Below are 56,157 nucleotides of genomic sequence, written 5' to 3' on the forward strand. Positions count from 1 at the left end.
CGTCGCTCGGCGCCGCGCGCACCACCCTGCGCCTGCTCGGCGGGGGCAGCGGGGAGTGCTACGTCCAGGGCTCGCAGCTGTCCACGTGCGGCCTCGCGCACATGATGCTGGGCGCGCCCGCCGAGGCGGCGGACGCGCTGCGCCGCGCCGTACGTCTGAAGGGCTGTCTGGAGGACGCGCTCGGCGTGGCGGCCGCGGCCGAACTGCTCGCCTGGCTCGCGGCCGACGCGGGCCGGGCCCGGCGGGCGGCCCGGCTCTTCGGCGCCACCGCCGCGCTGTGGCAGCGGGTCGGGCCGCATCCGATGGTCGGGAACACCCGGTTGCAGGCCCTGCACGACCAGTACGAGCAGCAGGCCCGTTCGGCGCTGGGCACCCGGCGGTACGCCGCGCTCTTCGCGGAGGGGGCGGCGTTCTCGCTCGCCGAGGCCGTCCGGTATGCCGTCGAGGACGGCGCAGCGGACGGAGACGGGGCCGCTGCGCCCGGCACACCCCGGGTACGGGCGCTCTCGGCCCGCCACGCGCCCGTACCCGGCGCACTGACCCGGCGCGAGCACGAGGTCGCGGAACTGGTGGCCGCCGGCCTGTCCAACCGCGAGATCGCCGAACGGCTCGTGATCTCCAAACGCACCGTGGACGCCCACGTCGAACACATCTTCGCCAAGCTGGGCTACTCGTCGCGGGCCCAGGTGAAAACCCTGCTGACCGGCGGAGGGTGACGGGGTGGTGCCACCGCGCGCGCAGGGGCGCCCGCGGCCCGGCGCCGCGCGCGCCGTACCGCCTCCGCACGGGCGCACACCGCACCTAGGTATACCGATTCCGCGCGGCTACCGATGCCCGTACGGTCCCGGCCGTTCCAGGCTGGCGGTCCCAGCGTACCGACGTACGCCGGAATCCACCGTGGAGGCGGTACATGCAGAAGTCCCGCCACCACCAGCCGGCCGGTCTGACCGGCCGGGCCGCGGCGGCCGGCGAACTCGGAACGCTGCTGGGGTCCGAGCGCCTGGTGACGGTGTTCGGTCCGGGCTGCGTCGGCAAGAGCGCGCTGGCCGCCGAGGTCGCGTACCGGCTGGCGGGCGGCCGGTGGGCCGCCACCGGCTCCGGCGACCTGGCCACGCTGAACGATCCCGGCCTGCTGCCGCACCGTCTCGCGCGCGCCCTCCGGCTCGACGGCGACCCCGCCCGCCCGCAACTCGACGCCCTGGCCCAGGCGGTGGGCACACGGCGGGTCCTCCTGGTCGTGGACACCTGCGAGCGGCTCGCCGAGCCCTGCGCCGAGGTGTTCGCGCGGCTCGTGCGGGCCTGCCCCGGCCTCCATCTCCTGGCCACCAGCCGCAGCGCACCGGCCCCCTCGGGAGGCGCCGTGTTCCCGCTGCGCCCGCTCCCGATCGGCGCGGCCACCACCCTGTTCCGCACGGACGCCCGCCGGTCCGGCGCCGGGGACGTGGCCCCCGGCCCCGCCCGCGAGATCTGCGGCCTGCTGGACGGGCTGCCGCTCGCCGTCCGGGCCGCGGCGGCGCAGCTGACCCGGCGCACCCCGGCGGACCTGCTGTCCTGCCTCTCCCAGCCGGAATTCGTCCTCGACCTGCCCGCGCCGCTGCCCGGCCTGCCCGAACGGCAGCGCACCCTGCGCGGTTCGCTGCGCTGGAGCCTCCAGATCTGTACGCCGCTGGAGCGCCTGCTGTGGGCCCGATGCAGCGTCTTCCCGGCCGCCTTCACACGGCACGACGCCGGTGAGGTGTGCGGGGACGAACGGCTGCCGCCGGAGGCGCTGGCCACGGCCTTCGCGGGGCTGGCCCGTCAGGCGCTGGTCCTGCCGGAAGCGGGGGCGGAGCCCGTCCCAGGGCCGGCGGCCTCCCTCTTCCGCATGCTGCGCGGCACCCGTGCGTACGGCAGGCAGTGGCTGGTCGAGCTCGGCGAGGAGCGGGAACTGCTGCGGCGCTGTCTGGAGTGGTCGCTCCGGCACACCTGACGGGTCCGCGACCGGGCGGCCGTCAAGACCGGCACGGCGTTTACCGGGGTTCCGCCTCACGCTGCGTCGTGCCCTGGTTACGCTGGAGCGCTCCAGGTGTCGCCCCGCGGACAGGTTTCCCCGATGCCGCAGCTACCCCTGGCCGGGACGGGCGCCGCGCGCCGTGTGCCGGCCGCAGCTCCCCTCGACCACCTTCCCCGGCCGCTGCGCGGAACGTTTCCGCTCGCCGTCGTGGCGCTCTGCGTCGCCCTCGGCCACCTCCTCGGACTCCCCCTCGCCTTCCTCTACCTGCTGCCCGCTGCCGCCGCCCTCCCCGCGCTCGGCCGCCCCAGCGCGTCCCGGGTGCGCGCGGCGGGGGCCGCCGCGCTGGCGGGCGTGCCCGTCCTCGGCTGGGGCGGGCCGGCGCAGCTCGTCCTGGCCGCGGCGGCCGGGGTGCTCGCGGCCACCGCGCTGACCGCCCGGGCGGCGGCCCGGCACCGCCGCCAGGCCGCCCGGATCGACGACCTCGGGCAGCTGGCCCGGGTGACCCAGGCGGCGGTGCTGCCCCGGCTGCCGGAGTCGGTCGACGGCGTGCGGCTGGACGCGCGCTTCGTCGCCGCGACGCCCGGTGCCACGGTCGGCGGTGACATCTGCGGGGCCGAGCGCACCCGCTTCGGTGTCCGGCTGCTCATCGGCGACGTCTCCGGCAAGGGCCTGGACGTGGTCTCGGTGGCGGCCGAGACTCTGCACATCTGGCGCGAACTGGCCCACCACGAGGCGAGTCTGGCGGGCATCGCGCTGCGGCTGGACACGGCCGTGACCCGTATCCACCGCGACGACGGCTTCGTGACCGCCCTGCTGCTGAACGTCGGCGGGGACGGCCGCATGGAGGTGCTCAGCTGCGGCCACCCGCCGCCGCTGCTCGTACGCCGGGGCCGCGCCACCTGGCTCGCCGGGCTCGACCCGGCGCCGCCGCTCGGGCTGCTCCGCCTGGTCGACGACCGGTGCCCGACCGCGGTGGTCCGGCCACAGGCAGGCGACTGGCTGGTGCTGTGCACGGACGGCGTGGCCGAATGCCGCAATCAGGACGGCGAGTTCTTCCCGCTGGCGGAGCGGGTGACGGCGCTGTCCGTACTGGAACCGGCCCGGGTGCTGGACACCCTGGAGGACGACCTCGCCCGGCACCGCGGCGCGTCGGTACGCGACGACGCGATGCTGCTGCTCATCCGGCCGCCCGCACCCGGGGGGCCACCGGGCTGACGGCCCGCCGGACCGATGACTCGCCGGACCGGCGTGCCGACGGGCGGCCGTCGCGGGCGCCGGCATGGAGCGCGGCAGCGGTGCGCAGCACCGAGCGCATGGCCCCGGTCGGCAACGCGCGGTGCCCGCCGCGCAGGTGCCACGGCCGCAGCGGCCGCCTAGTACAAACCCGTCTAAACAGGTAGCAATCACCAACGCGCCCTGAGACGATCCCCGCATGACCACACGTTCCTTCGACGACCTGGTGGCCGAGGCGGAGTCCGTCTCCGTAGACGGCTGGGACTTCTCCTGGCTGGACGGCCGGGCCACCGAGCAGCGCCCCTCCTGGGGCTACCAGCGTTCCCTGGGCGCCCGGCTGGCGGGGGCCCACGCCGCGCTGGACATCCAGACCGGCGGCGGTGAAGTCCTGGCGGGTGCCGGGCCGTTGCCGCCGGTCATGGCGGCCACCGAGTCCTGGCCCCCGAACGTCGCCAAGGCGACCGCGCTGCTGCACCCGCTCGGCGCGGTCGTCGTCGCCGACCCGGACGAGCCGCCGCTGCCGTTCGCCGACGGCGCCTTCGACCTCGTCACCAGCCGCCATCCGGCCACCGTGTGGTGGACGGAGATCGCCCGGGTACTGCGTCCCGGCGGCACGTACTTCGCCCAGCACGTCGGTCCGGCCAGCGTCTTCGAGCTGGTCGAGTACTTCCTCGGCCCGCAGCCCGAGGAGGTGCGGCGCCGGCGCCACCCCGACGACGAGCGCCGGGACGCCGAGGCGGCGGGCCTGGAGATCGCCGACCTGCGCGCCGAGTCGCTGCGCATGGAGTTCTTCGACATCGGCGCGGTGATCTACTTCCTGCGCAAGGTGATCTGGATGGTGCCGGGCTTCACGGTGGACGCCCACCGCGACCGGCTGCGCGAGCTGGACGCGAAGATCCGGGCGGAGGGGCCGTTCGTGGCTCACTCCACCCGGTTCCTCATCGAGGCCCGCAAGTCCGCCTGAGGGACGGGCCCTGACGGGGTACGGGGGCCGTGGCATCCCGTACCCCGTCAGGCCAGCTCGACCAGCTCCGCGTACTCCCGGCCCCACAGGTCCTCCGTACCGTCCGGCAGCACCAGCACCCGGTCCGGGCGGAGCGCTTCGACGGCGCCCGGGTCATGGCTGACCAGCACGATCGCGCCGGGGTAGGCGCCGACGGCGGCCAGCACCTCGTCCCGGGAGGCCGGGTCGAGGTGGTTGGTCGGCTCGTCCAGGAGCAGCACGTTGGCGCGCGAGTGGACCAGGCCGGCCAGCGCCAGCCGGGTCTTCTCCCCGCCGGACAGCACCCGCACCGGCTTGTCCGCGTCGTCCCCGGAGAAGAGGAACGAGCCGAGGACGTGCCGGGCCTCGCCGTCGGTCAGGTGCGGCGCGGCGGCGGCCAGGTTCTCCCGGACCGTACGGGACGGGTCCAGCGTGTCGTGTTCCTGCGCGAAGTAGCCCAGCCGCAGGCCGTGCCCGGCCACCACGCGCCCCGCGTCGGGGGTCTCCCGCCCGGCCAGCAGCCGCAGCAGGGTCGTCTTCCCGGCCCCGTTGAGGCCCAGTACGACCAGCCGGCTCCCCCGGTCCACGGCCAGATCGACACCGTCGAGCACCTGGTGGCCGCCGTAGGCCTTGGCCAGACTCACCGCGCCCAGCGGCACCCGGCCGCACGGCGCGGGCTCGGGCAGCCGGATGCGCGCGGTCTTCTCGGCGCGGCGGACCGGCTCCAGCCCGGCGAGCAGCCGGTCCGCGCGGCGGGCCATGTTCTTCGCGGAGACGGCCGTCGCGACATGCGCGCGCATCTTGTCGGCCTGGCTGTGCAGCGCCGCCGCCTTCCGCTCGGCGTTCGCGCGTTCCCGCGCCCGGCGCCGCTCGTCGGCCGCGCGCTGGGCGAGGTAGGTGTGCCACCCGGTGTTGTGTACGTCGAGGGCGGCACGTGCCGGTTCCACGTGAAACACCCGGTTGACGGTGTCGGCGAGCAGCCCGGTGTCATGGCTGATCACCACCAGTCCGCCCTGGTGGGCGGCGAGGAAGCCGCGCAGCCAGGCGACCGAGTCGGCGTCGAGGTGGTTGGTCGGCTCGTCCAGCAGCAGCGTGCCGTGCCCGGCGAACAGGATGCGGGCCAGTTCCACCCGCCGCCGCTGGCCGCCCGACAGCCCGCCCACCGGCTGGTGCAGCACCCGTTCGGGCAGCCCCACCCCGGCCGCGACCCGCGCCGCCTCGGCCTCGGCCGCGTATCCGCCACGCGCCTGGAAGGCGTCCTCGGCCCGCGCGTAAGCGGCCATCGCCTTCTCCTGCGCGGGCGCCCCGACGGCCGCGCCGAGCGCCTCGGCGGCGCGGTGCAGCTCTCGTACGGCCCGGTCCAGACCACGCGCGGAAAGAATCCGGTCGGAGACGGTGACGGCCGGATCGGCCGCCCGGGAATCCTGCGACAGGTGCCCGACACTTCCCGTGCGGACCACATCCCCGGCAGCGGGCCGCACCCGCCCCGCCAGGACGTCGAGCAGCGTCGACTTGCCCGCGCCGTTGCGGCCGACCAGGCCGATCCGGTCACCGGGAGCGACATGGAAGGAAACGCCGGACAGCAGGAGCCGGGCGCCGACGCGCACGTCGGCACCACGAACGGTAATCATGGAAAAACACTCCGGAACAGCTCAAGGACACACGGGTGGCGTGGAAGCGGGTGTCCGAGCTAGGAAATCCGGGGTGTCGACATGCTGCCGAGGGTAAAGGGCGGGACGGCGGAACGCACGCGGATTATGGCGGGGCCCCGGCGCGGCATTCCGTTCCGGCGGGAAAACGGACCCCGACGTCCGGAGGTTGTGCGGGGCCCGGAAGATCCGGACATCCACCGGTCCCGGCGCCTCCCCGAAACGCCTGATACGGGGCTGAGGTTCGCGGCGTACACACTGAGTTGTGCTGCATCGCAGGTCACCACAGAGCAGCCCGCCGGGTGTGCGGTGCCCCTCGGTGCGGCGGCATTTGTGGGGCCCCATGCACGAGATGGTCAAGGGTGGCAACGTCGGTCTGGCCGCCCTGAGCGAGGACACCGGTTCACTGGTGGTGAGCCTGAGCTGGAGCAGCGCGTCGGGGGACGGGGACGCGGACGTCTCCATCCTGCTGCTCGGTGCCGACGGCAAGGTGCGCGGCGACGCCGACTTCTTCTTCTACAACAATCCGGCCGCCGCCGACGGCAGCGTGCAGTTACTCGGCAAGACGCCGACGGCCAACGGCAGCGAGGACCGGGTCGGTATCGACCTGACCGCCGTACCGGCCGATGTCGAGCGTCTGGTGGTGGCGGCCAGCCAGTACGGTTCGGCGCGCTTCGGGCAGCTGGACGACCTGCGGGTGACGGTGGCCGACCGGACGGGCGAGCCGCTGCTGGGGTTCTCCATCACCGATGCCGGGGCGGAGAGCGCGTTCATCTTCGGCGAGCTGTACCGGCGGGGCGGGGAGTGGAAGTTCCGCGCCGTCGGCCAGGGTTACGAGACGGGTCTCGCGGGGCTGGCCACGGACTTCGGCATCACCGTGGACGAAGAGGACGATCCGGTGCCGCCGGACGAGACGGAACCGCAGGCGGCGGCCCCGCCGGCGCCCGTGCCGCAGGCCGGGACGGTGGTGGTGGAGACGCCGGTGGCGCCCGCTCCGGTGGTGCTCCCCGCACCGGCGGCCGGGCCGCCGGCCGCCGTACCCGCCCAGCGGCCCGCGCCGGAACCCGCCCCGGTACGCCGCTCCCGTGGCCCGCGTACGGCGAAGAAGAAGGTCACCCTGCCCAAGGTGGCGAAGAAGTCGCTCGCCGAGAACGACTCCTGGCGGCAGGCCCGGCTCTTCCCGGCGCCCACGCTCAAGAGCGACCGGGAGCGCGAGATGCGCGCGGCCTCGGTGCTGCTCGCGGTGATGGCGCAGGTCCCGGAGTTCGGCCGGCGGCTCACCGCGGCCTTCGGCGCGCCGGCCGGCCGGATGCAGACGTTCACCGAGGTCACCCTGCCGAACGGGGAGTCGCCCCGGCGCCCGGACGGGGTGATCCGTGTGGAGCGGGCGGGCAAGCTGTGGACCGCGCTGGTCGAGACGAAGACCAACGGCAACCCCCTGAAGTCCGAACAGGTCCAGGACTACATGGACATCGCGGCCCGGCGCGGCTACGAGGCCGTGATCACGCTCTCCAACGACGTGGCCCTGGAGGGCAGTCCGCTGGTCGAGGTGAAGACCGACGGGCGCCGCAAGCACAAGGTGTCGCTGTGGCACCTGTCCTGGGCCGAGGTGGCGCACCAGGCACAGCTGCTGATCCGGCACGAGGGCGTGGGCGACGCGGCGCACGCCTGGCTGCTCCAGGAGCTGCTGCACTACCTCCAGCACGAGAACTCCGGCTGCCACGGCTTCCAGAACATGGGCCCGGCGTGGGTCCCGGTCCGCAACGGCATCGACACGGACACGCTCTGCCAGGGCGACGAGCGCGCCGTGGCCGTCGTCGAGAGCTGGGAACGGCTGATCCGCCAGGTCTGCCTGCGGCTCGGCGGGGAACTGGGCCAGAAGGTGCTGCCCGTACAGCGCGCCAGGCGCGGCACCGACCAGGCGAGCCGCCGCGCCGTGCTCGCCGACCGGCTCTGCGAGGAAGGCCGCCTGACCGCCGAACTGCGCATCGACACCACGCCCGGCATCCTGGCGATCACCGCGGACCTGCGCACCGGGAAGCTGCGCACCTCCATCGAGATCCCGGCCCCCGAGCAGGGGTATCCGCTCAGCTGGGTCAAGCGCCTGGTCCGGCAGCTCGCCGAGGCACCGGCGGACCTGCACGTGGAGTCGCTGGTGGAGGGCGCCCGGGGTCCGCGCGGCACTCTGGAACGGCTGCGTCCGGAACCGGGCGACCTGCTGCCCAAGGACGGCGCGGCGATCACCGGCTTCCGGCTCTCCCTCTTCAAGAGCATGGGCAGCACCCGCGGCAACGCCGAGTCGGGCTTCATCCGCAGTGTCGACGAGGCCGTGGACCGCTTCTACGCGAGCGTCGTCGCCCCTCTCACGCAGTCCGGCGGTCCGGAGCGCCGGCCGGCGCGGCGCGCCGCGGCGGCGGAGGCGGCCGCCGTGGACTGAGGGGCGGGGGGTGGAGCCGCCCGGCGCGCGTCGCCGGTCTTCGCGGGGTCGCTGCGAAGACCGGCGGGGTGGGGGACACCGTGCGGGGCGGGTCAGACCTCGGCGGCGATCCAGGCGATGTGCCAGCCGTTCTTGGCGGCGTACTCGGGGTCGATGGGCTGGCGGTCGACGCGGCGGACGTAGATGCGGAAGCCGGTGGGGGTGGCTTTGTAGACGGTGTTTCCGCCGGTGGTCATCCACATGCGGTCGTCGCCGGTGAGAGCCGCGATATAGGCGGGGGTTTCGGTGAAACCGCCCGCGCTCGTGTCGACGTCGATGTAAACGCCGTCACCATTGCGGTCGGGATAGTTCTGCCAGCCTTCGCCGGGGGCGGTCCTGCCGGAAAGGAACTTGCCGTTCTGCATTGCTTGCTCCTGTCGGTCCTCGAAGGAATGCGGACCGGCGATCCACTGATCGGCGGCCTTGGCAGTCTGTGCCCGGAACTCAGCCGTTAGCAAGACCGTTCGACACAGTTGGCCTGATGTGGGGAGTGCCCGCCGACCGCGGTCCGGTGGCCGGAATAGAGGGTTGACCGGTGCCCGGAGCGGGCGTAACCGGGGCGGCCGGCGGGCGCCATGATTCTTTTTTTCGGGAGGGTTGACAGGCTCCGGCGGCCTCGTAAACCTTGTACGCAGCCTTTTCCGGCGGCCCCGGCACCATCGACGCATGAGCAATTCGCGATCCGGGCCTCGCGACATGGATCTCTCCGGTACCGCGGCGTTCCCGCCGCACCGGAGCAGCCGATACGGCCTCTGTGTCGAACGCCGACGACCTTTAGCGCCGCGCTCGTACGCACCGTTTCCCCGGCACGAGGCCGATGACGGGCTTGGGAGTGGGATGTGGCAGCGCCGAAGGAAACGAGGACGGATACGGGGTATGAATTCCGGGCCGCCGCGGAATGGGCGGAACTCGGCGCGGTCATCGGACTGGCCTACGGCGGCCGTCCGCACTCCCCGGCCCACAGCGCCGTGGTCGGCGCGCTCTTCGAGCCCAAGCGCTCCCTGGTCGCGTGTCTCGGCGGCCGCCCCTGTGCCACCCTCGCCGGCTACGCGCTGGACATGACGCTGCCCGGCGGCCCGGCCCCGGTGGCCGGCATCGGGTACGTCGCGGTGGCCCCGCAGCACCGCCGGCGCGGTCTGATGCGGGAGCTGCTGCGGCGGGCGCTGACCGCGCTGCACGAGGAGCGGGGCGAGCCGGTCGCGGTGCTGCACTCGACCGAGCCGGGGATCTACGGGCGGTTCGGCTTCGGGCTCGCCTCCCAGGTCGTCGGGTTGTCCGTGCCGCCCGAGGCACGGGCGTTCGCGGAAGCTCCGGACACCGGCGGGCTGACGCTGGACGTCACCTCGCCCGAGGACGCCCACGCCGCCGTCACCGCCGTCTACGACGCCTGTCTGCCCCAGCGCCCCGGCCTGCTGCGGCGGGACGCCGCCTGGTGGCGCCGTGCCGTCGAGGACGAGCCGGCGGACCGGCACGGTGCGGGGCGGCTGCTGTGCCTGGTGGCGTCGGGCCCCGGCGGCGAGGCCCGCGGGTACGCGCTGTACCGGCTGCGGCCCGCCTGGGAGCGGTCCCGGCCGCGCTACGAACTGTCCGTACGGGAGCTCTTCGCGCGGGACCCGGCCGCGTACGCCTTCGTGTGGCGGTCGCTGCTGGACACCGATCTGGCGGGCACCGTCAGCGCGCCGTCCCGCCCCGTCGACGATCCGCTGCTGGCCCTGCTGGACGACCCGCGCAGCGCCGCGCCGACCGTCCGCGACCAGCTCTACGCCCGTGCCGTGGACCTGGACCGGGCCCTGACCGCCCGCGAGTACAGCGCGCCGGTCGATGTGGTCCTGGACGTGCGGGACGCCATGTGTCCGTGGAACGAAGGGCGTTGGAGACTCACCGGCGGGCCCGGCGGCAGTGCCGCGTGCGCGCGGACGGGCGCGGCGGCGGACCTCGCGCTCACCGCCCGCGAAGTCGGTGCGGTGCTGCTCGGCGGCGGTTCGCTGGTCCAGCTCGCCCTCGCGGGCCGGGTCACGGAGCTGCGGCCGGGCGCGCTGCGCGCCGCCTCCGCCGCCTTCCGCCACGACCCGGCGCCGTTCTGTCCGACGGCGTTCTGAGCCCGGCGACGCCCGGCCCCGGCCCCGTACACCGACGGCTGCCCCGGCGCGGCGAAGCCCACCGGGCCGCCCCCCACCATCCACCGTTCCCAAGGAGCCCCCATGCCCGGACCCGGCTATGCCTTCTTCGGCGACGAGGAGCGCGCCAACGTCGAGCAGGTGCTGGACGTCTGGTCGCGGACCACCGCCGCGCACTCCTACCCGCTGGGCGACCTCACCCAGACCCGGCTGTTCGAGCAGGCCGCGGCGCACCGGCTGGGCAGCCCGTACTGCCTGTCCGTCAACAGCGGTACGTCCGCCCTGCTCACGGCCCTCGCGGCGCTCGGCATCGGCCCCGGCGACGAGGTCATCGTGCCCGGCTACCTGTACACCGCGTGCCTGGCCGCCCTCGCCTACAGCGGCGCCACCCCGGTGCTCGCCGAGGTGGACGCCTCGCTCACCCTCGACCCCGGCGACGTACGGCAGCGGATCACGCCCCGCACCCGGGCGCTGATGCCGGTGCACATGCTCGGGGCGGCCTGCGACCTGGCGGCGCTGCGGCGGATCGCGGACGAGTACGGGCTGCTGATGCTGGAGGACGCGGCGCAGGCGTGCGGCGGTACCTACCGGGGGCAGCCGCTGGGCACGTTCGGGCAGGCGGGCGCCTTCTCGCTCAACATGTTCAAGGTGATCACCGGCGGGGACGGCGGCTTCCTGCTCACCCCCGACGAGCGGGTCTTCCAGCGGGCGTACGGCTTCCACGACCACGGCTGGTTCCCGTACCGGCGCGAGGACGGCCCCGGCGACCGGCTGTGGGGGCTCAACCTGCGGATGACGGAGCTGACGGCGGCCGTGGCGCGGGCCCAGCTCGGCCGGCTGGACGCCGTGCTGGCGCGCACCCGGGAGCTGCGGGACGGGCTGCTGGAGCAGATCCCGGTACGGGACGGCATGGCACGCCGCCCGCTGCACGACGCGGCGGGGGACTGCGCGACCGTCCTCGTCCACGTCTTCGACGAGCGGGCCGACGCGGAGGCCGTCGCCAAACGGCTGGGCACCAAAACGCTGCTGCACTCGCCCAAGCACTACTACGGCGGCCTGCCCGAACTGCCCGCGCTGGCCGCCCCGGACGGCTCCTCCTGCCCCTTCCGCCCGCCCGCCGAGGCGTGGCGGCGGGACGGCTGGCGGCCGGGCGCGCTGCCCCGTACCGACGACGTGCTGAGCCGGTCGCTGGCGCTGACCGTCGGGCTGTCCGACACCTACCTGGGTGCCGACTTCGGGGTGAACGTCTTCAGCGGCACCGACGAGATCGCCGAGGTCGCCGAGCGGTTCCGCGGGGTGGCCGGTGAAGTCCTCGGCTGACCGGCACCGAGGACCCGTTCCGTACGAGCGCCCCTTCCGAGGAAAGGACCGCCATGCCCGCGACCCGAACACCCGCGCAGCTGCCCTCCGGAGCCGTCCGGCCCCTGGTCAGCGTCGTGGTGCCGTGCTTCGACGAGGCGGCCATCATCGGGGAGACGCACCGCCGGCTCAGCGCCGTGCTGCGCGGCCTGCCGGAGTGCGAGTACGAGGTGGTGTACGTGGACGACGGCAGCGGGGACGCCACCTGGGACCGGCTCACCGCGCTCGCCGTCACCGACCCACGGGTCCGGCTGGTGCGGCTGACCCGCAACTTCGGCCACCAGCCGGCCGTCCTCGCGGGCCTGCGCGAGGCGGCCGGGGACGCGGTGGTGACCATCGACGCGGACCTCCAGGACCCGCCCGGCCTCATCGCCGACATGGTCGAACGCTGGCGCGCGGGCTGGCCGGTGGTCTCCGCGCGGCGCACCGAACGGCAGGGCGAGAACCGCTTCAAGACCGGTACCGCGCACGTCTTCTACCGGCTGCTGGCCGCCGTCGCCGACCACCCGGTCAGCCTGGACACCGGGGACTTCCGGCTGCTGGACCGCGAGGTGGTCCGCACCCTGTCGCTGCTCCCGGAGAGCGAGCTGTACCTGCGCGGCTCGGTGTGCTGGGCGGGCTTCCCCGAGACGAGCCTGGAGTACGGGCGGCTGCCGCGGCTGGCCGGCCGGACCAAGTACACGCTGCGCAAGATGGCCGGGCTGTCCCGGCGCGGCCTGCTGGCCTGCTCGTCCGCCCCGGCCCGGGTGCCCGCCGTCGTCGGCCTGGCCTGGCTCGGCGGTACGGCCACGGCCTCGGCCGTGCTGCGCCGCCCGCTGCCGCTGGCCGCGTGGACCTTCGGCTGCGAGGCGGTGCTGCTCGGGCTGCTGGGCGAGTACCTGCTGCTGGTCCACCGCGAGGTGCGCGGCCGGCCGCCGTACGTGGTGCGCCAGCGGTGGGCGGCCGGGGTGCCGGAACCGGCCGGGCTGCCGGCCGCGGACGTGATCGGCCCCCGGGAGGCATGGGCCGCCGGGAGCGCCCGGTGACGGCCGGGGAAGGCGGGCGGGACGCCCGGCACGGCGCGCCGCCCGGCTGGGACGTCATCGTCGTCGGCGCCGGCTTCACCGGCCTGGCCGCCGCGCACGAACTCGGCCGGGCCGGGCTGCGCTGCCTGGTCCTGGAGGCGGACGACCGGGTCGGCGGCCTGGCGGGCACGTTCACCGTCGGCGGCCGGCAGCTGGAGCGCTTCTACCACCACTGGTTCGCCTCCGACACGGACATCTTCCGGCTCTGCGCCGACCTCGGCCGCGCCGACCTGGTGCGCCGCCACCACGGCCGCACCGGCTTCTACTACGCGGGCGGCATCCACCGCCTCTCCACCCCGCTCGACGTGCTGCGCTTCGCGCCGCTGCCGCCGGCCGACCGGCTGCGCCTGGGCCGCTCCGTGCTGCGTGCCGGACGCGTCCGGCACTGGCGCGAGCTGGAGGCGCTGACCGCCGAGGAGTGGCTGGTCTCGCTGGGCGGGCGGCGGGTGTACGACCGGGTGTGGCGGCCGTTGCTGGAGGGCAAGTTCGGCCCGTACGCGCCGGAGGTCGGTGCCACCTGGATGTGGACGAAGCTGCACCTGCGGGGCGGCAGCCGCAGCCGGTCGGGCCGCGAGGTCCTGTACTACCTGCACGGCGGCTGCGGCGCCCTGCTGGACGCCTGGCTGCCCCGGCTGGCCGGACTGGGCGTACGGATACGGACCGGCAGCCCGGTGACGGAGGTGCTGACCGGACCGGCGGGGGTCACCGGTGTCCGGTGCGGCGGGGCGGTCATCGACGCACCCCGGGTGCTGCTCACCTGCGCGCCCGGCCCGGCCGCCGCGCTGCTCGCCCGGTCCGCCCACCCCGGCGCCCCGGCGCTGCGCCGCCGGCTCGGGGCGATCCCGTACCTGGCCAACCTGTGCCTGGTGCTGGAGAACGACCGGCCGCTGTCGGACACGTACTGGCTCAACGTCACCGACCCGCACTTCCCGTACGTCGGCGTCATCGAGCACACCAACCTCGACGCCCCGGAGCACTACGGCGGCCGGCACCTGGTCTACCTCTCCACGTACCTGCCGGCCGACGCCCCGCTCTACCGGATGAGCGACCCGGAGGTCTTCCGCCACAGCCTCCCGCACCTGCGGCGGATGTTCCCGGACTTCCGTACGGACTGGGTGCGCGCCCACCACGTCTGGCGGGCCGGCCACGCGCAGCCGGTCATCACCCGGCACTACTCGCGGTCCGTGCCCGGCGTCGAGAACGCCGTACCGGGCCTCTACCTGGCCGGGATGGCCCAGGTCTTCCCCGAGGACCGGGGCACCAACTACGCGCTGCGGGGCGGGCGGCGCGCCGGGCGGCTGATCGCCGACCGGGTCCGCACGGCGGCGCGCCGCGCGGACCGCACCACCCCTCGCCACGCCGCCGTACGGATCGGAGCGGACCATGACTGACCCCCGGGCCCCGCGGCCCCTGCTCACCGCCGACGACTGCGAGCGGCTGCCCGCCCGCCAGGTGCACGACCTCTACCGGCAGTACGTCAGCCGCGCCCAGGTCTCGCTGCTCGGCTCGTTCGGCTTCGGCCAGGACCTGGTCGACCACGCGGAGGGCTGCTGGATCACACTGCGCGACGGGCGGCGCATCCTGGACTTCACCGGCGGGATCGGTGTGCTCAACCACGGCCACAACCACCCCCGGCTGCTGGCGGCCCGCCGCCGCTTCGCCGAGCGGCGGGCCATGGAGGTGCACAAGAACTTCCTGTCGCCGTACGTGGCCGGGCTCAGCCACAACCTGGCCCGGCTGCTCCCCGGCGACCTGGACGTCAGCTACTTTCCCAACTCCGGTGCGGAGGCCGTCGAAGGCGCCGTGAAGCTGGCGTACAAGTACCACCGCGGGCACCGCGGCACGGTGCTGCACAGCGACATCTCCTTCCACGGCAAGCTCCTCGGCGCGGGCAGCCTCACCGCCTCCCCCGAGGTGGACTTCCCCTACCCCGCCCTGCCCGGCACCGACCACTTCGCCTACGACGACCTGGAGTCCTTCGCACTCGCCCTGGAGCGGCATCAGAACGGGGACGGTGACAGCGACGTGTACGCGGTGGTGCTGGAGCCGTTCAGCGCGTCCAGCGTGCGCGAGTGCTCGGCGGAGTTCCTGTACGAGGTCCGCAGGCTGTGCACGGAACAGGACATCGTGCTGGTCTTCGACGAGGTGTACACAGGCTGGGGACGGACGGGGACGCTCTTCCACTTCATGCGCCACCCCGGCCTGGTGCCCGACGTGCTGACCACCTCGAAGTCCTTCGGCGGCGGCAAGGCGTCCATCTCCGGCTACACCGCACGCGAGCCGGTCTTCCGCGCCGCGTACGACAACCTCGCCGACGCGACGCTGCACAGCACCACCTACTACGGCTTCGGCGAGGAGACCGTGACCGCCCTGGAGGCCGTCGCCGTCGCCGTCGAGGACGACTATCCGGCGCGCGCCGTGCGGATCGGCGAACGGCTGGGCGGCGGCCTCGCCGACCTCGCCGCACGCCACCGCTCCCTGGTGACCGGCACTTTCGGCCGGGGCGCGCTGCACGGCCTGTTCCTCAACGACGGCAGTCCCGCGCTGGACCGGCTGCTGCGCCTGGTGCCCTCCGGCTTCGCCCGGGACCCGCGGGCCCGCCGCAAGCTCGTCACCGCCGCCGTCATCGCCTCGCTCTACCGCGACTACGGCGTCCTGGCCTACTACGGCTCCAACCACGGCCTGCCGCTCATCGCCTCACCACCTCTGGTGGCCGGGGACACGGAGGTCGAAGTCTTCCTCCAGGCGCTGGACTCGGTGCTGGAGCAGGGGGCCGGACGGCTGCTGGCCCGCTTCGCCAAGGACGTCCTGGCCCAGCATGTGCCCGTACGGGGCAAGGAGTCCAGGGAACGGGCGGCGGCACGGTGAGCGGCACCTACGCGGGAGGCGGCGGCCGGATGGCGCGGGCCCTGCGGGCGAGCGGGCTGCCCGGCCTGTGGGCCGACCGCTACGCGGCGCTTGACGACCCGCTCGCCGGTGCGCGCGCTGCCGCGCATGTCAGCGGGTCGCTGGAGCGGCTGCCGGTGCTGTACCGAGTCGGTGCCGAAGCCGCCTTGCGGGCGGCCGGGCTCGCGCTTGCGGGGCGTTCCGTAGCCGCCGCAAGGTACGACCGGCTGGCGCGCCTGCCCGGCTTCGGCCGGTTCCTCGCCGTCACCGACTCCCTCGCGCTGTACGGCGGTCTGGACGGTGAACCGGACACATGACCCGCCACCGCCCGGCCCGTACCGTCTCCCGCGACTGCGACGCCCTGGTCATCGGCTCCGGCGCGGGCGGCGCGGTGGCCGCGCTGGAACTGGCGCGGGCCGGACACCGCACCGTCGTCCTGGAGGAAGGCCCCCGGACGACCACCGCCGAACTCGCCGCGTCGGCACCCGCCGCGAACCTGCGCCGCCTCTACCGCGACGCCGGACTCACGCCCATCCTCGGCAGCCCGGTCATCCCGTACGGCGAAGGGTGCTGCGTGGGCGGCAGCACGGTCGTCAACGGCGGGCTGCTGTGGGCACCGCCGGACGCGCTCCTGGAGCGCTGGGCGCGGGAGATGGGCACCACCGACTACCGCGCCGACCGGCTGGCCGGCCACCTGCGCACGGTGGCCGGTCTGCTCGGCGCCGGCGAGCAGCCGCACGGTGACGGCAACGCGGACTCGCGGCTGCTCGCCGACGCGGCCGACGCCTTGGGCTGGCGGTGGGCCGCCGCCCGGAGGGCCGCGCCCGGCTGCCGCCACCGCAACCGCTGCCCCACCGGCTGCCCCAGCGGCGCCAAGCGCAGCATGCTCGTCAGCTATCTGCCGGAGGCCGAGCGGTACGGGGCGGTGATCGAGCCCGGTACCCGGGCCGTGCTGCTGCGGCACGACGGCCGCACCGTGCACCGCGTCACGGCCCTCGCCGGCCCGGACGGCCGGACCCGCGTCGACTACCGGCCGCGTACGGTCTTCCTCGCCGCCGGGGCCGTCGGCAGCGCCGTGCTCCTCCGGCGCAGCGGCATCCATCCCCGCGCCGCCGGGCGGGCCATGGGATTCCACGTGAACTTCCGCCTGGTGGCCCGCTTCGCCGACCCGGTGCACGCCGGGCGGGGCACGATCTTCACCGCCCAGCTGCGGGAGTTCGAGAACCTGGGCATTCACGTGATGCCCGCCAACCTCACCGCCGGTTCACTGGCGGCGGCGCTCGCCGGGCACGGCCCCGCGGTGGTCGACGGGCTGCTGGCGGACCTGGATCGGGTCGCGGTCTACACCGTGCAGGTGCGGATGACCGGACGGATCGCCGTACGTCAACTGCCGGGCGCCGGACGGCTGTTGCGGCACCGGATCACCGCGTACGACCGCGGCCTGCTGCGCTACGCGTTCGCCCGGGCGGCGCGCCTGCTGTTCCGGGCGGGTGCCGTGGAGCTGTTCCCGCCGTGCCCCGGTGTGCTGCGCTCGGACGGCGCGGCGCGGGACTTCGCGGCCCGCGCCGACCCGCGAGGCTGGAATTTGGTGTGCGTCCACGCCATGGCGTCCTGCCCGATGGGGCACCCCTCGCTCGGCGGCATGTGCGACCAGCACGGCCGCCCGTACGGTTTCACCAACCTCCGGCTGTGCGACGCCTCGGTGCTGCCGGGGCCGTCCGGCCTCAGCCCGCAGGGCACGGTCATGGCGTTCGCGCACGAGATCGCCGCCCGCTACCTCTCCTCACCCCCGCAGGTCCCCACGAGGAGGCACTGTGACAGCGACACCACCCCCTGACAGCGCGCGGCACGGCACCGAGGCGCGCCCGCGCGGCCTGCTCCGCCCCACCGGCCCCGTCGTGGACTGCGACATCTGCGTCATCGGCTCCGGCATGGGCGGCGCGACCCTGGCGTACGCCCTGCGCGGCACCGGCGCGCGGGTCCTCGTCGTCGAGCGCGGCGACTTCCTGCCCCGCGAGTGGCAGAACTGGTCCGCGCCCGCGGTCTTCACCGCCGGGCGCTACCGCAACGCCGAGCCCTGGTACGACGCCGCCGCCGGCCGCTACTTCTCGCCCGGCGTGCACTACTACGTCGGCGGGAACACCAAGGTCTTCGGCGCCACCCTGCCGCGCTTCCGCGAAGCCGACTTCGGGCCGCTGGAACACGCGGAGGGCATCTCGCGCGGCTGGCCGTTCCCGTACGGCGTCCTCGAACCGCACTACGCGCGCGCCGAAGCCCTCTACCGGGTGCACGGCACCCGCGGTGCCGACCCGACCGACCCGTGGCGCTCGGGCGCCTACCCCTGGCCCGCCGTGCCGCATGAGCCCGCCGTCGCCACGCTGGCGGAGTCGCTGCGCGCCCAGGGCCTCACCCCGTTCGCGCTGCCCACCGGCGTCGATCTCCGGGCGGACGGCGCGTGCCTGCGCTGTGCCACCTGCGACGGCTTCCCGTGCCTGGTCGAGGCCAAGAGCGACGCCGACGTGTGCGCGCTGCGGCCCGCGCTGGCCGCCGGCAACGTCTCGCTGCTCACCCGGGCCACGGTCACCCGGCTGGAGACCGGGCCGTCCGGGCGGCGGGTGTCCGCGGCGCTGGCCCGGTACGAGGGCGGCGAGTTGCGTATCCGCGCCGACCGGTACGTGCTGGCCTGCGGCGCGGTCAACACGGCGGCGCTGCTGCTGCGTTCGGAGCCCGGCGCGCTGCACACCGGGCCGGTGCGGCGGACGGGCCTGGCGAACGGCTCCGGACAGGCCGGACGCAACTACATGGTGCACAACAGCTCTTTCCTCATGGCCGTCGATCCGCGCCGCCCCGACGACGTGGTGTTCCAGAAGACGCTGGGCGTCAACGACTGGTACCTCGCCGACGGCACGCACGGCCCGCTCGGGAACGTCCAGGCCCTGGGCAAGCTGCGGGCCCCCTCGGCGGGCGGCCTGTGGCCCCGGGCGCCGCGCCCGCTGCTCGCCGCCGCCACCCGGCGCAGCATGGACCTCTACCTCACCAGCGAGGACCTGCCGGTGCCGGACAACCGCGTGACCGTCGGCGCCGGGGGCCGGGTCGAGGTGCACTGGCGGCCGGTGAACCTGCCGCCGCACCGCGAACTGGTCCGGCGCGCCACCGCGATGATGCGCCGGGCGGGCTTCCCCCTGGTCTTCACCCGGCGGATGGGCATCGCCGTCAACTCGCACCAGTGCGGCACCGCGGTGGCCGGGGAGGACCCGGCGACCAGCGTCGTCGACCCGGACTGCAAGGCCCACGAGCTGGCCAACCTGTGGGTCGCGGACAGCTCCTGGTTCCCGTCCTCGGCAGCGGTCAACCCGGCGCTGACGATCGCCGCCAACGCGCTGCGCATCGCGCCCGCGGTGGCGGGAGAGGCGGTCGGGACGACGGCGGCGGACATCCCGTACGGGGACGGGACCGGCGACCGCCCGGACGGAGGGACCGCGGGCCCGTGCGCGACCGGCGGCGGCCGCGGGGACGGAGGGACCGCGGGCCCATGATCGTCGATCACGCCTACGAACTGGTCACCGACGACGTCTTCCTGCGCCTGGACGGCCTGCTGCCGCACGCCGAGCTGTTCCTGAAGCTGGAAGGGCTCAACCCGGCCGGTTCGGTCAAGCTCAAGACCGCCACCGGCCTGGTCGAGGACGCCGAGCGCCGCGGTCTGCTGCGCCCCGGCGGAGCGCTGATCGAGTCGTCCTCCGGCAACCTGGGCATCGCCCTGAGCGCGGTCTGCGCGGCCAAGGGCTACACCTTCACCTGTGTCACCGACCCGCACGTACCGCGCCAGAGCGTCGCCCTGATGCGCGCGTTCGGCGCCCACGTCTGCGTCGTGGACACCCCCGACGGCAACGGCGGCTACCTGGGCAGCCGGATCGCGCTGATCCGCAGCGCTCTGGACCTCGACCCGTCGCTGACCTGGCTCAACCAGTACGCCAACCCGGCCAACCCGGCCGTGCACGCGGCGCGTACCGCCGCCGCCGTCCTGCGCGAGCTCCGCGCCGTGGACTACCTCTTCGTCGGCGCCGGCACCACCGGCACCGTCATGGGCTGCGCCACGCACTTCCGCCGCCACTCGCCCCGTACGACCGTCGTCGCGGTGGACGCCGAGGGCTCGGTGACCTTCGGCGGCCCGCCCGGCACCCGCCGCATCCCGGGCCTGGGCACCAGCCGGGTACCGGAGATCTGCCGCCCGCGGGACGTGCACCGCGTGGTGTCGGTGCCCGAGCGGGACGCCGTGCTGATGTGCCGCCGGCTCGCCCGCAGCCACGGCCTGGCCGTCGGCGGCTCCACCGGTTCCGTGCTCAGCGCCGTCCTGCGGCTGCGGTCCGGCATCCCGCCGGGCGCCCGCGTGGTCGCGCTCTCCGCCGATCTCGGGGACCGCTACCTGGACACCGTGTACGACGACGCCTGGGTCGCCGGGCACTTCGGCCCCGCGGTGGCCGCGCCGCCCGGCCGCTCCAGGCTCCCCGGCCCCGGCGCCACGAAGGCCGCCCCAGAGGAGGTGCGTTGAATGACCCCGCCCGCCGTGAACGCCGCCCCGGCCCCCGGCCGCCCCCGGCCCTCCGCCGCACCGGGCAGCGGCGAGAACCTCCAGGACCTGTACTGGCCGCCCGTCCGCCCCTTCGAGTCCCTGGACCCCGCGCTCGTCCGCTTCCTGGCCGCTCCCCCGGCCGCCCGGTCCGCCCTGCTCGCCCGGCTGCGCACCGACCCCGAGGCGCACGGCCGTTTCCTCCACGACCACCTCGCCACGCTCTACGCCCACTCCTTCGGCTACCGCGACGGCCCGGCCGCACACGCCCCCGACGACGACCTGGAGATCGCGCTGTACGCGGCGCGCACCCGTCTGGAGCACGAGTTCCTGACGTACGGCTGCACCCCCGCGCCCGTACCGCACCTCAGGAGCCAGGAAGCCGTCGCCGACCACCTGGAAGCGCTGGCCGCCGACAACCCCGGCGCCTCCCACCCCCTCTTCCGCTTCCTCGCCACCGACGCCACGCGGGAGCAGATCGAGTACTTCCTGCGCTGCGAGCTGATCCGCAACGAGGTCGTGGACGACGAGGTCGCCCTGCTCGTCGTCGGCCTCCAGGGGCATCAGAAGGCGGTCGCGGCGTCGAATCTGTGGGACGAGTGCGGACGCGGGCGGCTGGAGAACTTCCACACCTACTGGCTGCGCCGCCAGCTCGGCTCCCCCGCCGGGTGGGAAGCGCTGGCCGACTACCGCCGCGACCACCCCTGGTTCGCCAAGCCGACGTCCAACCTCTTCGCCGCGCTGCTGCTGCGCCCCGCCCGCGTCCAGGCCGCGTACGGCTGCTTCCTCGTCTTCGAGAGCTGGGTGGAACCGCACTTCACCCTCCTCCTGGAGGGCATGACACGAGTGGGCATCCACGACGACGACATGCGCGTGTACTACACCGCCCACACCCGCATCGACCCCCGGCACAGCCAGGACCTGTGCGACGGCCTGCGCGCCCAGCGCCCCCGGCTCACCCCCCGGGAGCTCCGGGCCGTACTCCACGGGGCGCACCTCGCGGTCGACACGGGCGTCCGGCAGTACGACCGCATCCGGCGTCACTTGGAGACCATGGGCCCGCGGGGCGTACGCGCACCGCGGCCCCAGGACCACTGAGGCCGGCCGCGATCGGAGGAACCATGACGGACCCGGACCGGAGCGCCCCCCAGACGGGCGCGGCCGACACCGTACTGACCCTGCCCGGCTCGATGCCCACCCCGCCCGGCACCGGCCGGGCGACCGGCACCGCCGTCCCGGCCTCCGCCGCCGGAGTGCCGCACGACCGGGCCGGCGGCGTCACGCTCGGCCTCGACATCGGCGGCACCGTCGTGAAGTCCGCGCTGGTGGCCCCCGACGGCACGGTCCGGTCCGAGAGCCGCTGCCCGACGCGGCCCGGGGACGGCCCCGACGCCGTGCTGCGCACCGTCCTCGACCACGCGGCCGAGGGCGTGGCCGCGGCCCGCGCGGCGGGCGAGGACGTGCGCGCGGTGGGCATCGCCTCCTGCGGGCTGGTGGACGAGGACGCGGGCTCCGTCGTGTTCTCCGCGTCCATCCAGTGGCGCGACCTGCCGCTGCGGCGGCTGGCGTCGGAGCACCTGGGCCTGCCGGTCGCCCTCGGGCACGACGTACGGTCCGGCGGCCTCGCGGAAGCGCGGCTGGGCGCCGGGCGCGGGCACCGGGTCGTCCTGTTCGTGCCCGTCGGTACGGGGGTGGGCGGCGCGCTGCTGCTGGACGGGAAGCCGTTCCCGGGCAGCCACTGGTGCTCCGCGGAGATCGGTCACGTCGTCGCCCGGCCGGACGGGGACGCCTGCCCGTGCGGCCAGCGCGGCTGCCTGGACACCATCGCGGGCGGCGTCGCCGTGGCCCGCCGCTACAACGAGCGGTGCGGCACGCTGCCCCCGGTCTCCGGCGCCGAGGAGGTGGCGCAGCGCGCGGCGGCCGGCGATCCGGTGGCCGTACGGGTGTGGGAGGAGGCGGCCGACGCGATGGCGCAGACGCTCCTGACGGCCGTCACCCTCTTCGACCCGGCCGTCCTGGTGCTGGGCGGCGGCCTCAGCCAGGCGGGCGAGCAGCTGCGCGCGCCCCTGCGGCGCGGCCTCGAACAGCGGGCCGCCTTCCAGGTCCTGCCCGACCTCGTCTTCGCCCGTCTGGGTGAACGGGCGGGCCGGATCGGGGCCGGGCTGCTGGCCTGGGACCTGGTGCACGCCCGGACAGGAGCGCGGGCATGAGCGGGCGGGAGCCGCGGACACGAGTGTTCACGACCGGACGGGAGTATCGCCATGAGCGTGCACGACCGGGCGGAAACGGTCACACCCCCGCCCGTACGCGGGCACGGCCCGCCCCAGCCGCACACCCGCATCGGCTGCCGACCCGGCCCTGACCGGCCACGCGGCCCCCGCTGACCGGGTCTGCCCGCGGCGCGGCGGGCGCGGGGGAAACGGGCATGTACACCGCAGTGGGCGCGGCGGACCGGCCCTGGAGGCCGTCGATCGGGTTCGCTTTCCCCAGCCGGGTTCTCCGTCCTCGAAAGGGGCCCCGACCATGAAACACCCCGCCTCCGGCGCCGGTTCCCCCGGCGCCGAAGCCCCCCGACCCGCCGGCGCCGCGGACACCGCCGAGGCCGGCACCCGCGCCGCGCCCGGCGGCCCGGACCACCACCTCGTCGAGGGCCGCACCATCGACGCCGTACCGGAAGGCGAACGGCACGGCCGGCCGCGCGACCTGTTCGCCGTCTGGTTCGCCGCCAACATCAGCCCGCTGACCATCGTCTCCGGCACCATCGCGCCGCTCGTCTTCGGCCTCGGCCTGTGGCCCGCCATCGCCGCGGTGACCCTGGGCAACCTGCTCGGCGGCTTCCTGATGGCCCTGCACGCCGCGCAGGGGCCGCGGCTCGGCGTCCCGCAGATGATCCAGAGCCGCGGCCAGTTCGGCAGCCACGGCTCGCTGCTGGTCACCCTCGTGGTCGTCTTCATGTACGCGGGCTGGTTCGCGTCCAACCTGGTGATCGCCGGACAGGCGCTGCACCGCTCGGTGCCCGCCGTGGGCGTCCCCGGCTGGCTGGTGCTGTGCGCGCTGGCCGGCCTGGTCGTCGCGGTGGTCGGCTACGACCTGATCCACCGGGTCGGCCGCTGGGCCACCGTGCTGACCCTCGCGCTGCTCGCCCTGTGCGCCGTACGGGTGGTCATGACCCCCGGCGTCCTGGAACGCGCCGCGCACGCCACCGGCTTCACCCTCTCCGGCTTCGTCGGCATGACCGCGATCGGCATCCTCCTCCAGATCACCTACGCGCCGTACGTCTCGGACTACACCCGCTACATGCCCGCGCACGCCGCGTCCCGCCGCTCCACCCTGTGGTTCACCTACTGGGGCAGCGTCCTGGGCAGCGTGCTGCCGATGCTCCTCGGCATCGTCATGGGCATCGCGGTGGCCGACGACGCGATCGCCGGGCTGGACACCGTGCTCGGCGGCACCCTGTCCGCCGTCGTCCTGGGTGCCTTCGCCGTCATCGTCGTGCACGTCAACTCGATGAACCTGTACGGAACTTCGCTGTGCCTGATCACCGCGGCCCAGACCTTCCGGCACCGCTGGCTGCCGGGCCGCCGGACCCGTACGGCGCTGATCGCGGCCCCGCTCGCGCTCGGCCTGACCCTCGCCCTGGCCTTCCAGGACACCTTCCTCGCCTCGTACACCGACTTCCTGGCGATCCTCCAGTACGTCCTGATCCCGTGGACCGCCATCAACCTCGTCGACTTCTACCTGATCCGGCGCGGCCACTACGACGTACCGTCCTTCTTCGCGCCCGGCGGCGGCGTGTACGGCCGCGTCAACGGACCGGCCGTCCTGGTCTACGCGGTCAGCTTCGCGCTGGAGGTCCCCTTCATGCACACCTCGGCCTACACCGGACCGGTGGCCACGGCCCTCGACGGGATAGACCTCTCCTGGGCCGTCGGCCTGCTGGTCCCGTCCGTCGCGTACTGGCTCATCGCCCGCCGCCGTACCGCCACCGCGCCGGACACCACCGCCCCGGCCGCCCCGGCCCCCGCCCTCCCGCAGGAAGGCTCCTGACCATGTCCACCACGTCCGACTTACGCGCCGAGGCGGCCCGCCTCCTGCACACCAACCGCTACCTCACCCTCGGGACCGCCACCCCCGGGGGCACCCCCTGGACCGTCCCCGTCACCTACGCCTGGGACGACGCGGACCACTTCTACTGGTGGTCCGCGTCGGACGCGCTGCACTCCCGCAACATCTCCGCCAACCCCGCCGTCTCGGTCCTGGTCTTCGACTCCCAGGTGCCCGACAGCGAGGCACAGGCCCTCTACGGCGAGGGCACCGCCCACGCCCTCCCCCCGGCCGACCTGCCGACGGCCCTGGGCGTCTTCTACGCCCGCCGCTACCCGGACCCCGCCGTTCGCGCCCGCAAGGCCCGCAGGCCCGCCGAATTCCAGGGCGACTCCCCCAAGCGCTTCTACTGCGCGACCATCCACACGTACTCCGCCCTCACCCCGGACCCCCACCCGGCCCACGGCAACACGGTGCCCCACCGGACCGTCTTCCCCTTCACCACGGCATGGGCGAAGGCGTACGCACCGGAGTGAGCCGGGAGCCCAGCGACGCCCTCAACGGACGACCGCTCAGCGGCTCTTCCGCAGCCAGGCGAGGAGCGCCACGAGCGCGACCGGCGCCCCGACCGCCACCTTGACGGCCGCCTTCGTGGACAGCCAGGCGAAGCCGGGGGTCCACCAGTCCAGCCACCACCCCAGCAACAGGGCCAGCACCACCACCAGGGCAGTGCACACCACGGACACCGCTATGCGGGCGGCCCGGCTGCCGGACTGCTCCCCGCTCTCCCCCACGCTCATACGTGCGATCGTAGCGGGGCGGGAGCAGCCGTCCGTGCCGTCAGGTGACGATCTCGCCAGGCAGGACCGGACGCCGGCGGCCGTGCCGGGTGGCGGCCTCGTACGCGGCGCCGACCTGGAGTACGGCCAGGTCCGCACGCGGCGGGCCGACGATCTGGAGCCCCACCGGCAGCCCCTCGGGGGTGAAGCCCGCCGGCACGGACAGCGCGGGCACACCGAGCACGGACACGAAGTAGGCCGACCGCATCCAGTCGATGTACGTGTGCTGCGGCTGCCCGTCGACCACGGCCGGGTACTCCAACTCCGCATCGAACGGCGCGACTTGCGACACCGGCGCCAGCAGCACGTCGTACCGGGCGAAGAATTCCACGGCGCGCAGGTGCAGCCGCGCCCGTTCCGCCGTGGCGCGCGCGAGGTCGGCCCCGGTCAGGCGGCGGCCCTGCTCGATGTTCCACACCAGACTCGGCTTCAGGGCGTCGCGGGACGCGTCGAGCACCGCGCCGAGCGCGGCATCGAAGTGGTGGGCCCGCAGCGTACGGAAGACGTCGTCGGCCCCGTCCAGGTCCGGGCAGTCCTCCGCGACCCGGCAGCCGAGCTGCCGGAACACCTCCACCTGCGGCTCCAGCACGGCCCGTACGCCGGGGTCGACCGGCACCCGGCCGCCCAGGTCCGGTGTCCAGGCCACGCGCAGCCCGGTGAGATCGCGCGCGGGCAGCTCGCGGAACGTCGCACCGGGCGCCTCCAGACTGACCGGGCAGCGCGGGTCCGGTCCCGCCATGACCGACAGCAGCAGCGCGGCGTCGGCGACCGTACGGGCCATCGGGCCGGGCACGGTCAGCGTGTCCCACGGGTTCCACGCCGGGTACGACGGCACACGGCCGGGCGTGGGCCGCAGCCCCACGACGTTGCAGAAGGACGCGGGGTTGCGCAGCGAGCCGCCCATGTCGCTGCCGTCGGCGAGCGGTTGCAGCCCCGCGGCCAGGGCGGCAGCCGCCCCGCCACTGCTGCCGCCCGCCGAGCGGCCCAGGTCGTACGGGTTGCGGGTCACCCCGAAGACGGGGTTGAACGTGTGCGAACCGGCGGCGAACTCGGGCACGTTCGTCTTCCCGATGCGGATCGCCCCGGCGGCCTCGATGCGCTGGACGAGCAGCTCGTCCTCGTCCGGAACGGTGTCCGCGTACAGCGGCGAGCCCTGGGTCGTACGCATGCCCCGCGTGAGGTGGGTGTCCTTGAAGGCGATGGGCAGGCCGTGCAGCACCCCCACCTCCGCACCCCGGGCCAGCCGCTCGTCGGCCGCCGCCGCAGCCGCTGCCGCCCCCTCGGGGTCGAGCGTGACGATGGCGTTGACCTGCGGACCGACCCGCTCGATGCGGTCGAGATGGGCCTGTACGACCTCCCGCGCGGACACGTCACGGCGACGGATGCGGGCGGCGAGGCCGGCCGCGTCGGCATAGGTGATCTCGGTGTCACCGGTCATGCCCGCAAGCCAACACCGTCCAGCAGCGCCCCGACCACCCCCCGGGCCCGCCCGACGGCTTCCGTGTCGCCCGTCCGCACACCGCGCGCCCACACCTCCGCGGCGTCCAGCGCGGCGAGCGCCGGCAGCGCGTACCGCTCCGCGTCCGTCAGCTCCCGCCCGTAACCGCGCAGGAAGGCGGCGCGCAGGGCCGGATCGCCCGGGTACGCGCCGCACGTCACCCGTACGAGGTCCTCGGCCGCGCAGCCGAGCCGCGCCCGCGCGAAACCGGCGAACGCCAGGCGCCGGCCCGCCGCGTCCCACAGGAAGTGGTGCTCGCCGACATCGCCGTGGAGGAAGCCCGCGGGCAGCGGCGGGAGCAGGGGGAGCACCGCGGCCCGGTCGAGGACCAGCCGCCGCTCCGCCGCGTCGAGCGCGCCCGCGGCCGACAGGGCGGCCACGTGTTCCTCGGCGGCCGCCTGCCGGGTGTCGGCCCACCGGTCCGCGCCGCCCGCCGGGCCCGCCGCGCCGCACGCGTCGTGGAGCCGGCGCAGCAGGCCGCCCGCCTGCCGGTACAGCTCCGTACGGCCGGCACGGCCCAGGGCGGCTCCGGAGGCACCGGCCCCCGGCGCGGCGGTGAGCAGCAGTGCGAGCCGGCCGGGGTCGCTGTCGACGAGGACGGGCGCGTGCGCGTGGCCGAGGGCGGGGACGGCGTGTCGGTACGCGTGCGTCTCGCGCGTGTAGCAGGCCGCGGACGGCGCGGTCTTGAGGAAGAACCGGGCCGCGTCCGCGCGCGTCAGCTCCCACACCCGGGCGCCGTCCGGCCGCCACGAGACGTTGCGGACCGCGGTGATCTCACCGCCGGCCCGGCGGCGGGCCCAGGCACCGATGCCGGTCGGGACGGATCGCATGGTTCCTCCTCGGTTGACGCCGGTGCGGGCGGGCGCAGACCAGCACGAAGCCCTCGCACCGGCCACCGTACGAGCCACCGCGCCGGTCACCCGAACCGGGGACCGGATGGCCGGAAGTCGGCAGCGCCGACCCGACGCCGCTCCTATCAAGTTATACAGTTGCGCAATCCAGCAAGTTAACCGCGCACATCGACGGCCGCACCGCGCGACCTGCGCCGATCCGCCGGGGGGACCACATGCCAGGCACCGACTTCCTGCGCCGCACCGAGGAGGCCGCCGCCTTCGAGCAGGCCCTCGACCAGGCACTCGGCCTCCCGGAGATCAGAGAAGCACTGCAACGCACCCCGGACGCCCCCCGCCCCGGACAACTGCGCCGCCGGGCACACCGAGAACGCGCCACCCTCTGCGCCACCGCTGCCGCCGAATACGAGACATACGCCCGGCTGCGCGCCCAGGCGGAGTCACACACCCCGGCCGGCTCGCCCCCGGACACCCTGCCTCCGGCCTCCCGCGCCGCGACCGACCCGTCAGACTCCGGCGGCCTGCTCCCCGCCCTGGCCGTCCTCGTACCGAGCCTGGGCGCGGTGGCCGCGGTCCTCTTCCTCGCGATCGGCTTCGGAATGCGCCTCGTCAGTGCCCACCGCCAGTTCGCCGACGAGCTGGTGTACGCGGGCTGGCTCGCCGCGGGCGTCGCGGCAGCGGCAACCGTGGCCGACCTGGTCTGGCTCCTGGCAACAGCAGCCCGCAACCGCCCGACACCCCCCACGAACGCCCACCCGGCCCCCACCCCGGAAACCGACCTGGCACAGGCCCGCGCAGCCTGGCACCAGGCCCTCCTGGAACGCGGCATCCTCCCCTTCCTCCTCACCCACCTCCAACCCCAAGCGCCACACCCTCCCACCTCTCCGACTCCCACCCGGCCCGGCTACTCCGCTCCTGAGTACGGGAGGCCGGAGTACGGCCGACCCGACTACGCGAGCCCCGGGTACGACAGTCCCGGATACGACAGCCCCGAGCACTCCACGGCGAAATCACCGCACTGACTCGGCAGCAACCCCTAGTTAGTAATGGGACCCATTTTCATATAGCCTCGGCGTCATCGCCCGGTGCGGTGCGCCGCGCGGCCCGTGTCCGCGCGCCCGTACCCCGTCCACCCCTGGAGAGGTTCCGGACCATGGCCGTCCCCAAGCGGAAGATGTCCCGCAGCAACACCCGCCACCGCCGCGCCCAGTGGAAGGCCCGCACGCCCGCCCTGGTGCCGGTGACCGTCGACGGGTCCGTCTACCAGGTCCCGCGCCGCCTGGTGAAGGCGTACGAGCGCGGCCTGCTGCGGCCGGAGGACTGACCGCCATGGACCGGCGGACGTCAGCGGCCCCCGGGTCGCCAGGGCGGCCCGGCCCGCTGCCCGTCACCGTGCTCTCCGGGTTCCTCGGCGCGGGGAAGACGACCCTGCTCAACCACGTGCTGCACAACCGGGCGGGTCTGCGGGTCGCGGTGATCGTCAACGACATGAGCGAGGTCAACATCGACGCCGCGCTGGTGCGCGGCGGCACGGCCGCCCTGTCGCGCACCGAGGAGCGGCTGGTCGAGATGGCCAACGGGTGCATCTGCTGCACCCTGCGGGACGACCTGCTGGAGGAGGTCGACCGGCTCGCGCGCGAGAGCCGTTTCGACTATCTGCTCATCGAGTCCAGCGGCATCTCCGAGCCGATGCCGGTGGCCGCGACCTTCGCCTTCCCGCGCGACGACGGTGCGACGCTGGGCGAGGTGGCCCGGCTGGACACCATGGTCACCGTGGTCGACGCCGTCAACTTCCACGCCGAGCTGGCGGGCGGCGACGGTCTCGCCGAGCGCGGTCTGGCTCCGTACGAGGACGACGAGCGCACGGTCAGCGACCTGCTCGTGGACCAGATCGAGTTCGCCGACGTCATCGTCGTCAACAAGCTGGACCTGGTGGACGAGGAGCAGGCGGCGCGGCTGCGGGCGGCGCTCGGGCGTCTCAACCCGGCCGCCCGGATCGTGCCCGCCCGGCACGGCCGCGTGGCGCCCGCCGAGATCCTCGGCACCGGCCGCTTCGACCTGGAGCGCGCCCAGCAGGCGCCCGGCTGGGTCATGGAGCTGAACGGCGACCACGTACCGGAGACCGAGGAGTACGGGATCTCCAGCACCGTCTTCCGGGCGGCGCGGCCCTTCCACCCGGGACGGCTCTGGTCGTTCGTCACGGAGGGGATGGACAGCGGCGCGTACGGGGACATCCTCCGGTCCAAGGGGTTCTTCCGGCTCGCCGGCCGGCCTCTGGTGACCGGCCTGTGGTCGCAGGCGGGCTCCGTCGCGCGCTTCGAGCCGTCGGGGGCCCACGACCCGGCCGAGGACGACCGCCCCGGCGACGCCCAGGAACTGGTCTTCATCGGTACCGGGCTGCGGGCCGGAGCGCTGCACGCGGCCCTCGACAGCTGCCTCATCACGGAGGCCGAAGCACGTACCGAGTCGTACGGCAGCGACCCGTTCCCGGTCTGGGAGACCTACGGCGTGGCCGACACCTGCGAGCACGAGGGCGAACCGGCATGGGCGGCCGGCTGACCCGGCAGCGCGCCTCCGTCCTGCGCGTGCTGACCGCGTGCCAGGACTTCGTGTCGGCCCAGGAACTGCACGTACGTCTGGTGACCGCCGACATCCCCGTCGGGCTGTCCACCGTCTACCGCACCCTGCGCGACCTGGAGCGGGCCGGGCGGCTCGACGTCGTACGGGACGAGGCCGGCGAACGTCTGTACCGGCCGCGCCCCGCCGACGGCCACCGGCACTACCTGATCTGCCGCCGCTGCGGGCGCAGCCGCCCGCTGGACTCCGATGTGGTGGAGCGCTGGGCGGACCGGGTCGGCGCGGAGAGCGGCTACAGCGCCGTCGAGCACACCGTGGAACTCAGTGGCATCTGCGCCCGTTGCACCGGGGCGTGCGCGTAGCCGGGACGCGCGTGCGGGCCGACGGCTGCTCCCGTGGCCACGGAGCGTCCCAGGGGCGCACAAGGGGGCGCACAAGAGGCGTACCGGGGGGCGTACAAGGACCGTCGAGAAAATTCCGTCCCTTCGGCAACCCCCGCCCCCGCCGCACGTCGTGACGGGTGAGGGCGCCATCCGGCGCCGCCCCGCCGATCGTGGAGCAGCCACTGTGAACGACTCCCGTACCTCCGCCTCGTCCCCCTCGTCACCCCTGTCCGCCACCTCGTACGCGCTCACCGGCCGCGCCGGGCGGGCGGCCCTCGCCCGGGTGCGCAGCGCCGTGGCCGCCGGCCTCCTGGTGACGGTCGCCCTGCCCGCGCTCTCCCTGACCGGTACGGCGCACGCCGAGGAGCCGGCCCCCGCGCACAAGCCCACCGCCGCCGCGCCGAAGGAAGCGGACCACGCCGACCGCAAGCCGTCCCCGGTCCCGTCCCACCCGTCGGCCGCGCAGCCGAGCGCGGTCCCGTCCCACCCGTCCGCCGCACGGCCGAGCGCCGTCCCGTCGCACGCCTCCTCCGCGCAGCCGAGCGCCGCGCCGGCGCCGGCCGGTCCCCACTCCGGCCGCGCCGAGCCCTCGCTGCCGCCGGGCCAGGACGCCGACGCGGCCCGGCCCGCCCCCGCGCCCGCCAAGGACGAGCTGGCCAAGACGGGTGCTTCGACCACCACCAACGTCGCGCTGGGCGCCGGCGCCGCCCTGCTGATCGCCGTGGGCGGCGGCGCCGTCTACGCTGCCCGTCGCCGCCGTACCGACTGAGGCCCCCCGCACCCTCCCCGACGGCCGAGGAACCGATGCAGTTCACCGCCGCCGCGCGCCTCGCCCCGGTACGGCCCGCCGCCGTACCGGGGCCCTGGCGCGCCCTGCGCCGGCGCCTGCTCCTGCGTGGCGCCCGCTCCGCCGTGGACGCCCGCGGCACCGTTCCGCCGCCCACCGCGTACGGACCGCCGCCCGCGGCCCCCGCCGGAGCCCCCGGCGACTGCTCGGGCCCCACCATCACGGACCTCTACCACGCGCACCGGCTGGCCATGGTGCGGCTGGCGGTGCTGCTGGTGGACGACCGGGCCACCGCCGAGGACGTCGTCCAGGACGCGTTCGCGGCCCTCTACAAGCGGCACGGCGAACAGCTCGACGAGGTCGACAACGCCCTCGCGTACCTGCGCACCGCCGTCGTCAACGCGGCCCGCTCGGTGCTCCGGCGCCGGCGTACGGCCCGCGACTACACGCCCCCGTACGAGGCGGACGCGCCGTCCGCCGAGGAGCGCATCGTCCTCGACGAGGAGCACCGCGAGGTCCTCGCCGCCCTCGGCCGGCTGACCGCCCGCCGCCGCGAGGTCCTCGTCCTGCGGTACTGGGGCGAGCTGACCGAGGCCCAGATCGCGGCGACCCTGGGCATCAGCCGCGGCTCGGTGAAGTCGATCGCCAGCCGCGCGCTGGACTCCCTGGAGAAGATGCTGGAGGCGGAGACGTGACGGAGCGGGAGTCCGGGGTTTCGGGGGCGGATGGGGAACGGCCGGGCGGGGGCCGGCGAGAGGTGGGGGCCGACGGGCACCGGGCGGGCGCGGGCATCGGCGGGGGCCAACGAGATATGGGGGCCGACGGACACCGGGCGGACCCGGCCACCGACGGGCACCGGCCGGACGCAGCGATCGACGGCCATCGGCCGGAAGCGGGCGCCGCGCCGGATGTCTCTCTCCGAGAGCGTCCGGTCGAGGCGCGGCTGCGGGCCGCCTTCGCGGCGCGCGCCGGGCAGATCGACGTCCGGGATCTGCGGCCCGCCGCGCCGCCCGGTCCCCACCTGCGCCGCGTCCCGTTCCTGCGCCGTGTGCCGTTCGCGGGACGGCCGCTGCGGCGCCTCGTCCTACCCCTGGCGGCAGCGGCCACCGTGACCGCTGCCGCCGTGGGCTACCTGATTCTCGCCCCGGAGACCCCCACGCCGCCGCGCCCCGCGCCCGCCTCGTCCCCCAGCCCCGTACCGTCCCGCCCCACCCCTTCACCGTCCTCCCCCACGCATACGCCCAGGCCCAGCGCCTCCGCCCCGCAGCCCTCCGCAACACCCACGCGCCCCGGCGCCGCACCCACGCCCACCGCGCAGCCGGGGAGCCTGACCCCGGACGCGCGGCCCGGCAGGCCGTCCGGGGACACCACACGGAAGAACGCGGACCGGCAGCCGTCCGCGTCCCCTTCGGACGCGGCGGACCACTCCCCGGATCACTCCACGGACCACTCCGGTTCGGCGACGCCCAGCCGGGCACCAGCGGGTCGCAAGCCGCCGATCACCTCGCCGGGCCGCTGAGCGGGCGGCCGTACCACCACACCCCCGCCCACGGCCGCCCGGCGCGACGAGCCGTACCTCGTTCGTGTCGAATTCACCCGCGCCACACAGTTCACGGGCTTTGCGGAATTTCCGCACTCTTTGCGGGTCCGCCGGGCCCGCGTCACCGCCTCGCTCACGCGCCCCGTTCCGGCTCCCGCGCCCCGGGCGGCGTTCATTTCCGGCCGTCCTCGGGAGCACGTTGCGCCACTTTCCCCGGCCGGTGCCCGCCTTCCCCCGGCCGCGGCCACCCCGCGGCCGCCCCACGCCCACCGTGGCCGCACGGGACGCGCACCACCCTCCGCACCCCGTTCCCGCCCCCGTCTCCCGCGCACCGCGCTCCGGAATTGCCATCCTTTGTCGCCTTCGCTCTCCGTCCGCATGGCTGCGCCCGGAGCCGGTGGCCCGGTAGGCTTTCCGTGTGATCTTCAAGCGCATCGGAAATGGGCGGCCGTACCCGGACCACGGCCGGGAGAGCACCCGCCAGTGGGCGGATGTCGCCCCCCGCCCGGTACGCCTTGACCAGTTGGTGACGACCAAGCAGCAGCTCGACCTGGAGACGCTGCTCGCCGAGGACTCCACCTTCTACGGCGACCTCTTCGCGCACGTCGTGAAGTGGCAGGGCGACCTCTACCTGGAAGACGGGCTGCACCGCGCCGTGCGCGCGGCCCTCCAGCAGCGCCAGGTGCTGCACGCCCGCGTCCTGGAACTGGGCTGACGCCCGCGCCGGACACCACCCGACACGGCGCCGCCTCCCCGATCGGCGGAGCGTATTGGTCCTTTCGGGTGGGGTCTCGCGCCACGCATTGATCATTTAGTAGGCATGGGCCGTGCCCCGCACTACGCTGCGGACATGAGCATGCTGACGCCCCCCGGCATGGGCGGTAAGAAGTACCGCATCACGGGCGACAGGTATCCGCGGATGCGCCGCCCCCGTCACCGTCGGCGGATCGCCCTGGTGATCACCGCCGCCGTCTGCGCCCTCACCCTGGCCGGGTGGGGCACGCTGCAGCTCATCGATGTCTTCGGCGGCAAGGGCGGTACGGCCCAGGCCGCGCAGGACAAGAAGAAATGCCCCGGCCCGGGCGGTGCGCAGCAGGCCGGCGCGATGGCGTCCTCCGGTACGGGCAAGCCGTTGCCCAAGCCCGCCGACGTCACCGTCAACGTCCTCAACGCGACGGCGCGCGGCGGCCTCGCCAAAACGACCGCCGACGAGCTGAAGAAGCGCGGCTTCAAGGTCGGCAAGGTGGGCAACGCCCCGCCCGCCTACGACAAGAAGGTCAAGGGCGCGGGCGTGCTCCTGGGCGCGCAGACGACGTCCGAGGGCGGCCGCAAGGTGCTGGGTACGCAGCTCGAAGCCGCGGAGTCCAAGACGGACACCCGTAAGACCGGCGACGTCGACCTGATCATCGGCGACACGTTCAAGGCGCTGGCCGAACCGGCCGCCGCCCAGAAGTCGCTCACCGCGCTGACCGCACCGTCCAAGGCGGACCCGCACTGCCGGACCTGAGGGGCGCATCGGCCGGGCGGGCCTGAGGGGGCACACCGGCCGGCCCTGATGGGGGCGACGGCCGGCCCGGGACAGCCCGGACCGGGCCGGGACGGCCGGACCGGCGGGACAACCCGGCTCGGCGGAACAGCCCGGACCGGCGGAACAGCCCGGCCTGGAACCCAGTCCTGGGGCCCAGCCCCAGGGGCACGGCCCGCTCCGCGCGGGCCCGCCCCGGACTACGAACCCTTCCTCAGCCCGCCGTGCCGTACATCCGGTCGCCCGCGTCGCCCAGGCCGGGAACGATGTAGCGGTCGGCGTTCAGGCGCTCGTCCACGGCCGCCGTGACGACCGTCACCGGCGCGCCCGCCAGCTCGCGCTCCATCACCTCGACGCCCTCGGGAGCGGCCAGCAGGCAGATCGCGGTGACGTCGTCCGCACCGCGGTTGATCAGCTCCTGGATCGCCGCGACCAGCGTGCCGCCGGTGGCCAGCATCGGGTCCACCACGTACACCTGGCGGCCCGAGAGGTCGTCCGGCATGCGCGTGGCGTACGTGTGGGCCTCGTACGTCTCCTCGTTGCGGACCATGCCCATGAAGCCGACCTCGGCCGTGGGCAGCAGCCGGACCATGCCGTCCAGCATCCCCAGCCCGGCGCGCAGGATCGGCACGACCAGCGGGCGGGGGTGGGAGAGCCGCACACCGGTGGTCGCCGTCACCGGTGTGTCGATGTCGACCTGCTCGGTCCGCACATCGCGGGTGGCCTCGTACGCGAGCAGGGTGACCAGCTCGTCGGCGAGACGCCGGAAGGTCGGGGAATCGGTGCGCTTGTCGCGCAGGGTAGTGAGTTTGTGCGCCACCAGCGGGTGGTCGACGACGTGGATCCGCATGACATCGACAGTAGCCGAGGTCAGGAGCGCCGGCGCCCGCCCGTCGGCGCCGGGCGGGCCGGGAAACGGATTCCGACGCATTGGCATCGACCCACCGCTCCGGGGGAAAGTGGGCACAAACGCCCGGTCTGTCGCACCGGCGCCGGGCACGGACCTCGTCCCAAGGCGGTGTACGGCGTGCCCGACGGGAATGGGAACGGAAACGGAACCGGCCGCGACGGCGGACACACCGGCGTCGGCGACAGCCCGGGCAAGAACACGGGCCGACGCCGGACCGGCAGGACAGCCGGAAAGCGCGGGCGGGCCGGGGCGGCGGCCCCAGCGGCCCGCACCGGAAAAGCTGCCGCCGCCCAGGCAGCCGACGCTGCCACCAATCGGGAAGCCGACGCGCGGGACATCGCCGTACAGGCGATCTCCGTACGGGAAACGGACGCCCGGGAAGCCGACGCCCGGGAAGCCGACGCCCGGGAACCCTCCGTACGGGAAACCGATGCGCGCAGCCCCAGCACCCGGGCCACCAAGCGCACCGGCCACCGGGACACCACCGACCGGGACACCACCGACCCCGACACCACCGACCGGGACGCCAACGCCCAGGACATCGGCGACGGAGCCACCGGCGGCGAGAACGACGCGGCGCGCCGGCGTCGGCGCGCCCAGTTCCTGCGCGACCTCAACGAGGCCAAGGAACTGCGCGACCGCGTCCAGCCCCGCCGCGCCCGGGCGGCCCGGATGCGCCAGGCCATGAGAATGCGCACGTTCCGCTGGTAGCCGAACGCCTCTCCAGCCCCCTCAGAACCTTCCGCCACACAAGACGTGAGCCACATCTCTCGGAACGGCCGCACGACGCCACGCCGAAGACCCCGCGCAATCGCGTTGTTTCTGCCACGATTCCGATGGGCGGGGACCTGCGGCGCCAAGGCGTCACCCCGTCCGACCCGGCACGCCTATGACCAGTGGGAGAGTCACGGTGTACTTCGCCGCACTGCTCGCGCGCACCGAAGACGGGTGGGAAGCGAGCGACACGGAGCTCGACAATGTGGAGACCCTGACCGATCTGGCCGACCTGGCCCGTGAGGCCGCGGTCGACGACGACACGGTGGTGGCATACATCGAGCAGGAAGGCACGTGGTTCGGAGTCGTCCGCGTGGACGGCGAGGACGATCCGCGGATCTTCGTCTCGAACGCCGCCGCCGCCGCCCGCAGCTCGTACGGTGCGATGCTCACCGACGAACTGCTCGGCCGCGACGAGGAAGGCACGGACGACCTCGACAGCCTCGACCTGGACGGTACGGAGGACGGCGAACCCGACCCGGCGGACGGCGGGAGCGAGGGCGAGGAGACGGTCCCGGCCGCCGATGCCCAGACGCCGCCGCCCGGCCCGCTCGGCGACCCGGACCTGCTGGCCGACCTGGGCATCGGCGAGAAGGAGCTGCTCGCACTCGACACCGACGCGCTGTCCGAGATCGCCGACTCCCTCGGCTGCACGGACGTCCTGGAGGCCGTGAGGTAACGCCCGTCACGGACACTGGGAGGCATGACCGCCCCTTTGCCCGACCCCCTCCGCCCCACGGCGCCCGACCCGCTGCGCGATCCCTGGACCACCGCGATGCGCCGGGCGCTGGACGAGGCCGCCCTCGCCCCCGGGACCGGTGACGTCCCGGTGGGCGCTGTTGTGCTGTCCGCGGACGGCACGGTGATCGGCACCGGCCGCAACGAGCGCGAGGCGACCGGCGACCCCACCGCACACGCCGAGATACTCGCCATCAGGGAGGCGGCCCGCACCCTGAACACGAACCCGTCGCTCGGCGGGGGGGCCTCGCTCAGCGATCCCATTCGGGGTGGTGGCGGGCGACGGGCGGGAGAATGGCGGCTGACCGGCTGCACGCTCGTAGTAACCCTTGAGCCGTGCACCATGTGCGCCGGCGCCATCGTGCTGTCCCGCCTCGACCGCGTCGTCTACGGAGCGGCCGACGAGAAGGCCGGAGCCGCCGGCTCCCTCTGGGACGTCGTACGCGACCGCCGCCTCAACCACCGCCCCGAAGTGATCACCGGCGTCCTGGCCGCCCCCTGCGCCGACCTCCTGACCACCTTCTTCCGCTCCCGCTGACCCCCGCACATCCGCTCCACCGGATACCGATTTCGGCGTACGGCCCACCGTGGGCTAGAGTTCCTCTCGGTAGCGTGTCCGAGCGGCCGAAGGAGCGCGCCTCGAAAGCGCGTGAGGGGGCAACTCCTCCGTGGGTTCAAATCCCACCGCTACCGCTCGTAAACACCCCTCCGATCTGCGGGAACGCGATCGGAGGGGTGTTTTGCGTGTTGCAGGTGCAACACGGTGGGTGCCCGGCTTCCGCTGTGATGACCGTTGGCATGTCTCCTTGCCCACACGGTCATCCACGGCACGGGCCGTTCCCCGGATGTATCCAAGGAGCCCGCGGCGGCGAAGGCTGCGCTGGCATCCGGAGGCAAAACGGCATGGGAGCACCCGGCCACCCGCCGGGCGTGGTGCCGTACCGCGATGTTCCGGTGTGCTGTCCTGGTGGCCTGGCTGCTGGGTTTTCCCGTGTGGCTTTTCGCCGTCGTCATGACGCCGGCCTGGCTGTTGGTGCTGTGGCTTCCAGTGCTGTGTGTCGGCATGTGGTATGCCCTGCTCGCAGTGATTGCGGCGGCCTCCCTGACAGGAACACGTCGGGTGCTGCGCGTCTACCCGTGGCAGGTGGGCATCGCCGAGGCCAAGCCGGAGAAGAACGGCAGTACGCAGTTTGTCGTGCCGGACCCGGAGCGGCCGGAGAAAACCGTGAGTCTCGGCTACGGCGGTCTGATCGGGACCAGGGGGCACTTCTGGGTACGCGCGGTGAAGTCCGGACGGGTCACCGAAGCCTGGTTCGCAGGCGACCCCCGGTACCTGGGCGTCGTCGCGGCTCCTGGGCCGCGGCATCTCCTGGGCGTCGCCCAACGGGAGGCGACGGACGCCCGGATGTCTCCCCGCAAGAAGGGCGTCAGTCCTGAAGCACGAGCGCCGGCACGTGCCGCCGGAGCGCGGGTCGGGGCGGACTGACCACACCGTACGCATCCATCGGAACAGCACTACGGGAAGGCTGCTGGGGTAACGGCGAATCGGCACCGAGGTACAAGGGGCCCGACAGGACCCGAACAGGACCCGGTGCCGTGGGAAGGGTTTCGGACATAACTCAGCGGCCGTGTTTTGCCCTGGGCGCGCCGAGGCAGGGGGAACGGGGGTATGCCATGACGCGTGAGGGCACGGTGATCGCCGATCGCTACCGGCTTGTCGAACAGCTCGCCGTACATGGGAGCCCGGGTCGTACGACTTGGCTGGCCCATGACGAGGAGTGCCGGTACGACGTCACGATGACCGAGGCCGCCCTGCAGCCCTCGGCCGCAGGGGACGGCCCCGACGTCGCGGCCTGGGTCACAGCGGTGCGTGACGAGATCCGTCTCGTGAGGCGCCTCGATGAGCACCACCGCAGTGTTGCCGTACATGACTGTGTGGCACACGGGAGGAGTCTGTGGATCGTGTCCGGGTACGTCCCGGGCGCGGTCGATCTCGGCTCCCGCATCGAGTTCGGCGGCGGCCTGCCGCCCGAAGAAGTGGCTCGTATCGGCCTGGAAGTACTGGACGTGCTGTGCGCGGGCCACTTCCTGGGCGTCATTCATCAGGCGCTGTGTCCGCCGGCAGTGCTGCTCGTTCCCGGCGGTGGCGGCGAAACCTGCGGCACGGTGCTCGTGTCCGGGTACGAGATCGGAGCAACGAGCCGGACAGAGCCGGTACGCCTCCGCTCCTCCGGCAGGGCCCGTGCCCCCCCCCCCCCGCCCGACCCTCTGACCTGCGACAGCAAGCCCTGCCCTCACACCCCGAATGCGTATGATCGATCATTCAAGTGTGGACCAGGGCAGGCGCGGCATGCCGGCGAGCCCAGGCAGTACAGGTGCCGGGCCCTATCGGTGACAGGGGGGTAGCGACGCGATGACGGCCGGAGGGATGGCGCCCGGGGTGGTGCTCGGTGTCGGGGGTGAGGGGGTCGTCGAACCTGTCATCGCCGCGTATGCCGAGGCGTTGCGGGCGGTGGCCAACCCACTCGTGCTGGACGAGGAGCTGTGGCAGGGGTGTGAGCGGCAGGCCCGGGCGATCATCGCGGACTGTCTGCGGTCGCTGGGGGACGAGGACGCCGAGGGCGGGCGCGGGAGTCTGGATTCCGACGCGGAGTTCGCGTCGATGGCGCTCGGGGCCCGGCGGGCGTTGCAGCGGGCGTCGTCCGACGACTCGGTGGCAGCGGCGCACATCCTCTTCGACGTGGTGCTGAAGAGCCTGCGGGGGCTGGCGGACGGCCTGCCGCAGGACGAGCGGGTGCCCCGGCTGCTGCGGGCCGTCGAGACGCTGCACGCCAGCATCAAGATCCGGGTGCGCGCCGCGTTCATCGGCTACGACGCGTTCATGGCGCACAGTGTGGACGCGGCCAACTCCGCCGAGCAGTCGCGGCTCGCCGGCGACATCCATGACCACATCGGCAGCAACCTGAGCCTGGTACTGCGGTGTCTTGAGCTGCACGAGATGGAGGCGCGGACGGGCATCACCGAGGGCTCCGGCCGGGACCGGATCGGTGAGGCGAAGCGGGCGCTGGAGGAAGTGATCTGTTTCGCCCGGGAGCTGGTGAGCGGGTTGCGCTCGGGCGGGCCGGGGCCGGGGCTGCGTGCCCGGCTGGAGGAGTACGTCGCCACGCTCGGTTCCGGGGCTTCGGGCCTGGAGATCGACGTCCGGGTCAACGGGGGCGAGAGCTGGCTGCCGGCCCGGTACCAGGAGGAGATCTTCCTCGTCGTACGGGAGTGTCTGTGGAACGCGGTCACCCACTCCGGGGCGACCGCTCTTTCCGCAGAGGTGAACATCACGCCGCATGTGGTCACCGGTCTCGTCGAGGACAACGGCAGGGGCTTCGACACCGGCCCGGCCGCGTCCGGGGAGAGCGGCGGCAGCGGGCTCGCCTCGATGCGGCAGCGGATCAGGGCGCTGGACGGCGCGCTGTCCGTCGTGTCACGGAAGGGGCTGGGCACCCGGGTCCATCTGCGGGTGCCGAACCCCGCCAGGCCGGCCGAGCCCGGGAACGCCCATGCCTGGTGACCGGGACATCCGGGTACTGGCGTCCGATGATCACTGCCTGCTGCGCTCGGCGCTGTGCGAACTGCTGGACATGGCCCCGGGAATAACGGTCGTGGGACAGGCCGACGACGGCCCGTCCACCGTGGCGCTCGCCACCGCTCTGCGCCCCGATCTGGTGCTGCTCGATGTGGAGATGCCCGGTTCCGGGCCGCATGCGACGCTGGGCGAGCTGCTGCGTGCCGTACCCGGAGTGCGGGTCGTGGTGCTCACCATGCACAGCGACCGGGCGCTGGTGGACTCGCTGCTGGCCGCGGGGGCCGCCGGGTTCGTGCACAAGGGCGTCGATCAGGACGCGCTGGTTGCCGCGATGCGCAGTGTGATGACGGGGGGTAGGGTCACCTGCCTCCAGGGGGCGGGCGCGGGCTCTGCGTCCCCCGTGGAAGAGCCGTCGGGCCTGCTCACCGCGCGTGAGCGCGAGGTTTTGGAGTGTGTGGCCAAGGCCATGAGCAACCGGCAGATCGGACGGCGGCTCGCCATCACCGAAGGCACCGTCAAACGGCATCTGCGGAACATCTTCGGGAAGCTGGGTGCCACCTCCCGGCTCGATGCGGTGAACAAGGGATTGGGCAGGGGGCCGGCCGAGCTTCGTAGGACGGCAGGGTAGGAGGCCCTACCCTGCCGCTCCACGACGCGGGCTCACGACGCCCGCGGGTACCCCTCGTTCCGGAGCAGCTCCGCCACGTCGAGAACCGACCGCCGCTCGTCCTCCGCGCTCCCTGGCCGGGCCGGCAGCAGCGGTACGGCCGTGCTGCCGCCGCGGCGTACCGCACGGTGCCGGCGGGCCAGGGTGGTGAGGTTCTGGCCGGGACCTGCCTCGACGAGGATGTGGTCACCGGTGGCCAGCAGCCGGTCCAGGGCGGGCCCGAACCGGACCGTATCGGTCAGCTGGCGCGCCCAGTAGCGGGGGCTGGTGGCGATCTCGTCCGTCATGAGCTCGCCGGTGTAGCCGGAGTGGACGGGGAACGCCGGCGGGCTCAGCCGTACCGTCCGGAACGCGGCCTCGGCGGCCTCGGCTGCCTCGGCCAGCGCCGGCGAGTGGAACGGCACGGTGGCCGGTACGGGGGCGACGGAATAGCCGTCGGCCCGGAGCTTCTCGCTCACGGCCGCCAGGTGGCCGGTCGTACCGGCCAGCATGGTCTGGCGCTTGGCGTTGACCGCGGCGATCGCCACATCGCCCGTCAGATAGCGGCTGAGCTCCTCCGCACCGCCGACCACCGCGATCATGCCGCCGGCCGGGGCGCCGCGCAGGTGGCCGACGCGCTCGTGCACCATCCGTACGGCATCGGCCAGGCCGATGACCTCGGCGAGCACCGCGCCGACCAGCTCCCCGGCGCTGTGGCCGAGCACCACGGCGGGGCGTACGCCCCAGCTCCGGACCATCTGGCCGAGCGCGTATTCCACGGCGAAGAGCAGCGGCTGGGCCCGTCCCGGGGCGTCGATGCTCGCGTCGGGGGCCTCGCTGAGCCAGTCGGCGCGCACCGCGTGCCCGGCGTCGCCCAGCGGGGCGAGGGCGGCGTCCATGGCCTCGGTGAACACCGGGTCGTGGCGGTAGAGGCCGGCGGCCATCCGTACGTGCTGTGAACCCTGGCCGGGGAAGAGCAGCGCCACCGGGCGCGGCGCGCCGCCCTCGCCGGAGGGGGCCTGTGCTGTCAGGGACATCCGAACTCTCCTTGGTGTGGCCGGTCAGCCGGCGTCGGGGCGCACGACGACGGCGCAGCCGACGCTCCCGTCGGCACCGAGCGAGGTGAGCAGCGCGGCGCGCTCCCCTTCGGTGTCGGCGGCGGGGTCTTGCCAGCGGGCCAGCACGGCAGCCAGCTGGAGCGCCCCACCCGCCCCGTTGGTCTCGCCGAGCACGGGCTGGACGGTGAGCCGGCACGGCTCGGGGCCGCCGTCGAAGGCGCTGCGCAGGGCCCGCTCCTCGACCGCGTCCCAGCCGCGGCGTCCGGCCGCGCCGGGTGCCACGATGGCCACGTCCTCAGACGCCACCCGGCTGCGCAGCAGCGCGGTTCGTATGCAGTCCGCGAGCCGCTGGGCCGCGTGGAGCGGCCCCCGGGCGGGGTCGGCGAAGCCGGTGTCGCAGGCCAGCAGCCGGGCGAGCGGGCGGACGGCCTCGCCCGTCGGAGCGGCGGGTTGCAGTGCGAAGACCGCGCCGCCCTCCCCCAGCGGGGTGCCCGGCTTGAGCGCCCCGGACCGGTACCAGGCCCAGGCGTTCTGTGCCGACAGCTCCTCCACGGCGCCCGTCAGCAGCCGCTGGGCATGGCCGCCCAGCAGTGCGTTACGGGCGTAGCGGAAGGCGTGCAGCGCGGCCAGCGGGCCGCCGGAAACCGTGGCGTTGACGCCGGTCAGGCCGTGCCGGATGGCCGTACGGCCCGCCGCGGCGTTCATCAAGGTGCCGGGGAAATGGGAGGGGTTGACGAAGTAGGGCGCCTCCTGGACGAAGGTGTCCCGGGTGAACTCTCCCCAGGCACGGGCGCTGCCGACGGAACTGCCGAGCACCACCCCCGTCCGGTCGGCGGGCAGTGCCGCGCCGTCCTCGGCGAGCGCGTCCAGCGACAGCGTGCAGGCTGCCATGGCGAGCTGGTCGGCCCTGGTCAGCGCCCTGAGCCCCTTGCGTCCCAGGATCTCGGCCGGCTGCGGCCCCGAGACCGGCCTGATCTCCACCGGGCACTGGACCGGGGCCCCCGCCGGTTCGGCGCCGGGCAGCGCCGCCGGGTCCGCCGGTGGGACGGCGGACCGTCCGGACAGTGCCGCCGCCAGCGGTTCCAGGCCCTGGCCCGCCGCGCTGAGGACCGCGCATTGGACGATGTCCACCGCGGGCACGACGGGCAGTGCGCGCGCCGTCGGCGAAGTCGTGGCTGTCATGGTGTTCATACGGCGGCGTCTCCGAAAATCATTACGGCGTTGTTCCCGCCGAAGGCGAAGCCGTGGTTCTCCACCACCCGCGGCTTGTGCTCCCGTGAGGTGACCGGTACGCAGTCCAGGTCGGCGCCGAGCGCCGGGTCCACGGTCCGTACGGTCGTACTCGCCGGCAGAAAGCCCTCGTACAGTGCGGCGCAGCACACCACCGCACCGAACGCGGCGGCCGCGCCCATGGTGTGGCCGAGCATCGACTTGATGGAACTGATCGGCGGGATGCGCTCGCCGAACGCCTCCCGTACGGACGCGACTTCGGTGGAGTCGTTGGCGCCGGTACCGGTGCCGTGCGCGCAGATGTAGTCCACGTCTGCCGGGACGATGCCGGCATTGCGGTGGGCCCGGCGGATGCACTCGGCGATGGACGGGGCGTGCGGATTGGTCATGTGGTGCGCGTCGCACGTCATGCCGTAGCCCAGCACCTCGGCGTAGACACGGGCGCCGCGTTCGCGGGCGGACTCCAGGGTCTCCAGCAGCAGGGCGGCGCCGCCCTCGGCAGTGACGATGCCGTCACGGTGCTCGTCGAAGGGGCGGGGCACGGTCTCGGCCAGCGCGCCCAGTCGATGGAAGCCCGCGTGCGTGGCGCGGTTGGAGGAGTCGGCGCCGCCGCACAGCACGGAGTCGGCCTCACCGCTGCGTACGAGGTCGTAGCCGTAGCCGATGGCGTAGTTGCCGGCCGCGCAGGCGGTACCGAAGGTCACTGCTTCGCCGGTCAGGCCCAGCTCGGCACTGACGGCGGAGGCGATCCGCCCCGCGTCGGCCTGTCCCACCAGGGTCGGGTCGAGCGCGTCGAGCCCCTCCGCGACCCACCGCGCGGTCAGCTGTTCCAGCACCTGGGACTCGCCGTTGGTGGTACCGAAGACGCTCGCCGTCCGGCGTCCGGACAGTTCCTCGTCGTCCAGGCCCGCGTCCGTCACGGCCATACGCGACGCGGCCGCGGCCAACTGGCCGCTGCGCCCCCATGCCCCGGGGTCGGCCCGCCGCAGATGCTCCGATGCCTTGAACCCGCGGACCTCACCGGCGAGCTGCCGCTCGAAGCCGGTGCCGTCGAACTGCTCGATCGGCCCGATGCCGGAAAGGCCGGAGCGGATGCCCGCGATGAACTCCGCGGCGCCCAGGCCGAGGCCGCTGACGGCCCCGAGCCCGGTCACCACGACCCGGCGTCCGGCGCGGTCAGACACCCGCGGCCTCCGGCGCGTACTTGGCGAGGTGCGCGTAGGTGGCCGGCAGGCTGTCGAGCTCCGGTGCGTCCTCCTGCGGAACCTTGATGCCCAGGTCGCGCTCGAAACGCGAGTACATCTCGATGACGAGCAGCGAGTCCGCGTCGAAGTCGCCGACGAAGCTGCTCTCCTCGGTCAGTTCGTCCGCGTCCGCCTCCAGGACGTCCGCGATGATCTCCCGCACCTTGTTGCGCAGTTCCTCGGGGAGGACGGCCTCACTCATTTATTTCATCCTTTGCGGTTTCTGCGTTGCTGCCGCCGGTCATGAAACCCGGAGCGGTAATGCGCGACAACACTCCGAAAGTGACACAGGGATGTGTCCAGGCGCCTGCAACCCGGGCGCCGAGCGCCCAACTCCCGGTGCCTCCAGCCGCCTTCGGGGCGACCGAGAGACTTACCGGGCCCTGCCGTCCATGCAGCTTTTATGCGCCTGCCATGCCTCTTTCATATCCCTTCCAAGATTCCTCCAGCCGCCTTTCAATCCGGGTCTATCGGGGTGGTGCACCATGCCCGGATGAGAGAATTCGGTCCGGCGGCGCCCAGGGAGACGGTCGGCATCGCGGCCGCCTCGCGCTGGCTGCCCGACGGCGCTTCCCAGGTCTGTGAGGCAGTGGACAGCGGGCGTATTCGTTCCCGTACGGCTCGGGAACTGGGCCACGAGTCACTGCCGGCCGCCGAGGACACTCCGGCCCCCGACATGGCCGTACGCGCGGCCCGTGCCGTACTCGACGCCACCGGGACCGATCCCGGACAGGTCGATGTGCTCTGCCATGCGTGGATGTACTACCAGGGGCACGACCTGTGGTCGCCGCCCCACTACATCGCCGCGCAGCTCGGCGCCGCGCGGGCGCTGCCGGTCGGTGTGCAGCAGGTGTGCAACGGCGGGGCGGCGGCGCTCGACCTGGCCGCTTCCTGGCTCCGCGACCGCCGGGCACGTACACCGGAAGGCACCGCCCGGGGGCTCGTCACCACGGGCGATCGCTTCGGTGCGCCCGGCTTCGACCGGTGGGCCGGTGACTACGGAGTGGCGTACGGCGACGGTGGCACCGCCCTCCTGGTCCGCACCCCGGCGGGCCCCGGAGACGCCCTGCTGCTGCGTGCCCTGGCCACCGTCGCGGCCCCGGAACTGGAGTCGATGCACCGCAGCGGTGACCCGTTCACCGCCGCGCCCCGTGTCCACCGCCAGCGGATCGACATGCGTGCCACCAAGCGTGCCTACCTGCGGGAGCACGGCAACGACGGTTTCACCGCCGCCAATGCGCGAAGCATCCGCACCGTGGTCGCCCAGGCGCTGCACGACGCCGGGACGAGTCCGCAGGACCCCCGGCTGCGCTGCGTGGTCCTGCCCCGCTTCGGGCGCAAGACGCTTCAGGAGGCGTGGCTTCCGGTGCTCGCCGAGTGCGTGCACGCGCCCCCCGTGGACTACGGCCGCGCCACCGGCCATCTGGGCGCCGGGGACGCGGCGGCGGGTCTGGCCGATCTGATCGACGGCGCGGTGCTGGCACCCGGCGAAATGGCGCTGGTGCTCAGCGCGGGGGCCGGCTTCACCTGGTCGTGTCTGGTCGTCGAGGCACCGTAGGCCGTTTTCCCCGCCCGCGAATTCAGCGAACAACCGAGAATCAACGAGGTATCGATGTCACGTTCGGTATTCATCACCGGAGGAAACCGCGGTATCGGCCTGGCCGTCGCCCGCGCCATGGCGGCCGACGGCGACCGGGTCGCGGTCGGACACCGCTCCGGCGAGCCGCCGGAGGGGCTGTTCGGCGTGCGCTGCGAGGTGACCGACCCGGAGTCGGTCGACGCCGCTTTCGAGGCCGTCACGGCCGAACAGGGGCCGGTGGAGGTGCTGGTCGCGAATGCCGGAATAACCCGCGACACGTTGCTGCTGCGTATGAGCGACGAGGCGTTCGACGACGTACTTGAGACCAATCTGAAGGGTGTGTTCCGGACCGTGCGGAAGGCCGCTGGCGGAATGCTCGCCGCGCGCCGCGGCCGGATCGTGCTGCTGTCGTCGGCGCTGGGATTCCTGGGCTCTCCCGGACAGACCAATTACGCCGCGACGAAGACGGCGCTGGTCGGCTTCGCCCGTTCCCTGGCGTGGGAACTGGGCTCTCGCGGCGTGACCGTCAACCTCGTCGCGCCCGGCATCATCGATACCGCCATGACACAGGAACTGAGCGACCGCAGGATGCGGGACGTCATGCGGATGACCCCGCTGAACCGCCCCGGCACCCCCGAAGAAGTCGCCGCCGCCGTGCGGTTCCTGGGCAGCGAATCCGCGGGATACATCACCGGCGCGGTGCTCCCCGTCGGCGGCGGTATCGGCATGGGGATCTGAACAGCCGGTCCCCGTATCCACCTGGTTCATCTGGAGCAATTTCTTGACAACCGACCATGCGACCCGCGCCACCGGTCCGATATCCACGGCCGAACGGCCGGCCCCCGCACCGTCCTCGGAGGCCGGCCCGGGAACCAGCGGCACGGCTCGGCCGCGCCGGCTCACCCTCGCCGTCTCCTGCTTCGGCACCCTGCTGGTGCTGATGAACTACACGGCGCCGATGTCCACCCTCTCGGACACCGCCGCCGACCTCGGCGCCGGCCTGTCCGGCCAGACCTGGATGCTCAGCAGCGTCATGCTGGGCATCGCCGCGCTGCTGCTGATCACCGGCGGCCTCGGTGACGCGCACGGCCAGCGGCGCGCCTTCTTCTGCGGCTCCCTGCTGCTCGCCGCCGGCACCGTCGTGTGTGCCACGGCCACCGACACGGGGGTGTTCGTCGGCGCCCGCATCGTCCAGGGCGTCGGCAGCGCGGCCATCATGACCGCCAGCCTCGGCATCATCGGTTACGCGTTCCCCTCGGGTGCCCAGCGTGTCCGGGCCACCGGCATGTGGGGGGCCATGGTCGGCGGCGGTATCACCCTGGGCCCGGCGATCTCGGCCGCGCTGGCCATGGTGTCCGACTGGCGGCTCGGGTACTGGGCGTTCGCCGTGGGCGCGGTGCTGCTGGCCGTCGCCGTTCGTACGCTCGTGGACGAGTACCGGGGCAACCGCCCCGAGCGCACCGACTGGGCCGGGGCGGTCCTCCTGGGCGTTGCGGTGACCGCCCTGCTGGCGGCGCTGGTCCAGGGCCGAAGCGACTGGCTGGCCCCCGAGGTGCTGGTGCTCTTCGCCGTGGCGGTGGTGCTCGCGGTCGCCTTCGTCGTGGTCGAGCTGCGCACCGCCGCGCCCATGGTCGATCTCCGCCTCTTCCGCGACCCGGACTTCAACGCGGCCACTTTGGGCTCGCTGTTCACCGGGCTCTCCATCCTGGGCGTGCTGAGCTATCTGCCCACGGTGATGCAGAGGTCGATGGGCATGACCGCCCTGGCCGGCGGCGCCATGCTCGGCATCTGGGCCGGTACCTCCTTCGTGGTGTCGCTGCTGGCCCGCCGGCTCACCGACCGGGTGCTGGGCTGGCACCGGCTGGTCATCGGCATGGCCCTGAGCATCGTCGGCGATGTGGCGATCCTCGGCATCGCACCGGACGCCGCCTGGGCCCGCTTCGTACCGGGCCTGGTGGCCAGCGGCATCGGCAGCGGTCTGCTCAACGCGGGCCTGGCCCGGATGGCGGTGGAGAGCGTCCCCGCCCACCGCGCGGGCATGGGCGCGGGCGCCAACAACACGGCCCGCTACGTGGGCGCCGCGATCGGCGTCGCCCTGACCGTCGTGGCCTCCACCTCCGTCACGCCCTCCGGCGATCCGGCGGTGGACGCAGGTGCCGGGATGGACCGCGCCCTCCTCGTCTGCGCCGGACTCTCCGCTCTGGGGGCTCTGTGCATCGCCCTCACCCGGATCGGCAAGCGGACGCCGGCGGGCTCCTGACTGGACGGGAGGCCCCGTCCTCGAAGACGGGGCCTTTCGTCCCCGCCGTCTTCCTGCCCCTCCGCCTTTCTGCCTCCTCCGGAACATGCGCATGTCCCTTACGTGACACCGCAATGGCATGAAGGCTCGCCGCCGCATAGCGTTTGCCCTGCACGAACATCCGTGGACATGCAACACGGGTTGCAGGGAAGCCGCCGCGCGGACGAGGGGGAGAGCCGTACATGACGGGCTTTGGCGTCCTGGGACCGCTGGAAATGCAGACGGCACAGGGCATACGCACCATTCGCGGGCCGAAACTGCGGAAGGTGCTCGCCCTGTTGCTGTCCCGGGCCGGCCGATTCGTGCCGGTCGATCTTCTGATGGACGAACTGTGGTCGGGCAACCGTCCGCAGACCGCGGTGATGACCGTCCGCACCCACGTCTACCATCTGCGCAAACAGCTGGCCGCCGAGGAATTCGGCGGCCCGGAACGCCGGCCGGTCATCGAGGGACGCCCGAACGGCTATCTCCTTCGTCTTCCCGACGGTTTCCTGGATTCGGCAGCCTTCGCCCGCCAGGCACGGCTCGGAGCAGAACTCCTGCACCAGGGCCGCACACAGGAATCCGCGGACGCGCTGCGCGCGGCACTGGCACTGTGGCGCGGGCCGGCGCTTGAAGGGGTGGAATGCGGGCCGGCCCTGGAAGGCTACGTGGCCCGCCTGGAAGAGCAGCGCCAGCGTGCCCTGGAAATGCGCCTGGAGGCGGACGCACGGCTCGGCCGGCACCGCGACATCATCTGCGAACTGCGCACCTTGGTGGCCGCCAACCCGTTCAACGAGTGGCTCCACACCCGTCTCATCGACGCTCTGCGCTGCTCGGGACGGCGCGCCGAGGCGCTGGGCGCGTATCAGAAACTGCGCGCCATGCTCGAAACCGAACTGGGCCTGGAGCCCTGCCTGGAAGTACGGCGTATCCGCTGCCAGATTCTCGGCCGGGCCGCCTGATGTCCCGCTGCCGGCGTCCCGTTGGAAATGCTGTCCGTACGTGATCGACCCCTATGCACCAGGGCCCACTTATGACCCATAAGATCTTTTTCCCGTGCCAACCACTAGATCGCCGGGAAAATCCCGGTCCATAGTCCTGTCCCTCGTCCTGTGCCTCATCGAGGCCAGGCCCTCCGTGCAGGTCATCTTCCTGCTGCGTCTCTCGGCGGCGTTTCTGCTGGCGGGCCCGGTGACTTCGGTCACCCCTGCCGCTTTCGGCCTCACCGCGGCTGCCTGGGCCTGCGCGACGACGTACGTCTACCTCATCAACGGCGTGCACGACGCACCCGAGGACCGGCTGAACAGCAACGGCCGCCCCATCTCCAGTGGCCGCCTCTCCCCCGGGAGGGCCAAGGTGATCGCCTGGTGCCTGGCCCTCACCGCCCTGCTCATCGCGGCTCTCGGCCCGGTGCGCCACCTCACCGTGCTCGTCGCCGCCCAGCTCCTCAGCGGGTACGCGTACTCGGCGCCCCGAATCGCCCTGAAGCGCCGGACCTCCACCGCCGTGCTGTGCATCTTGGCGCTAGGGGGCCTGACCTTCGCCGCGGGCTGGTCCTGTGCGGGCGGTGAGAGCCGTGCCGGACTGCCGGTGCTGGTCTTCGGCACCGTGATGACGTTGTGGATGGGAGCGGTCGGCGCCATGGTGAAAGACCTGTCCGACCTGGCGGGAGACGCCGCGGCCGGCCGGCGTACGGTGCTCGTCCGGTGGGGCGAGCGGCGGGCCCGGGCGATCTGCGCGACCAATCCGCTCGTCCTCGGCGTGGCCTACACAGCCATCGCCGCCACCGCCGTCCCGGTCCTCCTCCCTTCCGCGCTCCTCCTCTTGTGCGGCGCCCTGGCCACGGCCGCCCTGACCGTCACCACATCCTCCAGCGAACCCCGCAGCCGCAGCCGCCTCCCCTACCGGGCCTTCATGGTCACCCAGTACGCCGCCTGCACCGCAGCCCTCTGTACCCCCCTCACCCGCTGACAGGCGCAGACTGGAGCGCATGGCCGAGCTTCTCGCAACGTCTGCCGACGGGGTGCCCATCGCCGCTCTCGATGACGGTCAAGGGCCGCCGCTGCTTCTCGTCCACTGGGGCGGTGGAAGCGCCAGGTCCTGGGACGGGGTCGCGCAGGCGCTGATCGGCGGATTCCGGGTGGTCAGGGTCGCCCGTCGTATCTACACCCCGGGGGCCGTCGTCCCGCCGTCCTACTCCATGGCTCTTGAGGCGGCGGACGTGCTGGCGATCGCCGGGCTGATCGGCCGTCCGGTGCTGCTGGTCGGGCATTCCTCGGGGGCGGTCGCCGCGCTGGAAGCCGCTGTGCAGGCGCCTCAGCTGCTGGCCGGCCTGGTCCTCTACGACCCGCCGGTGCCCACCCGGTCGCTGGTCGGAGCGCAGGCGGCCCGGCGCGCCCGCGCGGCCCTCGCCGCCGGACGTCCTCGTGAGGCGATGCGGCTCTATCTGCGTGACATCGCCCAAGAGCCCGCGGAACTGGTGGAAGCACTGATCGCGGACCCCAGGGCGCGGGCTGCGTTCACGGCGAAGGCGGTTGCGGGGTTCGCCGATATCGACGCGATCGACGCGCTCGGGACCGGCGTCGACCGCTTCGGCGAGCTCGATGTGCCGACCACCCTGGTGACAGGTGACCAAAGCCCGGCCCACCTACGGGCACGGCTGGCCGACCTGGCGGAAATCCTGCCGAACACCCAGATGGCCACACTCGCCGGGCAGGGACACGCCGCTCACCTCACGGCCCCCGAGGCACTGGCGGCCGTGATCCGTAAGGCAGCCGGATGGGTCTTCGGCTGATACGGCTCATGGGTGGGGCAGCGGGTGCGGCGGAGGGGCGTCGCGCTGGAGGATCACCACGTGACGGGCAGCTCTTCCGGGCCGTACACCACATGCGCGTCGCGGAACGTGGTCCGCTCGTCGGGGAGCTGCAACCGCATGGCCGGGAAGCGGTTGGTGAGCTCCCGGTAGACGACGCGCAGTTCCATACGGGCCAGTTGCTGGCCTATGCACTGGTGCGGGCCGTAGCCGAACGCGAGGTGGCGGCCGGGCTCGCGCGTGATGTCCAGCTCGTCCGGGAGCGAAGCGAAATCGGGGTCGTGGTTGCCGGCGGGGAGGTGCAGCAGCACCAGGTCGTCCTTGCGGATCTCCGCGCCGCCGTACTGCAGGTCCTCCTTCGCCCGGCGGAGCAGACCGCGCTGCATCACGGTCAGGTGGCGCAGCAGTTCCTCGACGGCGGAGTCGGCCAGGGACGGATCGGCGGCCAGCAGCTCCCACTGCGGGCGGTTGCGCAGCAGCGCGTAGACCCCCAGGGAGATCATGTGTGCCGTGGTGTCGTAGCCCGCGACGAGCAGGGTTCCGATGAGCACCAGGACTTCCTGGTCCGACAGGCCGTGACCGCCGTGGATCAGGTCGCTGAACAGGGCATCGTCGGGTTCGCTCCGCTTGGTCCCGACCACCTTCGCCAGATATGCGAACAGTTCGGGGGCGGCCTGCTGCTGTTCCTCCCTGTCCTGGGCGAAACCGCCCAGCGCGGTCATCGCGAGCCGTTCGAACATCTCCTGGTCCTCCCGCGGGAGGCCGAAGAGCGCGCAGATGGTGAAGGACGGGACGCGCAGCCCCACCGTACGGACCAGGTCGGCGCCGGGGCCCTGGCGTTCCAGGTCCGCCAGGCACTCCCGGGTGATGCGGGTGACGGCCTCCTCCAGCCTGCGCACCCTGCGGGCCGTGAAGTGCCGGGCGACCGGCATCCGCAACCGCAGGTGGTCGGCTCCGTCCAGGTTCGTGATGTGCGGTACGTCGCCGTCGCCACGGGAGGGCAGCCGCTCGTGGCTGACCGTGCCCAGCCCGTGCAGGAAGGAGCTGATGCGCTTGTCCGACGCGAGCGCGCGGATGTCCTCGTGGCGTGTGACCAGCCAGGCCTCGTAGCCGGTGGGAATGCGGACCTTGTGGATCCCCGCCGCGCGGTAGCGCGCGCAGGGGCCCGGCGGATCGAGCGGGTCGTCGCGGTCGAGGGACAGCGCCGGAACGATTGAGGTCTCCACTGATTCTCCCTGGGGATTGCGGTTTCCCCGCGCGCCGGATGCGCGGTTTCCCGGGCGTTCGGTGCGGTCGCCGATGGTGCGGGACACCGGCGAGCACCGCTGACCCGCACCGTAACCAGGGAAAACGCCCCGCCGCCCGGTGGTCGGGCCGGGACCTGCGAACTCCGCAGACTTCCCGCAACCGCGCGGCGGGTCCCCCGGTGGGGGCTGCGGAATTCATCGGAGGCAGCGGCCCGGCGGACGGCCGAACGTGGTGTGCGGTGCAGGCCGGATCACGCCCTGGCCCCTGTGCCGTATCCCGAGATACCGGAGGTGAACGGTGGCGAGCTGCCGTGGATATACGGAGCACTGGCTGGCGACGGCGGACGACCCCCTGCGGATCGTGACCCGGCTGGCCGCTTCCGGGCACTTCGGCCAGTACGTGGTGTACGAGGGTGTCGACGGCTACTCCTTCGCCGGGGACGTGCTCGCCGAGGTCAGTGTGTACAGCGACCGGCTGCGGGCCGACTTCGACGGCGTTCCGGTGGCGGAGGAACCGCTGCACGGCGCCACGGACCGCAAGGAGGTGCTGCGCAGGGCCGCCCGGCTGCTGGAGGCCCTCCCGGTCCGCGGCTGGCGGGCGTACGGCTGGGCTTCCTTCGAGGCCGCCTACGCCCTCGCCGGTCTGGACCTGGAGACTGCCGGCGTCCCGCTGCTGCGGCTCATGATCCCCCGTACCGAGATACGGCTCCGCGACGGCAAAGCGCTGATCCGCACGACCGGCCCGGCCTCGGCACAGCTGTGCGCCGCGGTGACCGGTGAGCTGCCGGCCGGGTCCGCGGACGACGTCCCCCCAGGCCCGGTACCGGTGGAGGTGACGGCCGACGACGGCTACCGGGACGCGGTCGCCGCGGCCGTGCGGGACATCCGCGCCGGCGAGCTGCAGAAGGTCATCCTCTCCCGGGTGGTGCCGGTCGGTTTCCCGGTGGACCTCATCGCCTCCTACGCGTACGGCCGGCGGCACAACCACCCGGCCCGCTCCTTCCTGATCTCCTTCGGCGGGCTCGGCGCGGCCGGGTTCAGCCCCGAAACGGTGGCCGAGGTACGGGACGGCCGCGTCGTCACCCAGCCGTTGGCCGGCACACGGGCCCTGTCCGGCGATCCGGCCACCGACCGCCGGCTGCGCGAGGTGCTGCTCAGTGACCCCAAGGAGGTCTACGAGCACGCCATTTCGGTGCAGGCCGCGGTCCGCGAGCTGGGTACGGTCAGCGAGCCCGGAACGGTCCGGGTGGACGACTTCATGAACGTCAGGGAGCGCGGCAGCGTCCAGCACCTCGCTTCGACGGTGTCCGGACGGCTCGCCGCGGGCCACGACGCCTGGGACGCGCTGCGGGCCACCTTCCCCGCGGTGACCGCCTCCGGCATCCCCAAGGAGCGGGCGTACGCGTGCATCCGGCGTCATGAGGACCGGCCCCGCGGCCTGTACAGCGGAGTGGTCATGACCGTCGACGCGAACGGGGACATGGACACCGCCCTGACCCTGCGCACCGTCTATCAGCAGGACGGCCGGGCCTGGATGCGGGCGGGCGCCGGCATCGTCGCCCAGTCCGAGCCGGACCGTGAGTTCGAGGAGACGTGCGAGAAGCTCCGCTCGGTCTCCCGCTGCCTCGTCCCCGCCGGGCCACCACGGCCCGGCGAGGAGACCTCCATGACGGCCACGGCCATCGGCAGGTAGGCGATGAAGCGAGTAGCGATCACCGGCATCGGCATCATCTGCCCCAGCGGTACCGGCGTACGGGACTTCTGGCACCACAACACGGAGGGCACGTCCTTCCTGCGCCACGAACCGGAGCTGGCCCGCCTGGGCATGAAGAGCCGCACCACGGCCCCCATCGGGGACTTCGACCTCGCCGCGCACCACAGCGAGGAGGACGTGCGGGAACTGTCGCGGCTCAGCCGCTTCGTCCAGCTCTCCGTCAGCGCGGGCGCCATGGCCGTACGCGACGGCGGCCTGGGCCGTGCGGACTTCGATCCCGAACGCGCGGGCGTGGTCTTCTCGTCGGCCATCGGGGGAACGCCGGAGTTCCAGCAGGCGTACGAGGAGTACAGCCGCGGGGGCACGGTGCCGCTGCCGGCCCTGCCCGAGGGCCACCCCTTCTACGACTCGGTGTTCCTCAACTACACGCCGTCGTGGCTGAGCAGCCGCTACGGGCTGCGTGGCCCGTGCACCACCCTGACGACCGGGTGCACCGCGGGGATCGACGCGCTCGGCCTGGCTTTCGAGCAGGTCCGCTGGGGCGACTCGGACGTCGTCGTGGCCGCCGCCGGGGAGGCCCCGCTGTCCGGGCTCGCCTATGCGACGCTGGACGTCATCGGCTCCCTCGCCGTCGTGGACGGCCCGCCGGAGACGGCCTCCCGTCCCTTCGACGCCCGCCGGGGCGGCTTCGTCCTCGGTGAGGGCGCGGCGGCTCTCGTGGTCGAGGACTACGACCACGCGCTGGCCCGCGGTGCCACGGTCTACGCCGAGGTGCTCGGCTTTGCGAGCGCCAACAACGCGTACCACATGAGCGATCTGGCGGCCGACGGTGCGGCCATGGCCACCGTGCTGAGCCAGGCGCTGGCCGATGCGGAGGTCTCCCCGCAGAGCATCGACTACGTCAACGCCCACGGGAGTTCGACCCCGCAGAACGACGCCTTCGAGACGCAGGCGCTGAAGACCGCCCTGGGTGAGCAGCACGCTGCCCGAACCCCGGTCAGCTCGACCAAGTCCATGATCGGGCACTCGCTCTCCTCCGCGAGCATGGTCGGCGTCGTCTCCGCCATCGGCGCCCTGCGGCACTCCGTCGTCCCGCCGACCGCCCACTACGAGGTGCCGGACCCCGACTGCGACCTGGACTACGTCCCCAACCGCCCGCGTGTCCACGACACCCGCACGGCCCTCGTCAGCGCGAGCGGCTTCGGCGGGATCCACTCCTGCGCCGTCCTGCGCAGGGCCGAGGACCCGGTCCGTACGGACGGGCCGGACGCCGCACGGGCCGCGGACGCCGTCCCGGACACGGCTCCTTCCAGGACCGTCCTCCCGGCCACCGGTGCCACCGCCTTGGTACGCGGTACCGCCGCCCCCCGCACGCCGAGTCTGCTGCTGGTCCACGGCTTCGGCGGGTCCGCCGGCCACTGGGAACCCCTCCTGCGTACCCTCCCGCCGGGTGTGCACGCAGTCGCCGTCGATCTGCCGGGCCACGGCACCAACGGCATGCCGGCCGACATCCCGACCACAGCCGTACGTGCCTTCCTCACCCATGTCCTGGACGAACTGGATGTGCACGGGCCGGTCATTCCGGTCGGCCACTCCCTCGGCGGGCTGCTGGCGCTGGACCTGGCCGCCGCAGAACCGGAGCGGGTGCGGGGCACTGCCGTCATCGGTTCCGCCGAGCGCATCCGTCTGCACCCGTCCCTGGTCGAGCAGGCGGTCTCCGGCACCTGGGACCCGGTGTTCCTCAGCGGCTGCCTGCGTCGGCCGGACCAGCCGCTGCCCGGCGGGCGCACCGCCGCGGACCTGGTGGTCGAGGGGTTCGGCGCGCTGCGGCTGCCGGACCCGGACACCGGGGTGTGGGGGCTGGCCGGTGGCCCGCGGCGCGCTCTGCCGGCCTCGCCGGTGCTGAGCCTGGTCGCCGGCGCGGACCGGGTCGTCTCGCCCCGGCGCAGCCGGGCGCTGGCGGCGACGGTGCCGAGC

Annotated in this window: 52 protein-coding genes and 1 tRNA gene (2 of these 53 cut by a window edge); 42 read left to right on the forward strand and 11 right to left on the reverse strand. The window is 73.7% G+C overall.

Translation table 11 applies throughout. The features are described from left to right. The 4 genes from ACH4FX_RS06060 to ACH4FX_RS06075 all read left to right on the forward strand — a co-directional run. On the forward strand, window positions 1-716 hold the end of the coding sequence (locus ACH4FX_RS06060) for a LuxR C-terminal-related transcriptional regulator (protein ID WP_398475623.1). Its footprint begins 1,606 nt before the window's first position; the window shows 716 of its 2,322 coding nt (coding positions 1,607-2,322); its start codon lies beyond the left edge, outside the window; it ends in the stop codon at window positions 714-716. A 194-nt stretch (window positions 717-910) separates the two neighbouring features. Further along, window positions 911-1,969 (forward strand): ATP-binding protein, encoded by a 1,059-nt coding sequence (locus ACH4FX_RS06065; RefSeq protein WP_398475625.1) that lies wholly within the window; start codon window positions 911-913, stop codon window positions 1,967-1,969. A 123-nt stretch (window positions 1,970-2,092) separates the two neighbouring features. After that, on the forward strand, window positions 2,093-3,208 hold the full coding sequence (locus ACH4FX_RS06070; RefSeq protein ID WP_398475627.1) for a PP2C family protein-serine/threonine phosphatase: 1,116 nt from the start codon (window positions 2,093-2,095) through the stop codon (window positions 3,206-3,208). A gap of 217 nt (window positions 3,209-3,425) precedes the next feature. Then, a complete protein-coding gene (locus ACH4FX_RS06075; RefSeq protein WP_398475629.1) occupies window positions 3,426-4,190 on the forward strand; it encodes a class I SAM-dependent methyltransferase in 765 nt (254 codons plus the stop codon). A gap of 47 nt (window positions 4,191-4,237) precedes the next feature. Here ACH4FX_RS06075 and ACH4FX_RS06080 read toward each other — a convergent pair whose 3' ends face one another. Then, window positions 4,238-5,839, reverse strand: a complete 1,602-nt coding sequence (locus ACH4FX_RS06080) for an ABC-F family ATP-binding cassette domain-containing protein (protein WP_398475631.1) — start codon at window positions 5,837-5,839, stop codon at window positions 4,238-4,240. Window positions 5,840-6,209: 370 nt separating this feature from the next. Between ACH4FX_RS06080 and ACH4FX_RS06085 the strand changes: the two genes are divergently transcribed. Continuing rightward, on the forward strand, window positions 6,210-8,294 hold the full coding sequence (locus ACH4FX_RS06085) for a TerD family protein (RefSeq protein WP_398476390.1): 2,085 nt from the start codon (window positions 6,210-6,212) through the stop codon (window positions 8,292-8,294). A gap of 92 nt (window positions 8,295-8,386) precedes the next feature. Here ACH4FX_RS06085 and ACH4FX_RS06090 read toward each other — a convergent pair whose 3' ends face one another. Further along, window positions 8,387-8,698: a hypothetical protein gene (locus ACH4FX_RS06090; protein ID WP_398475633.1), complete on the reverse strand. Its 312-nt coding sequence runs from the start codon at window positions 8,696-8,698 to the stop codon at window positions 8,387-8,389. A 474-nt stretch (window positions 8,699-9,172) separates the two neighbouring features. Between ACH4FX_RS06090 and ACH4FX_RS06095 the strand changes: the two genes are divergently transcribed. The 13 genes from ACH4FX_RS06095 to ACH4FX_RS06155 all read left to right on the forward strand — a co-directional run bounded on the left by ACH4FX_RS06095 (window position 9,173) and on the right by ACH4FX_RS06155 (window position 24,906). Further along, window positions 9,173-10,432, forward strand: a complete 1,260-nt coding sequence (locus ACH4FX_RS06095; protein ID WP_398475635.1) for a GNAT family N-acetyltransferase — start codon at window positions 9,173-9,175, stop codon at window positions 10,430-10,432. Between the two features lie 102 nt (window positions 10,433-10,534). Beyond that, a complete protein-coding gene (locus ACH4FX_RS06100) occupies window positions 10,535-11,770 on the forward strand; it encodes a DegT/DnrJ/EryC1/StrS family aminotransferase (RefSeq protein WP_398475637.1) in 1,236 nt (411 codons plus the stop codon). 53 nt (window positions 11,771-11,823) lie between these two features. Then, window positions 11,824-12,834 (forward strand): glycosyltransferase family 2 protein, encoded by a 1,011-nt coding sequence (locus ACH4FX_RS06105; protein ID WP_398475639.1) that lies wholly within the window; start codon window positions 11,824-11,826, stop codon window positions 12,832-12,834. Beyond that, complete coding sequence (locus ACH4FX_RS06110) at window positions 12,831-14,264, forward strand: NAD(P)/FAD-dependent oxidoreductase (RefSeq protein ID WP_398475640.1); 1,434 nt, start codon at window positions 12,831-12,833, stop codon at window positions 14,262-14,264. Before ACH4FX_RS06105 ends, ACH4FX_RS06110 begins: the two co-directional genes overlap by 4 nt. After that, the gene (locus tag ACH4FX_RS06115; RefSeq protein ID WP_398475642.1) at window positions 14,257-15,741 is read left to right on the forward strand and encodes an aspartate aminotransferase family protein; all 1,485 of its coding nucleotides are present in this window, start codon (window positions 14,257-14,259) and stop codon (window positions 15,739-15,741) included. The genes ACH4FX_RS06110 and ACH4FX_RS06115 overlap by 8 nt, the downstream gene beginning before the upstream one ends. Further along, complete coding sequence (locus tag ACH4FX_RS06120) at window positions 15,738-16,076, forward strand: hypothetical protein (RefSeq protein WP_398475644.1); 339 nt, start codon at window positions 15,738-15,740, stop codon at window positions 16,074-16,076. Before ACH4FX_RS06115 ends, ACH4FX_RS06120 begins: the two co-directional genes overlap by 4 nt. Next, complete coding sequence (locus ACH4FX_RS06125; protein ID WP_398475645.1) at window positions 16,073-17,596, forward strand: GMC family oxidoreductase N-terminal domain-containing protein; 1,524 nt, start codon at window positions 16,073-16,075, stop codon at window positions 17,594-17,596. Before ACH4FX_RS06120 ends, ACH4FX_RS06125 begins: the two co-directional genes overlap by 4 nt. Beyond that, window positions 17,574-19,295 carry an FAD-dependent oxidoreductase gene (locus tag ACH4FX_RS06130; RefSeq protein WP_398475647.1) on the forward strand — a complete coding sequence of 574 codons (1,722 nt, stop codon included), beginning with the start codon at window positions 17,574-17,576 and terminating at the stop codon, window positions 19,293-19,295. The genes ACH4FX_RS06125 and ACH4FX_RS06130 overlap by 23 nt, the downstream gene beginning before the upstream one ends. Beyond that, window positions 19,292-20,308, forward strand: a complete 1,017-nt coding sequence (gene sbnA / locus ACH4FX_RS06135) for a 2,3-diaminopropionate biosynthesis protein SbnA (RefSeq protein ID WP_398475649.1) — start codon at window positions 19,292-19,294, stop codon at window positions 20,306-20,308. Before ACH4FX_RS06130 ends, sbnA begins: the two co-directional genes overlap by 4 nt. After that, window positions 20,309-21,424, forward strand: coding sequence for an iron-containing redox enzyme family protein (locus ACH4FX_RS06140; RefSeq protein ID WP_398475651.1), 1,116 nt, complete (start codon window positions 20,309-20,311; stop codon window positions 21,422-21,424). It abuts the gene before it with no gap. A 23-nt stretch (window positions 21,425-21,447) separates the two neighbouring features. Further along, on the forward strand, window positions 21,448-22,536 hold the full coding sequence (locus ACH4FX_RS06145) for an ROK family protein (RefSeq protein WP_398475653.1): 1,089 nt from the start codon (window positions 21,448-21,450) through the stop codon (window positions 22,534-22,536). A gap of 313 nt (window positions 22,537-22,849) precedes the next feature. Next, on the forward strand, window positions 22,850-24,373 hold the full coding sequence (locus tag ACH4FX_RS06150; protein ID WP_398475655.1) for a purine-cytosine permease family protein: 1,524 nt from the start codon (window positions 22,850-22,852) through the stop codon (window positions 24,371-24,373). Window positions 24,374-24,375: 2 nt separating this feature from the next. Further along, window positions 24,376-24,906 (forward strand): pyridoxamine 5'-phosphate oxidase family protein, encoded by a 531-nt coding sequence (locus ACH4FX_RS06155; RefSeq protein ID WP_398475657.1) that lies wholly within the window; start codon window positions 24,376-24,378, stop codon window positions 24,904-24,906. 36 nt (window positions 24,907-24,942) lie between these two features. Here ACH4FX_RS06155 and ACH4FX_RS06160 read toward each other — a convergent pair whose 3' ends face one another. From ACH4FX_RS06160 to ACH4FX_RS06170, 3 genes are read right to left on the reverse strand one after another with little or no spacing between them, the layout of a single operon-like run. Further along, entirely contained in the window at window positions 24,943-25,170 is a 228-nt protein-coding gene (locus ACH4FX_RS06160) for a hypothetical protein (RefSeq protein WP_398475659.1), read from the reverse strand. Window positions 25,171-25,210: 40 nt separating this feature from the next. Further along, window positions 25,211-26,647: an amidase gene (locus tag ACH4FX_RS06165; RefSeq protein ID WP_398475661.1), complete on the reverse strand. Its 1,437-nt coding sequence runs from the start codon at window positions 26,645-26,647 to the stop codon at window positions 25,211-25,213. Continuing rightward, on the reverse strand, window positions 26,644-27,537 hold the full coding sequence (locus tag ACH4FX_RS06170; RefSeq protein ID WP_398475663.1) for a phosphotransferase: 894 nt from the start codon (window positions 27,535-27,537) through the stop codon (window positions 26,644-26,646). The genes ACH4FX_RS06165 and ACH4FX_RS06170 overlap by 4 nt, the downstream gene beginning before the upstream one ends. Before the next feature lie 236 nt (window positions 27,538-27,773). Here ACH4FX_RS06170 and ACH4FX_RS06175 point away from each other — a divergent pair, with 236 nt between their 5' ends. The 9 genes from ACH4FX_RS06175 to ACH4FX_RS06215 all read left to right on the forward strand — a co-directional run bounded on the left by ACH4FX_RS06175 (window position 27,774) and on the right by ACH4FX_RS06215 (window position 34,352). Further along, the gene (locus tag ACH4FX_RS06175; protein WP_398475665.1) at window positions 27,774-28,580 is read left to right on the forward strand and encodes a hypothetical protein; all 807 of its coding nucleotides are present in this window, start codon (window positions 27,774-27,776) and stop codon (window positions 28,578-28,580) included. A 131-nt stretch (window positions 28,581-28,711) separates the two neighbouring features. After that, window positions 28,712-28,882, forward strand: a complete 171-nt coding sequence (gene rpmF / locus ACH4FX_RS06180) for a 50S ribosomal protein L32 (RefSeq protein WP_398475667.1) — start codon at window positions 28,712-28,714, stop codon at window positions 28,880-28,882. 5 nt (window positions 28,883-28,887) lie between these two features. Then, entirely contained in the window at window positions 28,888-30,117 is a 1,230-nt protein-coding gene (locus tag ACH4FX_RS06185) for a GTP-binding protein (protein ID WP_398475669.1), read from the forward strand. Next, complete coding sequence (locus tag ACH4FX_RS06190) at window positions 30,102-30,497, forward strand: Fur family transcriptional regulator (protein ID WP_398475671.1); 396 nt, start codon at window positions 30,102-30,104, stop codon at window positions 30,495-30,497. Before ACH4FX_RS06185 ends, ACH4FX_RS06190 begins: the two co-directional genes overlap by 16 nt. 205 nt (window positions 30,498-30,702) lie before the next feature. Further along, the gene (locus ACH4FX_RS06195; protein ID WP_398475673.1) at window positions 30,703-31,287 is read left to right on the forward strand and encodes an LPXTG cell wall anchor domain-containing protein; all 585 of its coding nucleotides are present in this window, start codon (window positions 30,703-30,705) and stop codon (window positions 31,285-31,287) included. Between the two features lie 35 nt (window positions 31,288-31,322). Beyond that, a complete protein-coding gene (locus ACH4FX_RS06200; RefSeq protein ID WP_398475675.1) occupies window positions 31,323-32,000 on the forward strand; it encodes an RNA polymerase sigma factor in 678 nt (225 codons plus the stop codon). A 116-nt stretch (window positions 32,001-32,116) separates the two neighbouring features. Beyond that, the gene (locus tag ACH4FX_RS06205) at window positions 32,117-32,824 is read left to right on the forward strand and encodes a hypothetical protein (RefSeq protein WP_398475677.1); all 708 of its coding nucleotides are present in this window, start codon (window positions 32,117-32,119) and stop codon (window positions 32,822-32,824) included. 439 nt (window positions 32,825-33,263) lie between these two features. Further along, window positions 33,264-33,560 carry a type II toxin-antitoxin system VapB family antitoxin gene (locus ACH4FX_RS06210; RefSeq protein ID WP_003986294.1) on the forward strand — a complete coding sequence of 99 codons (297 nt, stop codon included), beginning with the start codon at window positions 33,264-33,266 and terminating at the stop codon, window positions 33,558-33,560. A 135-nt stretch (window positions 33,561-33,695) separates the two neighbouring features. Further along, on the forward strand, window positions 33,696-34,352 hold the full coding sequence (locus ACH4FX_RS06215) for a LytR C-terminal domain-containing protein (protein WP_398475679.1): 657 nt from the start codon (window positions 33,696-33,698) through the stop codon (window positions 34,350-34,352). A gap of 232 nt (window positions 34,353-34,584) precedes the next feature. On the opposite strand, the gene upp is transcribed toward ACH4FX_RS06215, so the two are convergent. Next, on the reverse strand, window positions 34,585-35,220 hold the full coding sequence (gene upp / locus ACH4FX_RS06220) for a uracil phosphoribosyltransferase (RefSeq protein ID WP_398475681.1): 636 nt from the start codon (window positions 35,218-35,220) through the stop codon (window positions 34,585-34,587). Between the two features lie 177 nt (window positions 35,221-35,397). Here upp and ACH4FX_RS06225 point away from each other — a divergent pair, with 177 nt between their 5' ends. From ACH4FX_RS06225 to ACH4FX_RS06255, 7 genes are all read left to right on the forward strand, one after another. Further along, the gene (locus ACH4FX_RS06225) at window positions 35,398-35,991 is read left to right on the forward strand and encodes a response regulator (protein ID WP_398476435.1); all 594 of its coding nucleotides are present in this window, start codon (window positions 35,398-35,400) and stop codon (window positions 35,989-35,991) included. A 199-nt stretch (window positions 35,992-36,190) separates the two neighbouring features. Beyond that, the gene (locus ACH4FX_RS06230; RefSeq protein WP_398476392.1) at window positions 36,191-36,733 is read left to right on the forward strand and encodes a hypothetical protein; all 543 of its coding nucleotides are present in this window, start codon (window positions 36,191-36,193) and stop codon (window positions 36,731-36,733) included. Window positions 36,734-36,757: 24 nt separating this feature from the next. Then, the gene (locus ACH4FX_RS06235; protein WP_398475683.1) at window positions 36,758-37,330 is read left to right on the forward strand and encodes a nucleoside deaminase; all 573 of its coding nucleotides are present in this window, start codon (window positions 36,758-36,760) and stop codon (window positions 37,328-37,330) included. A 68-nt stretch (window positions 37,331-37,398) separates the two neighbouring features. Further along, window positions 37,399-37,485 (forward strand) — tRNA-Ser (locus ACH4FX_RS06240). A gap of 274 nt (window positions 37,486-37,759) precedes the next feature. Continuing rightward, window positions 37,760-38,278 carry a hypothetical protein gene (locus tag ACH4FX_RS06245; protein ID WP_398475685.1) on the forward strand — a complete coding sequence of 173 codons (519 nt, stop codon included), beginning with the start codon at window positions 37,760-37,762 and terminating at the stop codon, window positions 38,276-38,278. Between the two features lie 927 nt (window positions 38,279-39,205). Then, complete coding sequence (locus tag ACH4FX_RS06250) at window positions 39,206-40,354, forward strand: sensor histidine kinase (RefSeq protein ID WP_398475686.1); 1,149 nt, start codon at window positions 39,206-39,208, stop codon at window positions 40,352-40,354. Then, entirely contained in the window at window positions 40,344-40,997 is a 654-nt protein-coding gene (locus tag ACH4FX_RS06255) for a response regulator (protein ID WP_398475688.1), read from the forward strand. Before ACH4FX_RS06250 ends, ACH4FX_RS06255 begins: the two co-directional genes overlap by 11 nt. Window positions 40,998-41,029: 32 nt before the next feature. Here ACH4FX_RS06255 and ACH4FX_RS06260 read toward each other — a convergent pair whose 3' ends face one another. From ACH4FX_RS06260 to ACH4FX_RS06275, 4 genes are read right to left on the reverse strand one after another with little or no spacing between them, the layout of a single operon-like run. Continuing rightward, window positions 41,030-42,052 carry an acyltransferase domain-containing protein gene (locus tag ACH4FX_RS06260; RefSeq protein ID WP_398475690.1) on the reverse strand — a complete coding sequence of 341 codons (1,023 nt, stop codon included), beginning with the start codon at window positions 42,050-42,052 and terminating at the stop codon, window positions 41,030-41,032. Window positions 42,053-42,076: 24 nt separating this feature from the next. Then, window positions 42,077-43,255 carry a beta-ketoacyl synthase N-terminal-like domain-containing protein gene (locus ACH4FX_RS06265; protein WP_398475692.1) on the reverse strand — a complete coding sequence of 393 codons (1,179 nt, stop codon included), beginning with the start codon at window positions 43,253-43,255 and terminating at the stop codon, window positions 42,077-42,079. Between the two features lie 5 nt (window positions 43,256-43,260). Then, on the reverse strand, window positions 43,261-44,487 hold the full coding sequence (locus tag ACH4FX_RS06270; RefSeq protein WP_398475694.1) for a beta-ketoacyl-[acyl-carrier-protein] synthase family protein: 1,227 nt from the start codon (window positions 44,485-44,487) through the stop codon (window positions 43,261-43,263). Further along, window positions 44,480-44,749 (reverse strand): acyl carrier protein, encoded by a 270-nt coding sequence (locus tag ACH4FX_RS06275; RefSeq protein ID WP_398475696.1) that lies wholly within the window; start codon window positions 44,747-44,749, stop codon window positions 44,480-44,482. Before ACH4FX_RS06275 ends, ACH4FX_RS06270 begins: the two co-directional genes overlap by 8 nt. A 291-nt stretch (window positions 44,750-45,040) precedes the next feature. Between ACH4FX_RS06275 and ACH4FX_RS06280 the strand changes: the two genes are divergently transcribed. The 6 genes from ACH4FX_RS06280 to ACH4FX_RS06305 all read left to right on the forward strand — a co-directional run bounded on the left by ACH4FX_RS06280 (window position 45,041) and on the right by ACH4FX_RS06305 (window position 51,201). Continuing rightward, entirely contained in the window at window positions 45,041-46,105 is a 1,065-nt protein-coding gene (locus tag ACH4FX_RS06280; RefSeq protein WP_398475698.1) for a 3-oxoacyl-ACP synthase, read from the forward strand. Between the two features lie 54 nt (window positions 46,106-46,159). Continuing rightward, complete coding sequence (fabG, locus tag ACH4FX_RS06285; RefSeq protein ID WP_398475700.1) at window positions 46,160-46,864, forward strand: 3-oxoacyl-ACP reductase FabG; 705 nt, start codon at window positions 46,160-46,162, stop codon at window positions 46,862-46,864. 43 nt (window positions 46,865-46,907) lie between these two features. Further along, window positions 46,908-48,386: an MFS transporter gene (locus ACH4FX_RS06290; protein ID WP_398475702.1), complete on the forward strand. Its 1,479-nt coding sequence runs from the start codon at window positions 46,908-46,910 to the stop codon at window positions 48,384-48,386. A gap of 221 nt (window positions 48,387-48,607) precedes the next feature. Then, entirely contained in the window at window positions 48,608-49,369 is a 762-nt protein-coding gene (locus ACH4FX_RS06295) for a BTAD domain-containing putative transcriptional regulator (protein WP_398475704.1), read from the forward strand. A 94-nt stretch (window positions 49,370-49,463) separates the two neighbouring features. Further along, window positions 49,464-50,378, forward strand: a complete 915-nt coding sequence (locus ACH4FX_RS06300) for a UbiA family prenyltransferase (RefSeq protein WP_398475706.1) — start codon at window positions 49,464-49,466, stop codon at window positions 50,376-50,378. A gap of 19 nt (window positions 50,379-50,397) precedes the next feature. Further along, the gene (locus tag ACH4FX_RS06305) at window positions 50,398-51,201 is read left to right on the forward strand and encodes an alpha/beta fold hydrolase (protein ID WP_398475708.1); all 804 of its coding nucleotides are present in this window, start codon (window positions 50,398-50,400) and stop codon (window positions 51,199-51,201) included. A 53-nt stretch (window positions 51,202-51,254) separates the two neighbouring features. On the opposite strand, the gene ACH4FX_RS06310 is transcribed toward ACH4FX_RS06305, so the two are convergent. Then, window positions 51,255-52,445 (reverse strand): cytochrome P450, encoded by a 1,191-nt coding sequence (locus ACH4FX_RS06310; RefSeq protein WP_398475710.1) that lies wholly within the window; start codon window positions 52,443-52,445, stop codon window positions 51,255-51,257. A 319-nt stretch (window positions 52,446-52,764) separates the two neighbouring features. Between ACH4FX_RS06310 and ACH4FX_RS06315 the strand changes: the two genes are divergently transcribed. Both ACH4FX_RS06315 and ACH4FX_RS06320 read left to right on the forward strand, forming a co-directional pair. After that, entirely contained in the window at window positions 52,765-54,159 is a 1,395-nt protein-coding gene (locus ACH4FX_RS06315; protein WP_398475712.1) for a salicylate synthase, read from the forward strand. A 3-nt stretch (window positions 54,160-54,162) separates the two neighbouring features. After that, on the forward strand, window positions 54,163-56,157 hold the 5' portion of the coding sequence (locus tag ACH4FX_RS06320) for an alpha/beta fold hydrolase (RefSeq protein ID WP_398475714.1). 126 nt of this gene lie beyond the right edge of the window; 1,995 of the gene's 2,121 nt are visible here — the first part of the coding sequence; it begins with the start codon at window positions 54,163-54,165; its stop codon lies off the right edge, out of view.

The organism is Streptomyces sp. NPDC018019 (assembly GCF_044327805.1).
Taxonomy (GTDB): domain Bacteria; phylum Actinomycetota; class Actinomycetes; order Streptomycetales; family Streptomycetaceae; genus Streptomyces.

Bases quoted from the DNA above. Each gene is read 5' to 3' on its own strand.
- ACH4FX_RS06085 (WP_398476390.1), top strand. From the start codon at position 6,210: ATGGTCAAGGGTGGCAACGTCGGTCTGGCCGCCCTGAGCGAGGACACC.
- ACH4FX_RS06140 (WP_398475651.1), top strand. From the start codon at position 20,309: ATGACCCCGCCCGCCGTGAACGCCGCCCCGGCCCCCGGCCGCCCCCGG.
- ACH4FX_RS06280 (WP_398475698.1), top strand. From the start codon at position 45,041: ATGAGAGAATTCGGTCCGGCGGCGCCCAGGGAGACGGTCGGCATCGCG.
- upp (WP_398475681.1), bottom strand. From the start codon at position 35,220: ATGCGGATCCACGTCGTCGACCACCCGCTGGTGGCGCACAAACTCACT.
- ACH4FX_RS06115 (WP_398475642.1), top strand. From the start codon at position 14,257: ATGACTGACCCCCGGGCCCCGCGGCCCCTGCTCACCGCCGACGACTGC.
- ACH4FX_RS06275 (WP_398475696.1), bottom strand. From the start codon at position 44,749: ATGAGTGAGGCCGTCCTCCCCGAGGAACTGCGCAACAAGGTGCGGGAG.
- ACH4FX_RS06165 (WP_398475661.1), bottom strand. From the start codon at position 26,647: ATGACCGGTGACACCGAGATCACCTATGCCGACGCGGCCGGCCTCGCC.
- ACH4FX_RS06160 (WP_398475659.1), bottom strand. From the start codon at position 25,170: ATGAGCGTGGGGGAGAGCGGGGAGCAGTCCGGCAGCCGGGCCGCCCGC.
- ACH4FX_RS06125 (WP_398475645.1), top strand. From the start codon at position 16,073: ATGACCCGCCACCGCCCGGCCCGTACCGTCTCCCGCGACTGCGACGCC.
- ACH4FX_RS06255 (WP_398475688.1), top strand. From the start codon at position 40,344: ATGCCTGGTGACCGGGACATCCGGGTACTGGCGTCCGATGATCACTGC.
- ACH4FX_RS06215 (WP_398475679.1), top strand. From the start codon at position 33,696: ATGAGCATGCTGACGCCCCCCGGCATGGGCGGTAAGAAGTACCGCATC.
- ACH4FX_RS06250 (WP_398475686.1), top strand. From the start codon at position 39,206: ATGACGGCCGGAGGGATGGCGCCCGGGGTGGTGCTCGGTGTCGGGGGT.
- ACH4FX_RS06090 (WP_398475633.1), bottom strand. From the start codon at position 8,698: ATGCAGAACGGCAAGTTCCTTTCCGGCAGGACCGCCCCCGGCGAAGGC.
- fabG (WP_398475700.1), top strand. From the start codon at position 46,160: ATGTCACGTTCGGTATTCATCACCGGAGGAAACCGCGGTATCGGCCTG.
- rpmF (WP_398475667.1), top strand. From the start codon at position 28,712: ATGGCCGTCCCCAAGCGGAAGATGTCCCGCAGCAACACCCGCCACCGC.
- ACH4FX_RS06200 (WP_398475675.1), top strand. From the start codon at position 31,323: ATGCAGTTCACCGCCGCCGCGCGCCTCGCCCCGGTACGGCCCGCCGCC.
- ACH4FX_RS06105 (WP_398475639.1), top strand. From the start codon at position 11,824: ATGCCCGCGACCCGAACACCCGCGCAGCTGCCCTCCGGAGCCGTCCGG.
- ACH4FX_RS06150 (WP_398475655.1), top strand. From the start codon at position 22,850: ATGAAACACCCCGCCTCCGGCGCCGGTTCCCCCGGCGCCGAAGCCCCC.
- ACH4FX_RS06080 (WP_398475631.1), bottom strand. From the start codon at position 5,839: ATGATTACCGTTCGTGGTGCCGACGTGCGCGTCGGCGCCCGGCTCCTG.
- sbnA (WP_398475649.1), top strand. From the start codon at position 19,292: ATGATCGTCGATCACGCCTACGAACTGGTCACCGACGACGTCTTCCTG.
- ACH4FX_RS06065 (WP_398475625.1), top strand. From the start codon at position 911: ATGCAGAAGTCCCGCCACCACCAGCCGGCCGGTCTGACCGGCCGGGCC.
- ACH4FX_RS06155 (WP_398475657.1), top strand. From the start codon at position 24,376: ATGTCCACCACGTCCGACTTACGCGCCGAGGCGGCCCGCCTCCTGCAC.
- ACH4FX_RS06175 (WP_398475665.1), top strand. From the start codon at position 27,774: ATGCCAGGCACCGACTTCCTGCGCCGCACCGAGGAGGCCGCCGCCTTC.
- ACH4FX_RS06170 (WP_398475663.1), bottom strand. From the start codon at position 27,537: ATGCGATCCGTCCCGACCGGCATCGGTGCCTGGGCCCGCCGCCGGGCC.
- ACH4FX_RS06265 (WP_398475692.1), bottom strand. From the start codon at position 43,255: ATGACAGCCACGACTTCGCCGACGGCGCGCGCACTGCCCGTCGTGCCC.
- ACH4FX_RS06305 (WP_398475708.1), top strand. From the start codon at position 50,398: ATGGCCGAGCTTCTCGCAACGTCTGCCGACGGGGTGCCCATCGCCGCT.
- ACH4FX_RS06205 (WP_398475677.1), top strand. From the start codon at position 32,117: ATGGGGGCCGACGGACACCGGGCGGACCCGGCCACCGACGGGCACCGG.
- ACH4FX_RS06070 (WP_398475627.1), top strand. From the start codon at position 2,093: ATGCCGCAGCTACCCCTGGCCGGGACGGGCGCCGCGCGCCGTGTGCCG.
- ACH4FX_RS06185 (WP_398475669.1), top strand. From the start codon at position 28,888: ATGGACCGGCGGACGTCAGCGGCCCCCGGGTCGCCAGGGCGGCCCGGC.
- ACH4FX_RS06235 (WP_398475683.1), top strand. From the start codon at position 36,758: ATGACCGCCCCTTTGCCCGACCCCCTCCGCCCCACGGCGCCCGACCCG.
- ACH4FX_RS06295 (WP_398475704.1), top strand. From the start codon at position 48,608: ATGACGGGCTTTGGCGTCCTGGGACCGCTGGAAATGCAGACGGCACAG.
- ACH4FX_RS06075 (WP_398475629.1), top strand. From the start codon at position 3,426: ATGACCACACGTTCCTTCGACGACCTGGTGGCCGAGGCGGAGTCCGTC.
- ACH4FX_RS06190 (WP_398475671.1), top strand. From the start codon at position 30,102: ATGGGCGGCCGGCTGACCCGGCAGCGCGCCTCCGTCCTGCGCGTGCTG.
- ACH4FX_RS06260 (WP_398475690.1), bottom strand. From the start codon at position 42,052: ATGTCCCTGACAGCACAGGCCCCCTCCGGCGAGGGCGGCGCGCCGCGC.
- ACH4FX_RS06100 (WP_398475637.1), top strand. From the start codon at position 10,535: ATGCCCGGACCCGGCTATGCCTTCTTCGGCGACGAGGAGCGCGCCAAC.
- ACH4FX_RS06145 (WP_398475653.1), top strand. From the start codon at position 21,448: ATGACGGACCCGGACCGGAGCGCCCCCCAGACGGGCGCGGCCGACACC.